Genomic DNA, 57671 nt, shown 5'->3' with positions numbered 1-57671 from the left:
GGATTTCGACAGTCGAGGTTCAGGCAGATCGTCTTAAAGTTGCGCGCGGATTGAGCCAAAAATTCAAGACGGTGGCGATCCTCAAGGGCGCGGGCAGTTTGATCGCCAGTCCGGACGGACGGGTGTCGCAATGTGATCAGGGCCATCCGGCCATGGCCACCGCAGGTCTTGGCGATGTCCTGGCTGGTCTGGTGGGTGCATTGCTGGCCCAGGGTATGCCAGCGTTTGAGGCGGCCAGCCTGGCCGTCTGGTTGCACGCCACGGCGGGAGATCGCCAAGGCACCTTTGGTCGCGGGCTGGCTGCCAGTGATTTGATTCCCGCCATTCGTCAGTTGCTGGAGGAGCAGTCACCGTGTCTGAAGTAACCCTGTATCTGGTCGATGAAGAGGCCATGGTCGCGTTTGGCAAGCGGATTGCCGTTGTCACGAAGGGCTCGGGGCTGATTTTTCTGGAAGGCGACCTGGGGGCGGGGAAGACCACTTTGTCGCGGGGCATCATTCGCGGGCTGGGGCATGAAGGAGCAGTGAAGAGTCCTACTTTTACCCTGGTGGAACCTTACGAAATCGGCGATGTGCGAGCGTTCCATTTCGACCTCTATCGTTTGGTTGATCCTGAGGAATTGGAGTATATGGGCATCCGCGATTACTTCGATGAGGACGCCTTGTGCCTGATCGAATGGCCAGATAAAGGCACAGGCTTTTTGCCAAAGCCTGACCTGACCATTACCATTACCCCGCATAAGCATGGACGTCAGCTGAAGTTGTTGTCCCAGAGTGTGCGCAGTGAGTCGTGGTGCGCCGCCTTGGCATTGGAATTCAAATAATTAATGGGGTTAGGTATGCGCTTTCGCGCGTTGGTTACTGTCGTAGGGGTGTTGCTTGCGGCAATGACTGTCAATGCTCTGGCTGCTTCACAGGTGCGCAGTGTTCGCCTGTGGCGGGCACCGGATAACACGCGACTGGTATTTGACCTGTCTGGGCCGGTTCAGCACAGCGTCTTCACCCTGACGGCGCCTGACCGACTGGTGATCGACATCAACGGTGCGACCCTGGCCGCGCCGTTGAAAGTGTCCACCGCCAATACCCCGATTACCGCCATGCGCTCGGCCCAACGCACTCCGACGGATTTGCGGGTGGTCATCGACCTGAAAAAGGCCGTCACCCCGAAAAGCTTCTCCCTGGCACCCAACGCTCAATACGGTAACCGGCTGGTGGTCGACCTGTTCGACAACGCCGCCGATGCCGCGCCGCCGCCCGTGCCAACGCCGAGTGTCGCGACGGTGCCTGCGGTGCCGGCTTCTACGGCGCAACCCCAGGTCAAGCTGCCACCGATGCCACCGGCTCCGGCGGGCAAGCGTGACATCATCGTCGTCATCGATGCCGGTCACGGTGGGGAAGACCCTGGCGCCTCCGGCTCGCGCGGCCAGCGTGAGAAAGACGTGGTGCTGGCCATCGCCCGTGAACTGCAACGCCAGATCAACGGCATGAAAGGCTACCGCGCCGAGTTGACCCGCACCGGTGATTACTTCATCCCGTTGCGTGGTCGTACCGAAATCGCCCGCAAGAAGGGTGCTGACCTGTTTGTTTCGATCCATGCCGACGCCGCGCCTTCAACTGCGGCCTTTGGTGCGTCAGTGTTCGCCCTGTCTGACCGTGGTGCTACCTCCGAAACCGCCCGCTGGCTGGCGGACAGTGAAAACCGTTCCGACTTGATCGGCGGCGCTGGCAATGTGTCCCTGGATGACAAGGACCGCATGCTCGCTGGTGTGTTGCTCGATTTGTCGATGACCGCCTCGCTGACGTCCAGCCTGAATGTCGGGCAGAAGGTCTTGAGCAATATCGGCCGCGTCACGCCGTTGCACAAACAGCGGGTGGAGCAGGCCGGGTTTATGGTGCTCAAGTCGCCGGATATTCCGTCGATCCTGGTGGAAACCGGGTTTATTTCCAACGCCAACGAAGCCTCAAAACTGTCGGCGGCCAGCCACCAGCAGGCGCTGGCACGCTCCATCAGCTCCGGCATTCGCCAGTTCTTCCAGCAGAATCCGCCACCGGGAAGCTACGTCGCCTGGTTACGTGATTCCGGGAAAATCGCCCAAGGGCCTCGCGACCATCGCGTCCAGCCCGGCGACACTGTAGCGATGCTGGCGGTGCGTTTTCAGGTTTCGGCCGCGACGTTGCGTAGCGCCAACAACCTGAAAAGCGATGAATTGAAAATTGGCCAGATGTTGACCATCCCTGGCACTGAATTGGCGGCGCAGTAATGAGCGAATCGGTATTGAGCAACACCTCACGCATCGAATTGCTCAGCCCGCGCCTTGCCAACCAGATTGCTGCTGGCGAGGTGGTAGAACGGCCGGCTTCGGTGATCAAGGAGTTGCTGGAAAACAGCCTGGACTCCGGCGCCAAGCGTATCGACGTCGACGTCGAGCAGGGCGGCGTCAAGCTGCTGCGGGTACGTGACGATGGCAGTGGCATCTCCTCCGATGACCTGCCGCTGGCTCTGGCCCGTCACGCCACCAGCAAGATTCGCGACCTTGAAGACCTTGAGCGGGTGATGAGCCTGGGCTTTCGCGGTGAGGCCCTGGCCTCTATCAGCTCCGTGGCCCGCCTGACCCTGACGTCCCGCACCCGTGGCGCCGAGCAAGCCTGGCAAGTGGAAACCGAGGGTCGCGACATGGCGCCTCGGGTCCAGCCGGCCGCCCACCCGGTGGGCACGTCGGTGGAAGTGCGCGACCTGTTCTTCAATACCCCGGCGCGTCGCAAATTCCTCAAGGCCGAAAAAACCGAATTCGATCACCTGCAAGAAGTCATCAAGCGCCTGGCCCTGGCTCGCTTCGATGTGGCCTTTCATCTGCGCCACAACGGCAAGACCATCCTCAGCCTGCACGAAGCCCATGACGATGCGGCACGCGCTCGGCGTGTGGCGGCGGTCTGTGGCGCCGGCTTCCTGGAGCAGGCGCTGCCCATTGAGGTGGAGCGTAATGGCCTGCACTTGTGGGGCTGGGTCGGTTTGCCGACCTTCTCCCGTAGCCAGGCAGACTTGCAGTATTTCTACGTGAACGGCCGTGCGGTGCGCGACAAGCTGGTGGCCCACGCGGTTCGCCAGGCTTATCGCGACGTACTGTTCAATGGTCGGCATCCGACCTTTGTGCTGTTTTTCGAGGTTGATCCTTCGGTGGTCGACGTCAACGTGCACCCGACCAAACACGAAGTGCGCTTCCGTGATGGGCGCATGGTCCACGATTTCCTCTACGGCACCTTGCACCGTGCCTTGGGCGATGTACGTCCGGACGATCACCAGTCGGCGCCGATTGCCACGGCCATGGTTCGCCCGACGGGGCCGGAAGCCGGTGAGTTCGGCCCCCAGGGCGAAATGCGCCTGGCGGCCAACCTGCTGGAACAGCCGCAAGCCCAGCCGAGTTACGCCGCGCCGGGGTCGGGTGCTGGCGCCGGATATCAGTATCAATACACGCCCCGGCCGCAATCGGCGGTGCCTGTGGCTGAAGCCCAGGCAGCCTATCGCGAGTTCTTCGCGCCTCTGCCCGAAGCGGGAGCGGCGGCGTTGCCGGAAGGTCAGGGTGATGTCCCGCCTTTGGGTTACGCCCTGGCCCAGCTCAAGGGTATCTACATTCTTGCGGAAAACGCCCACGGCCTGGTGCTGGTGGACATGCACGCCGCCCACGAGCGGATCATGTACGAGCGCCTGAAAATCGCCATGGCCAGCGAAGGCCTGAGCGGCCAGCCGCTGCTGGTGCCGGAATCCCTGGCGGTCAGCCAGCGCGAAGCCGATTGTGCCGAAGAGCACGTCAGCGTGTTCCAGAAGCTGGGTTTTGAACTGCAGCGCCTCGGCCCGGAAACCCTGGCGATCCGGCAAATTCCGGCGCTGCTCAAGCAGGCCGAAGCCAACCGGCTGGTGGCCGACGTGCTGGCAGACCTGATGGAGTACGGCACCAGCGATCGTATCCAGGCGCACATCAACGAACTGCTTGGCACCATGGCCTGTCACGGCGCGATCCGCGCCAACCGGCGCCTGGCCCTGCCGGAAATGAACGGTTTGCTGCGGGACATGGAAAACACCGAACGCAGTGGCCAATGCAACCATGGCCGACCGACCTGGACCCAGATGGGGCTAGACGATCTGGACAAACTGTTCTTGCGTGGTCGTTGATGAGCGTTCTTCCTCCCGCCATCTTCCTGATGGGCCCGACGGCCGCCGGCAAGACCGACCTGGCCATCGAGCTGACCAAAGTCCTGCCCTGCGAGCTGATCAGCGTCGACTCCGCCCTGGTTTACCGGGGAATGGATATCGGCACTGCCAAGCCTTCGAAAGAGTTGCTGGCCCTGCATCCCCACCGGTTGATCGACATCATTGACCCGTCTGAGAGCTACTCGGCGGCTGATTTTCGCACTGACGCCCTGGTTGCCATGGCCGAAATTACCGCGCGGGGCAATATTCCGCTGCTGGTGGGCGGCACGATGCTCTACTACAAGGCTTTGCAGGAAGGTCTGGCTGATATGCCTCCAGCCGATCCCCAGGTGCGCGCCGAGCTTGAAGAAGAGGCTGCGCGCCTTGGCTGGCAAGCCCTGCATGACCAACTGGCGGCAGTTGATCCGGTGTCTGCGGCGCGGATTCATCCCAATGACCCTCAGCGCCTGTCACGGGCCCTGGAAGTCTGGCGGGTCAGCGGGCAGACCATGACCGCCCACAGACTGAGACAATCTGCGCAAAGTACTGATGCAGGCACTTCGGGGCAGCCACAATTGCCCTATACTGTCGCAAATCTAGGCATCGCTCCGGCTAATCGTCAGGTTCTGCATGAGCGAATTGCACAAAGATTCACAATTATGTTGGAACAGGGGTTCGTGGAAGAGGTCGTAGCATTGCGTTCAAGAGGTGATCTGCATCCAGGATTACCTTCGATACGTGCTGTAGGCTACCGCCAAGTCTGGGATCATCTGGATGGCAAGCTGACGTCAGCCGAAATGCAGGAGCGAGGCATCATTGCCACGCGCCAGTTGGCAAAGCGCCAGTTCACTTGGCTGCGCAGTTGGACTGAGTTGCATTGGCTGGACAGTCTGGATTGCGACAATCTGTCACGCGCCTTGAAATACTTGGGAACGGTCTCCATATTGAGCTGAGTCCTTGCAATTGCCGTCTATCCTTGGGGGTGTGACGGCTACGAGCTATCTATTTTCCGATTTTTTATTATTGATCCTTAAAGGAGTGCGGCACATGTCAAAAGGGCATTCGCTACAAGACCCTTACTTGAATACTTTACGTAAAGAGAAAGTTGGGGTTTCTATCTATCTGGTCAACGGTATCAAGCTGCAAGGGACGATCGAGTCTTTCGACCAGTTCGTCATCCTGCTGAAAAATACCGTTAGCCAAATGGTTTACAAGCACGCTATCTCAACAGTAGTGCCGGTTCGTCCAATTCGTCTGCCTAGCGCAACCGAAACCGAACTGGGTGACGCTGAGCCAGGTAACGCCTGATAGGAGTCTCCTTTGTTCTTTGAGCGCCACGGTGGTGGTGAGCGGGCAATCCTCGTTCACTTAGATGGTCAGGACCCTGAGGCGCGCGAAGATCCGCAGGAGTTTCAGGAGTTGGCAATTTCGGCTGGCGCTGAGACCGTCGCGTTTATTAACGTGCCGCGTCATCGGCCAACCGCCAAATACCTGATTGGCAGCGGCAAGGTCGAGGAATTGCGCGATCTGGTCAAAGCCGAACAGGTAGATCTGGTTATTTTCAATCACACCCTTACGCCCAGTCAGGAACGTAACCTCGAACGTGTTTTCGAGTGTCGCGTGATTGACCGCACGGGTCTGATTCTCGATATTTTCGCCCAACGCGCCCGTACCCATGAAGGCAAGCTCCAGGTCGAATTGGCCCAGCTTGAGCACATGAGTACCCGGCTGGTTCGCGGCTGGACTCACCTTGAACGCCAGAAAGGCGGTATTGGCCTGCGTGGCCCGGGTGAAACCCAGTTGGAGACCGACCGTCGTTTGCTGCGGGTTCGCCTGAAGCAGATCAAGGCTCGGCTTGAGAAGGTTCGCAGCCAGCGTGAGCAATCGCGTCGTGGCCGCAAGCGCGCCGATATCCCGACCGTTTCACTGGTGGGATACACCAACGCCGGCAAATCCACACTGTTCAATTCGGTGACGGAGTCCGACGTTTACGCCGCTGACCAGCTGTTCGCCACCCTCGACCCGACCCTGCGCCGTTTGGATATCGACGACCTGGGGCCGATCGTGCTGGCCGATACCGTAGGTTTCATTCGTCACTTGCCCCACAAGCTGGTCGAGGCGTTTCGAGCTACGCTCGAAGAGTCGAGCAACTCCGACCTGCTGTTGCATGTGATCGATGCTGCCGAACCTGACCGGATGTTGCAGATTGAACAGGTGATGCTGGTACTGGGCGAGATTGGGGCCCAGGACTTGCCGATCCTTGAGGTCTATAACAAACTCGATTTGCTTGAGGGCGTGGAGCCGCAAATCCAGCGTGACGAAGACGGCAGGCCCCAGCGGGTCTGGCTTTCGGCGCGGGATGGCTCAGGGTTGGACTTGCTCAAACAGGCGGTTGCCGAGTTGCTGGGCAACGATTTGTTTGTCGGCACCTTGCGCTTGCCTCAGCGTTTTGCTCGACTGCGTGCACAGTTTTTCGAAATGGGCGCGGTCCAGAAAGAAGAACACGACGAAGAAGGTGTCAGTCTGCTGGCGGTTCGATTGCCACGGGCCGAGCTGAATCGGTTGGTTAGCCGTGAAGGCATACAGCCGATGGACTTTATCGAGCAACACACTTTGCAATAAAAGCCTGAGAAAGCGGTTGTGCCGCTGTAGTAGGCATTCTGTAGCATTGGTCGGCGCGCCGTGGGTGCGTCTTTGCTTTATCAGATGGAGATCGCTATGGCTTGGAATGAGCCGGGTGGCAACTCGAATAATCAGGATCCTTGGGGTGGTAAACGCCGCAATAATGGCGACCGCAAGGGGCCACCAGATCTCGACGAGGCCTTCCGAAAGCTGCAGGAAAGCCTGAATGGGTTGTTCGGTGGTGGAAAAAAACGTGGTGGTGACGAAGGTGGTCGTGCCGGTAAAGGGGGTGCTTATGGCATGCTCGGTATCGGCCTCGTCGTGCTGGCCGCCGTCTGGCTGTACAGCGCGGTATACGTAGTGGATGAGCAGGAGCAGGCCGTCGTGCTGCGCTTCGGCAAATACTACGAGACCGTCGGCCCCGGCCTGAACATCTACTTCCCGCCGATCGACAAGAAGTACATGGAAAACGTCACGCGTGAGCGTGCGTATACCAAGCAGGGCCAGATGCTCACCGAAGACGAGAACATCCTCGAAGTGCCGCTGACCGTGCAGTACAAGATCAGCAACCTGCAGGATTTCGTTCTGAACGTCGATCAGCCGGAAATCAGTCTGCAACAAGCGACCGAAAGCGCCCTGCGCCATGTGGTGGGTTCCACCGCGATGGATCAGGTGCTGACCGAAGGTCGTGAGTTGATGGCCAGCGAGATCAAGGAGCGCCTGCAGCGGTTCCTCGATACGTATCGCACCGGTATCACCGTCACCCAGGTCAACATACAGAGCGCAGCCGCACCGCGTGAAGTGCAGGAAGCCTTCGATGATGTGATCCGCGCCCGTGAAGACGAGCAGCGTTCGCGCAACCAGGCTGAAACCTACGCCAACGGCGTGGTGCCGGAAGCCCGTGGTCAGGCCCAGCGCATCCTTGAAGATGCCAACGGTTACCGCGACGAAGTGGTCTCTCGCGCCAAGGGTGAGGCGGATCGCTTCACCAAACTGGTGGCCGAGTACCGCAAGGCACCAGAAGTCACCCGCGAGCGTCTGTACCTGGACACCATGCAGGAAGTCTTCACCAACACCAGCAAGGTTCTCGTGACCGGCAACAAGGGCGGGCAGAACAATCTGCTTTACCTGCCGCTGGACAAGATGATCGAAGGTGGTCGTAGCGGTACCAGTGCTCCGGCAACCGGTTCGACTGCCGCTGCCAACGAAGCGAGCGCCCGTGCGGCCGCTGACTTGCAGCAACAGCAAACACGTACCAGGGAGAGTCGTTGATGAGCAATAAATCGCTGACCGCCCTGATTGTGGGCGTCGTCGTGGTCATCGCTGCCTGGAACTGCTTCTACATCGTGGCTCAGACCGAGCGTGCGGTGTTGCTGCAATTCGGTCGCGTGGTCCAGGCAGATGTCCAGCCAGGCCTGCATGTGAAAGTCCCCTACGTCAACCAGGTGCGCAAGTTTGATGCGCGCCTGATGACGCTGGATGCACCGACACAGCGCTTCCTGACCCTGGAAAAGAAAGCCGTGATGGTTGACGCCTACGCCAAGTGGCGCGTCAAGGATGCCGAGCGCTTCTACACTGCGACTTCCGGCCTCAAGCAGATTGCCGACGAGCGTTTGTCGCGCCGTCTGGAGTCGGGCCTGCGTGACCAGTTTGGTAAGCGCACCCTGCACGAGGTGGTATCCGGTGAGCGTGATGCGCTGATGGCGGATATCACGGCTTCGCTGAACAAGATGGCTGAAAAAGAGCTGGGCATTGAGGTTGTCGATGTCCGGGTCAAGGCCATTGATCTGCCGAAGGAAGTGAACCGCAGCGTGTTCGAGCGCATGAGCACTGAGCGTGAGCGTGAGGCTCGTGAGCACCGCGCCAAGGGTAACGAACTGGCTGAAGGTATCCGTGCGGATGCTGACCGTCAGCGTCGAGTGCTGTTGGCAGAAGCCTATCGCGAGTCTGAAGAGTCCCGTGGTGATGGCGATGCTCAAGCCGCGTCGATCTACGCCAAGGCTTATGGCCAGGACCAGGAGTTCTACGCGTTCTATCGCAGCCTGCGCGCCTACCGTGAAAGTTTCGCGAACAAAACCGACGTCATGGTTCTGGATCCGAGCAGCGACTTCTTCCGTTACCTGGAAAAGTCCAAGCCCTGATCCAACGTTGACTTGAAGGGCACTCCGTCGGGCTAAAATGCTTGGCGGGGTGATCCTTTGGGAAAACGGGTGTATGATGCGGCAGCCGGGAAATTCCCGGCTTTTTTGCGTCTGCATGTTTGATTGTCGTTTGTTGTATCGACACGACAGGTTTTTCGAGGAAGGTGCCCGACGAGGCCGATTGCTGGCCGTTCGTCACGTTGTTCATGCGCGTGGTTTATGCAAATGGACCGGGCATTTTCTGCTTCACTCAAGGCTCGCCTGACGGCTTGCCGCCCGGATCATAGGGGAATGGCGTAATGGCAACGGTAGACCGCTGGCTGCTGCCAGATGGCATCGAAGAAGTACTGCCACCGGAAGCTGCGCGCATTGAAGTAGCGCGTCGCCAGGTGTTGGATCTGTTCCAGAGCTGGGGTTACGAGTTTGTCGTGACTCCCCATATCGAGTACCTGGAATCCCTGCTGACCGGCGCGGGCCAGGATCTGGATCTGCGCACCTTCAAGGTCATCGACCCGCAGTCGGGCCGGCAAATGGGTTTTCGCGCCGACATCACGCCGCAAGTAGCGCGCATCGATGCGCACACCCTGCGCCGCGAAGGGCCGAGCCGCCTCTGCTACGCTGGCAGCGTCCTGCATGCTCAGCCGCGTGCGTTGTCGTCTTCCCGTAGCCCGATCCAGCTGGGCGCCGAGTTGTACGGCGATGCCAGCCCGAGCAGCGACGTGGAAGTTATCAGCCTGATGCTGGCGATGCTGCAACTGGCCGATGTGCCGGATGTACACATGGACCTGGGTCATGTCGGTATCTACCGCGGCCTGGCCCGTGCGGCTGGTTTGTCCGGTGAAGTGGAGCAACAGTTGTTCGATGCCCTGCAGCGCAAGGCTATCGATGAAGTCATCGCCCTGACCGAGGCTGTACCCGCTGATTTGGCTGGCATGCTGCGTGCGCTGGTGGATCTGTGTGGTGGCCCTGAAGTGTTGGTTGCCGCCAAGGACCGTCTGGCGAACGCGCCGGCCCCTGTTTTGGCAGCCCTGGACGATGTGCTGGCGATTGCCGAGCGCCTGTCGGCGCGGTTCCCGCAGTTGCCGCTGTATTTTGACTTGGGTGAGTTGCGCGGTTACCACTACCACACCGGTGTAGTGTTCGCGGTGTTTGTTCCGGGTGTTGGCCAAGCCATCGCCCAGGGCGGTCGTTATGACGATATTGGCGCCGACTTCGGTCGTGCCCGTCCAGCGACCGGTTTTTCCACCGATTTGAAAACCCTGGTGACCCTGGGGCGTGCTGAGGTCGAGTTACCGTCTGGCGGTATCTGGATGCCCGACAGTACGGATGCAGCACTCTGGCAGCAGGTTTGCCAGTTGCGCAGTGAGGGTCAGCGTGTCGTCCAGGCATTGCCTGGGCAACCATTGGCCGCCGCCCGTGAAGTGGACTGCGACCGGCAATTGATTCTGCAGAACGGGCTTTGGCAAGTATCGCCACTGGCTTCTTGAGTTTTCCTGCCGGCCGCTGCCGGTACCAAGTTTGCGCGAATGAGGACAAGTGTTATGGGTAAGAATGTCGTAGTCCTGGGCACCCAATGGGGTGATGAGGGCAAAGGCAAGATCGTTGATCTGCTGACCGAACATGCTGCCGCCGTAGTGCGCTACCAAGGTGGCCACAACGCTGGTCACACCCTGGTCATCGATGGCGAAAAAACCGTCTTGCACCTGATTCCGTCGGGCGTATTGCGCGAAGGCGTGCAGTGCCTGATCGGCAACGGCGTGGTGGTTGCACCTGACGCCCTGCTGCGCGAGATCACCAAGCTGGAAGAGAAAGGCGTGCCAGTGCGCGAGCGCTTGCGTATCAGCCCTTCCTGTCCGCTGATCCTGTCCTTCCACGTTGCGCTGGATCAGGCCCGTGAAAAGGCCCGTGGCGAGTTGAAGATCGGTACTACCGGTCGCGGCATCGGCCCGGCGTACGAAGACAAGGTTGCACGTCGTGGCCTGCGTGTTGGCGACCTGCTCAACATGCCGCGCCTTGAAGACAAACTGCGTGAACTGGTGGATTACCACAACTTCATGCTGGTTGGTTACTACAAAGAGCCCGCCATCGAATTTGAACAGACCCTGGCTGAGTGCAAGGAATATGCTGAGCTGCTCAAGCCACTGATGCTGGATGTGACTGCCGAGCTGCACGACCTGCGTCGCGCTGGCAAAGACATCATGTTCGAAGGCGCCCAGGGTTCGTTGCTGGACATCGACCACGGCACCTACCCGTACGTAACCAGTTCCAACACCACCGCTGGCGGCGTTGCGACCGGTTCGGGCGTTGGCCCGATGTTCCTGGACTACATCCTGGGCATCACCAAGGCGTACACCACGCGTGTAGGTTCGGGTCCATTCCCGACTGAGCTATTCGACGAAGTCGGTGCGCACCTGGCTAAACAAGGTCACGAGTTCGGCGCGACTACCGGCCGTGCACGCCGTTGTGGCTGGTTTGACGCCGTTATCCTGCGTCGCGCTATTGATGTGAACAGCATCTCGGGCATTTGCCTGACCAAGCTAGACGTACTCGACGGCCTGGAAACCATCAACATCTGTATCGGCTACAAAGATGCGGAAGGTAAGGATGTTGCCCCAACTGACGCTGACAGCTACGTGGGCCTGCAGCCTGTGTACGAAGAAGTGCCGGGCTGGACTGAGTCGACCGTGGGTGCCAAGACCCTGGAAGAGCTGCCAGCCAACGCCCGTGCTTACATCAAGCGCGTTGAAGAGCTGATCGGCGCGCCGATTGACATTATTTCGACGGGCCCGGACCGCAACGAGACCATCGTTCTGCGTCATCCGTTCGCTTAATAAGTTGTTGATGTAAAAAGCAAAGGGTCCCTTCGGGGACCCTTTGTCGTTTCTGTCTTGCGTACGGCACGACCCTTGCTGTGTTTCTTTCTTTCGCGGTGCTATCGAATTAATGGCACCCGTGATGGAGGGATTCCCGATGTCTGCCGTTCTCTCATTGTTACAAAGCCGTCTGTTGCGGCCGGTGTTCGTTACCCTTGGTATCGCTCTTTTGGTGCAAGTGCTGGTGGCCGTCGCTCTGACTCGGAGCACAGTCACTGCCCTGGAAGCCGATTTGGGTAATCGCTTGGGGGTGGATAGCCAAAAACTCTCCTTTGAGTTGGCGCAAGCCGGGAAAGAAGTCACCTCCAGTCTGGACAGTCTGTCTTCCAGCACTCGTCAGCGTCTAACGGCCGGACTTTCGACCCGTCTGCAGGAAGAGCAGAAGCAGCTGCGTGCGACCCTGGAAAAAGACCTGAAGGACTCCGCCAATGACATGGCGCAGTTGCTGGCCTCGGTGGCGCCCCGCGCCATGTGGGACAGCGATGTGCCAACGCTGTCGGAGTTTGCCCGGCGCGCCCAGCGCAATCCCAATGTGCTGTTCGTGGTCTATGACGACGCTACCGGTCAACACCTGACCCGCTATCTGAACCGGGAAAACCCGATCAACAAGGCGCTGCTGGAAAAGGGTCAGGGCGATCGTGCTCTGGATAAAGTACTGAATGCGGCGAAGAACGATCCGTCGGTTTACTACCTTGAGTCCTCCATCAGCCCCAACGGCGTGGAGATCGGCAAAGTCATCATGGGGGTTTCCACTGCATCGGTAGAAACCGACCTTGCTGCCCTGGATGCACGGTTTGCAGCGCTGATTGCCAGCAGTGATCAGCTAGTGGGTGACAGCCTTAAGGGTGCGGCGGCGGATAGCGCGGCAGCCATGGGCGCGCGGTTGCAGTCGGCACAAGCGACCGCGAACCAAATGACCGCCAACACCACCGGCGCCGTGCAGGAGGCCGCTGGCACCTTGCGCTGGCGCATCGGTATGGGCCTGGCGGTGGTGGGGTTTGGCGTGCTGCTGTTGATTGCCGTCGTGCTTGGGCGTCGGGTGGTCAATCGCCTGAAGTTGCTGATCGCCGCTATGGACGATTTGGCGGCGGGCGAGGGCGATCTGACCAAGCGTGTGCAAATCAGCAGCAAGGATGAGATCGGCGACATGGCCTCGGCCGTCAATCGCTTTGTCGATAAGTTGCAGCCTATCGTCCGTGAGGCGGGCGATGTGGCCCAGCGTACCGGCGTGGAAATCGGCGCGATGACCTTGCGTAATGCTGGCGCCGATGCCGCCGCGGGCTTGCAGCGCGATGAAGTGGCTGAAAGCCTGCGAGCGTTGTCGCAAATGGCTGATGAGGCCCAGGCGGAAAGCCATGCCATGCAGGCGGCTTTGCAGCAGGTGGTGGATATTCGCCAGGCTACCGACGAAAACTCCCGCACTTCGGCCGAGGTTGGCAGCCTGATCGAGGCGTTGGCGGGGCAGGTTGAAGCCGGCGCCAAGGTCATCGAGCGCCTGGCACTGCAGAGCGAGCAGATTGAAGTGGTGTTGACGGTGATCCACGGGATTGCCGAGCAGACCAACCTGCTGGCGCTGAACGCGGCCATCGAGGCGGCACGTGCCGGTGAGACCGGTCGTGGCTTTGCGGTGGTGGCGGATGAGGTGCGGGCCCTGGCCAGTAAGACGCAAAGCTCCACCGGTGATATTCAGGCTCATATCGTTGCGTTGCAGCAGGGTGCTCGTGAGGCCGTGGCAACCATCGGCAAGGCCGGGCGCCAGGCCAGCGAAGGTTTGCTGGTGCTGCGCGACAGCGTGCGCTTGCAGCAGTCGGTGCAGGCCTCGGTGGAGCAGGTGCATGCGGCGATTGGCCTGGCGACTCGGGCGGCGGAGCATCAGGCGCAAGGGGCTCATGCCGTGCGTGGGCGGGTTGAGATCATTCATGCCCAGGCCGAACGGGCGGCCCAGGCAGTGGTGGAGACCACCGCCAGCGGCAAGGTGCTGGATGGGTTGGCTGCGCAGTTGAAGGCGAGCCTGGGGCAGTTCAGGGCTTGAGGTGTTGTGGTGAGGGAGTGAAACTCCCTCATTTCACCGGCTCAAATACATCCGTGTTGTAAGCAGGTAAACCGGCAACCCCGACACTAGAATCAACAGCGCCGCATAAGGCGCCGCCGCTGCGAACTCGACATTTGAGGTGTGCGCCCACACGGCCGTTGCCAGCGTATTCAGCCCGGTGGGGCTGAGCAGCAGCGTCGCCGTCAATTCCTTCATGGCATCCAGAAAGACCAGCGCAAACGCCGCCCCCAGTGCCGGGAAGATAATCGGCAACGTCACCCGACAAAACGCACTGAACGACGACGCGCCCAGCGTGCGTGCGGCTTCTTCCAATTGCGGTGCGGCCTTGTTCAGCGCTGTGCGGATCGGCGCCTGGGCCAGCGGCAGAAACAGCAGTGCATAGGCAATCAGCAGTAGCGCCGAGGTCTGATACAGCGCTGGCACATAATGCAGGGCGAAATACACCAGCGTCAGCGCAATCACCAGGCCGGGCAGCGCATGCAGTAAATACGGCAAGCGTTCGGCCCACAGTGCCAACTGGCCCTTGTAGCGCACCACCAGCAAACCGACCGGTACCGCCAGTGCCAGGCACAGGGCAGCGCCGCCGAGGGACAGCGCCAGGGAAGAGAGCAGGGCTTCGCCGATCGCGGCCACCGGAAAGGCCGCCGAAGAGCCAACGGCTAGCCAGTAACCGAGCATGCCCAAGGGAATGCCGCTGCCAATGATCGCCAGCAGCAGGCAATACAGTTGTGCCAGCGGCGCCCATTTGCCGAGTTGTACCTGTTCGGCATGTCGCGCGGCGCCTTGACCTGTGCGCACGTGTCGGCCTTTACCGCGTACCCGCAGCTCAAGCCATAGTAGCGTCAGGCACATTACCAATAACACCGCTGACAGCATCGCCGCGTTGGCGTTGCTGAACGCCAGCTCGAATTGCTGATAGATCGCAGTGGTAAAGGTTTGCAGGCCGATGATCGACAGGGCGCCGAATTCCACCAGCATATGCAGGGCGATCAACAATGCGCCGGCCAGCAGCGAGGGCCACAGCAGTGGCAAGGTGATGCGAAAGAAGACGCCCCAGCGATTGAGCCCCAGAGTGCGGGCTGATTCCTCTAGGGACGGATCAAGATTGCGCAAGGTAGCCGCCACGGGCAAAAACACCAGTGGGTACTTGGACAGGGTCATCACCAGGATTGCACCGCCCAATCCTTCAAAGTTGGCGCTCAGGGACACCCAGGTAAAACTGCTGACAAACGCCGGCACCGCAAACGGCAGGCACAGGATCACTCCCCATATCCGTCGCCCTGGCAGGTTGCTGCGCTCCAGCAGCCAAGCGAGGGACAGGCCGATCACTGCACAGGCCACCGTCACGCCCGCCATCAACGCCAGGGTATTGCGCAGCAGCCCGAATACATACGGTCGCCACAGCAAATGTACGGCCTCGGCCCAGCCGGCCTGCCAGGCCTTGAGGCCGACATAGACCAGTGGTAACAGGCTCAGGCCCACCAGCAGTAAAACCGGTAGCAGCAGCCAGATCGAAGGGCGTTTGCGTCTTGGCGTAAACGCCCCGCGCAAGGCGGGGGCGGGGAGCGATGGGTTCATCAGTTCAAGCCAACGTCACGTTCCAGTTCCAGGGCTTCTTCGGCGTTGCCCAGGTCGGCGGGGGTAACTTTCGGTGGTTGCAGCTCACTGAAAGGCTTGAGGCCACGATTGGACTCCATGCCCTTGCGCAGGGGGTACTCGGCGGAGGTGTTGGTGATCACCCGCTGGCCTTCTTCGCTGACCATGAATGCCAGCAATTGCTGGGCTTCTTTCGGGTGTTTGCTGGATTTCAATGCGGCCGCGGCAGACACGGTGATCAGGCCGCCCGCATCGCCATTGGTGAAGTAGTACAGCTGTGAATCCAGATTGGTTTTTTCTTTCTTCAGGGCAAACCAGTAGTAGTTGTTCACCAGCACAGTGGCGACTTCACCATTTTCCACTGCTTTAAGGGCGACCATATTGTTGCTGTAGACCTTGCCGAACGCACGCAAGCCGGTCAGCCATTCCTCGGCGGCTTCGCGACCGTGCATCTTGATGATTGCTACGGCCTGTTCCTGGAAAGCGCCGCTGGTAGGCACAAAACCGACCTTGCCTTGCCATTGGGGCTCGGCAAATTCCAGCACCGACTTGGGCAGGTCTTTCTCGTCAATCAGTTTCGGGTTGAAAGCCACGACTCGGGTGCGCGCTGTCACGCCCATCCAGGCGCTGTTGCCGGCCACGTATTCCTTGGGCAGCACGTCAAGGGTGCTGGCGTCGATGGTGGCGAGCAAGCCTTGTTCGCCGAGTTTGTTCAGCGGCGGCGACTCTTCGGTGTAGATCACGTCGGCAGGGGAGCGGTCACCTTCTTCGACGACCTGGCTGGCCAGTTGGTTGCTGCTGCCCTTGCGCACATTGACGTGGATGCCGGTCTTAGCTTCGAAGGCCTTGGCGAGTTCATCACCTACCTCCTTGTGTTGGCCGTTGTACAAGGTCAGTGCGACCTTGTCGGCGGAATAAGCGGCGGGTGACAGCAGGGTCAGGCCGAGCAGAGTGATGGTCAAGCCACGCAGAAGGGATGTCTTGAGACGGGTATCGCGGATCATCATTCGCAGGGTTCCTCACTTGAATTGCAACAAATCGTGAGAATGATAAACGATCGTAGGAGCGGATGTGGGGGCTGTCGAGTGAAACGAGGCTGCGATCTTTCAGGCGCGCCGCAAAACCAGCATGAATTGCGGTAGGCCAGAAACGCAAAAACCCGCTTTCGCGGGTTTTTGTGAGACTTAAGGTTAAAACCTCAAGCTTTGAATTGGTGCCCAGAAGAAGACTCGAACTTCCACGACCTTGCGGTCACCAGCACCTGAAGCTGGCGTGTCTACCAATTTCACCATCTGGGCAGCATCAGCAACGTCGCCGCTGTTGATGGAGCGAACTATACGGAGCGGTTTTTGATCTGTAAACCCCTGATTTGATTTTATAAATCAAGTTTGTCGTTAAAAATCAAAGGTCTGTAACGCAAAAACCCGCTTTCGCGGGTTTTTGTGAGAGTCTTGTGATCGTTTGGATCTCAAGCTCGAAATTGGTGCCCAGAAGAAGACTCGAACTTCCACGACCTTGCGGTCACCAGCACCTGAAGCTGGCGTGTCTACCAATTTCACCATCTGGGCAGTATCGGCAACGTTGCCGTCGTCGATGGCGCGCACTATACGGACCACCTTTTGAACTGTAAACCCCTGTCATCAAAAAAGCCTGGAAAATTTCCCGGGCGGTCGCGCAAGGTGCGTTCCAGGGGCTACAAAGTGTTTTTACGGGCTTGTTGATGCCTGAAATTTCCCGTTTCAATACGCGTATGCCAAACTAACCCGCATATAGACAAGGTGAAAACTCTCTAATGGCCGATTGGCAGTCCCTCGATCCCGAGGCCGCTCGTGAAGCGGAAAAATATGAAAACCCTATTCCTAGCCGCGAACTGATTCTGGCGCATCTCGCCGATCGGGGTTCGCCTGCTAGCCGCGAGCAGTTGGTTGAAGAATTCGGTCTGACCACCGAAGACCAGCTCGAAGCCCTGCGCCGCCGCTTGCGCGCCATGGAGCGCGATGCTCAGTTGATCTACACCCGCCGTGGCACGTACGCGCCCGTGGATAAGCTCGACCTGATCCTTGGTCGCATTGCCGGCCACCGTGACGGTTTCGGTTTCCTGATCCCGGACGACGGCAGCGATGACCTGTTCATGAGCCCAGCGCAAATGCGCCTGGTGTTCGATGGCGATCGAGCACTGGCACGCGTGTCGGGTCTGGATCGTCGCGGTCGTCGCGAAGGCGTGATCGTCGAGGTGGTATCGCGCGCGCACGAGTCTATCGTCGGCCGGTACTTCGAAGAGGGTGGCATCGGCTTCGTGATTCCGGATAACCCGAAGATCCAGCAGGAAGTGCTGGTCACGCCGGGCCGTAACGGCGCCGCGAAGGTCGGTCAGTTCGTCGAGGTGAAAATCACCCATTGGCCAACTCCACGCTTCCAGCCTCAGGGCGATATCGTTGAAGTGGTCGGCAACTACATGGCGCCGGGCATGGAAATCGATGTTGCGTTGCGCACCTACGATATTCCTCACGTCTGGCCTGAAGCTGTGCTGAAAGAGGCTGCCAAGCTCAAGCCGGTAGTCGAAGAAAAAGACAAAGAGAAACGCATCGACCTGCGCCATCTGCCGTTCGTCACCATTGACGGCGAAGATGCTCGAGACTTCGACGATGCGGTCTATTGCGAAGCCAAGCCTGGCAAGCTGCGCCTGTTCTCCGGCGGCTGGAAGTTGTTCGTCGCCATTGCCGACGTGTCCAGCTACGTGAAGATCGGTTCGGCCCTGGACAATGAAGCCCAGGTGCGCGGCAACTCGGTGTATTTCCCCGAGCGCGTAATTCCGATGCTGCCTGAGCAGTTGTCCAACGGCTTGTGCTCGCTGAACCCGAAAGTCGACCGCTTGGCCATGGTCTGCGAGATGACTATCTCGAAAACCGGCGAAATGACCGACTATCAGTTTTACGAGGCGGTGATCCACTCCCAGGCGCGCCTGACCTACAACAAGGTCAGCACCATCCTGGAGCAGCCGAAAACCAGCGAAGCCAAGACTCTGCGTGATGAGTACGGCCATGTCGTGCCGCACCTCAAGCAGCTTTATGCGCTGTACAAGGTATTGCTGGGCGCACGTCATATACGTGGCGCGATCGATTTTGAAACCCAGGAAACCCGGATCATCTTCGGTTCCGAGCGCAAGATCGCCGAAATCACGCCGACTACCCGTAACGACGCGCACAAGCTGATCGAGGAATGCATGCTGGCGGCCAACGTGGCCACCGCCGAGTTCCTGAAGAAGCACGAGATTCCTGCGCTGTATCGGGTCCACGATGGTCCACCGCCGGAGCGTCTGGAAAAACTGCGCGCCTTCCTTGGTGAGCTTGGCCTGTCCCTGCACAAAGGCAAGGACGGCCCGTCGCCGAAGGATTACCAGGCCTTGTTGGCGAGCATCAAGGACCGTCCGGATTTCCATCTGATCCAGACCGTCATGCTGCGTTCCTTGAGCCAGGCGGTGTACAGTGCTGATAATCAGGGTCACTTTGGCCTGAATTACGAGGCGTACACCCACTTCACCTCGCCGATTCGCCGTTATCCGGACTTGCTCACGCACCGGGCGATCCGTAGCGTGATCCATTCCAAGCAGAACACCCCGCACGTCCAGCGCGCCGGTGCCATGACCATTCCGAAGGCGCGGATCTATCCGTACGACGAAGCGGCCCTGGAACAGTTGGGCGAACAGTGCTCCATGAGCGAGCGTCGCGCCGACGAAGCCACCCGTGACGTGGTGAATTGGCTCAAGTGCGAGTTTATGAAAGACCGCGTTGGCGAGTCGTTCCCTGGTGTGATCACTGCGGTGACCGGTTTTGGCTTGTTCGTCGAGCTGACTGACATCTACGTCGAAGGCCTGGTGCACGTCACCGCCTTGCCGGGTGACTACTACCACTTCGACCCTGTGCATCACCGCCTGGCGGGCGAGCGCACCGGTCGCAGCTTTCGCTTGGGCGACACCGTGGAAGTGCGGGTCATGCGCGTCGACCTCGACGAACGCAAGATCGACTTCGAAATGGCGGAAAAAACCATTGCCGCACCGATTGGCCGCAAGAAACGTGGTGCTGAAACCACGGCTCCTGCTGGCAAGGGTGCCCCTGCGAAAGCCGCTGTCGAGTCTGCACCGGCCAAGGCTGCAGGTCGTCGCACGTCGACCAAGGAAAAAGCCCCCGAGGTTTACCGTCCAGGCGATGCTGCGGCGAAAAACGCCGAGCTGCGCAAGAGCCGTGAGTTGAAGCAGGCATTGCTCAACGAAGCGAAAAGCGGTGGTAAAGCGGCGTCTGCGGGAAAGTCCCAGGGGGCGGAAAAGCCGTCGAGCAAGCCGAGTAAACACCGTAAAGGCCCGCCAAAAGCGGGTTCGGCTCCCGCGAAAAGCGGCGGGTCGCGCAAACCTAAGGCCAAGTCATGAGTCTGGAAAAAATCTACGGCGTACACGCCGTAGAAGCGTTGCTGCGTCACCACCCAAAACGCGTCAAGCAGGTTTGGCTGGCGGAAGGTCGCAATGATCCGCGGGTACAAACGCTGATCGAACTGGCTAACGAAAATCGCGTGGCCGTGGGCCAGGCCGAGCGTCGCGAAATGGACGTCTGGGTTGAAGGCGTGCATCAGGGTGTGGTGGCGGACGTGAGTCCGAGCCAGGTCTGGGGCGAGGCGATGCTCGATGAGTTGCTCGATCGCACTGAAGGCGCGCCACTGTTGCTGGTGCTCGACGGTGTGACCGATCCCCACAACCTCGGCGCTTGCCTGCGTTCGGCGGATGCTGCCGGCGCGCTGGCGGTGATCGTTCCCAAGGACAAGTCGGCCACCTTGACGCCTACCGTGCGCAAAGTGGCCTGTGGTGCGGCGGAAGTGATTCCGCTGGTGGCGGTGACCAACCTGGCGCGCACCCTGGAGAAGCTCCAGCAGCGCGGCTTGTGGGTTGTCGGTACGGCGGGGGAGGCCGAGGTCAGCATTTATGACCAAGACCTCACCGGTCCTACCATCCTGATCATGGGTGCCGAGGGTAAGGGCATGCGTCGCCTGACCCGCGAGCATTGTGATTACCTGGTGAACCTGCCGATGGCGGGTAGCGTCAGCAGCCTCAACGTGTCGGTAGCGACGGGCGTGTGCCTGTTCGAAGCGCTGCGTCAGCGCGGCGCCAAGGCCAAAGCCAAGAAGTCCTGATTCGCGCATTATCTACTGTAGGAGCGAGCTTGCTCGCGAAGGTCGTCAACGATAACGCGGGGAGTCTGATGCCCCGCAGCGATCTTGAGTTCTTCGCGAGCAAGCTCGCTTCTGCAGTGTTAGGGCCAGGCCCGCATTTTTCGCAGTGTCTGTGATTGTTCAAATAATCACCAATTGCCTTGCGCCCTTTCTTTCCCTTCTCTACAATTGCGCCCCTTGCCTACCTGGCAGGCACGCATGTGCCTCCCCTGCGGCAAGATCCATAAGTGTCATTCACTCCTTGTCTGACCGTTTTTTAGCGGCAGGCTACAACCCGTAAGGAGCATTCATGCGTCATTACGAAATCATCTTTTTGGTCCACCCGGATCAAAGCGAGCAAGTCGGCGGCATGGTTGAGCGTTACACCAAGCTGATCGAAGAAGACGGCGGCAAAATCCACCGTCTGGAAGATTGGGGCCGTCGTCAACTGGCCTATGCAATCAACAATGTTCACAAGGCTCACTACGTGATGCTGAACGTTGAGTGCACCGGCAAGGCTCTGTCCGAGCTGGAAGACAACTTCCGCTACAACGATGCAGTGATCCGTAACCTGGTCATCCGTCGCGAAGAAGCCGTTATCGGCCAATCCGAGATGCTCAAGGCTGAAGAAAACCGCAGTGAGCGCCGTGAGCGTCGCGACCGTCCTGAGCACTCCGACAGCGCCGATGGCGTTGATGGTGATGACAGCGACGCCAGCGATAACGCTGACGAGTAATCCACGGACCTTTTAAGGAGCCAATTACATGGCACGTTTCTTCCGTCGTCGTAAGTTCTGCCGCTTCACCGCTGAAGAAGTGAAGGAGATCGATTACAAAGATCTCAACACTCTGAAAGCCTACGTATCCGAGACCGGCAAAATTGTTCCAAGCCGCATCACCGGTACCAAAGCTCGTTATCAGCGTCAGCTGGCCACCGCTATCAAGCGCGCCCGCTTCCTGGCCCTGCTGGCCTACACCGACAGCCACGGCCGCTGAGACCGGGCAGTCGACAAGTAGTAAGGGATTGAATGCATGCGCGCCTTAGCTGAGTTCATCATGCGCGGTCGTGTGCAGGCCACTCTAGTAGTGGCTGGATGTGCAGCATTGCCGTTGTTGTATTGGTTGGGTGCTGCCGCTGGATGTCTTGTGCTCCTGCGGCGCGGTTTGAAGGACGCCTTGGGTGTTGTTGCCCTGGGACTGCTGCCAGCCTTGGTCTGGTGGCTGCAATTCGATGATCCACGGGTACTTCTGGTGCTGCTGGGGTCATCGGGACTTGCGTTGGTTTTGCGCGCAAGTGAGTCCTGGAGCCGTACGCTGCTGGTCAGCGTGGCATTGGGGTTGGTGTATTCGGTATCGTTAGGCGCGGCTTTCCACCCGCAAATCGAGGCGCTGGCGCAGGAAATCGTCAAGATCCTGCCCTTGGCCCTCGGGGAGCTCTACCAGCAGTTATCGGTAGAGGAGCGAGCGCGCTTTGCTTCACTGGTTGCACCGGTTCTTACCGGCCTGATCGCGGCATTGTTGCAGGTCGTCAGTGTGCTGAGCCTGATTCTTGGGCGCTACTGGCAGGCGTTATTGTACAACCCGGGTGGTTTTGGTCGCGAGTTTCGCAGTATCAGAATCCCAGCAGGACCGGCGATGTTGCTGCTGGCGTGCATGCTTGTTGGACCGAGCTTCGGTCCGCAAATGGCCATGTTAACGCCGTTGTGCAGCGTACCGTTGGTGTTCGCCGGGCTGGCCTTGATTCACGGGCTGGTGGCGCAAAAGCGACTGGCCAGGTTCTGGCTGGTGGGGTTGTACGTGACGCTGTTGCTGTTCATGCAGCTGATCTATCCGTTACTCGTGGTTTTGGCCATTGTCGACGGCCTGATTGATTTTCGCGGTCGTCTGGCGCCGAAAGACGCCGACAACGCGAACGGTGAAGGTTAAAAGTTAGAGGATTTTCACATGCAACTGATCCTTCTGGAAAAAGTCGCCAACCTGGGCAACCTGGGCGACAAAGTGAACGTTAAGGCCGGTTACGGTCGTAACTATCTGCTGCCATACGGCAAAGCCACCGCTGCAACCGCTGCCAACCTGGCTGCGTTTGAAGAGCGTCGTGCAGAGCTTGAAAAAGCAGCAGCAGACAAAAAAGCTTCGGCCGAAACTCGCGCTGCCCAACTGGCTGAGCTGGAAGTGACTATCACTGCCACCGCCGGTGACGAAGGCAAGCTGTTCGGTTCGATCGGCACCCACGACATCGCTGACGCACTGACCGCCTCCGGCGTTGAAGTGTCGAAAAGCGAAATTCGTCTGCCGAACGGCACCATCCGCAACGTTGGCGAATTCGATGTAGCCGTGCACCTGCACGCTGAAGTCGAAGCAACCGTACGCGTTGTTGTGGTAGCAGCTTAAGCAGCACCTAACTGACTGGCACCTCGCGTGCCAGACGGTTAACATCGGGCACGATCCTGTTCACAGGTCGTGCCTTTTGTTTTTCTACAGCCCCCTAATTTCAAGTGGCCATGAACGATATCTCCGCTCCTGAGCAATACGATCTGCAAACCGCTGCCCTGAAGGTGCCGCCGCATTCCATCGAGGCCGAACAGGCCGTGCTCGGTGGTCTGATGCTGGACAACAACGCCTGGGAACGCGTGCTTGATCAAGTCTCGGACGGTGATTTCTATCGACATGACCACCGCCTGATTTTCCGCGCCATTGCCAAACTGGCTGATCTGAATTCCCCCATCGACGTCGTGACCCTTGCCGAGCAATTGGACAAGGAAGGTCAGACCTCGCAAGTGGGCGGTCTTGGATACCTGGGCGAGTTGGCGAAGAACACCCCGTCCGTCGCCAACATCAAGGCCTATGCGCAAATCGTGCGTGCGCGGGCGACGCTGCGGCAATTGATCGGCATCGCTGCCGAGATCGCTGACAGCGCCTTCAACCCCGAAGGGCGTACCGCCGAAGAGATTCTCGACGAAGCAGAGCGGCAGATCTTCCAGATCGCCGAAGCACGGCCGAAAACCGGCGGCCCGGTGAGCGTCAACGACTTGTTGACCAAGGCCATCGACCGCATCGATACCCTGTTCAATACCGATAACGCCATCACCGGCTTGTCTACGGGTTATACCGACCTCGATGGCATGACCAGTGGCTTGCAGCCGTCCGACCTGATCATTGTCGCCGGCCGTCCGTCCATGGGTAAGACCACCTTCGCCATGAACCTGGTGGAGAACGCCGTACTGCGTAGCGAAAAGTGCGTCCTGGTCTACTCCCTGGAGATGCCAGGTGAATCGCTGATCATGCGGATGCTCTCGTCCCTGGGCCGCATCGACCAGACCAAGGTCCGCGCCGGCCGCCTGGAAGATGACGACTGGCCGCGCCTGACCTCGGCGGTCAACCTGCTCAACGACCGCAAGCTGTTCATTGATGACACTGCGGGTATCAGCCCCTCGGAAATGCGTGCGCGGACCCGCCGTCTGGTGCGTGAGCACGGTGAGGTTGGCCTGATCATGATCGACTACCTGCAACTGATGCAGATCCCCGGTTCCAGCGGCGACAATCGGACCAACGAGATTTCCGAGATTTCCCGTTCGTTGAAGTCCTTGGCCAAGGAATTCAACTGCCCGGTGGTTGCCCTGTCCCAGCTCAACCGCTCCCTGGAACAGCGCCCGAACAAGCGCCCGATCAACTCCGACTTGCGCGAATCCGGAGCGATCGAGCAGGATGCTGACGTAATCATGTTCGTTTACCGGGACGAGGTTTATCACCCGGAGACCGAGCACAAGGGCATCGCCGAAATCATCATCGGTAAACAGCGGAACGGTCCAATCGGCACCACACGCTTGGCGTTTATCGGTAAATACACCCGTTTTGAAAACCTCGCGCCGGGCAGTTATAACTTCGACGACGAATAATTCGTCGCTGGCCAGCAAGCGTTTACGGGCTAATAGCAGGCTGATAATTTCCGAGCGTTACAGTCGGAATTGGTCAAATTTTGTGCTATATTTCGCGCCCGCGATTTTTCATCTCAACACCGGTCATCGTCATGCAAACAGCCAAGCCATTATTTGACTATCCCAAGTACTGGGCCGAATGTTTCGGTCCTGCGCCATTCCTGCCGATGAGCAGGGAGGAGATGGATCAGCTTGGCTGGGATTCGTGCGACATCATCATCGTCACCGGTGATGCCTACGTCGACCACCCGTCGTTCGGGATGGCAATCATCGGCCGGCTGCTGGAGTCCCAGGGCTTTCGCGTCGGGATCATTGCCCAGCCCAACTGGCAGTCTAAAGACGACTTCATGAAGCTCGGCGAGCCGAACCTGTTCTTCGGCGTCGCGGCTGGCAACATGGACTCGATGATCAACCGCTACACCGCCGACAAGAAAATCCGTTCCGACGACGCCTATACCCCTGGCGGCATGGCTGGCAAACGCCCGGACCGTGCGAGCCTGGTCTACAGCCAGCGCTGCAAGGAAGCCTACAAGAATGTGCCGATCGTGCTCGGTGGCATCGAGGCTTCCCTGCGCCGCATCGCCCACTACGACTACTGGCAGGACCGCGTACGCAACTCGATCCTGATCGACGCCTGCGCCGACATCCTGCTGTACGGCAACGCCGAGCGGGCCATTGTCGAAGTCGCCCAGCGCCTGTCCTACGGCCACAAGATCGAAGACATCACGGACGTGCGCGGCACCGCGTTCATTCGTCGTGACACGCCAAAAGACTGGTACGAAGTCGATTCCACGCGCATCGACCGTCCGGGCAAGATCGACAAGATCATCAACCCGTACGTCAACACTCAGGACACCCAGGCCTGCGCCATCGAGCAGGAAAAGGGCCCGTCTGAAGACCCGCAGGAAGCCAAGGTCGTACAGATCCTGGCCAGCCCGCGCATGACTCGCGACAAGACCGTGATCCGTCTGCCATCGGTAGAAAAAGTCCGTGGTGACTCGGTGCTGTATGCCCACGCCAACCGCGTACTTCACCTGGAAACCAACCCCGGCAACGCCCGCGCCCTGGTGCAGAAGCACGGTGAAGTGGACGTGTGGTTCAATCCGCCGCCCATTCCCATGACCACCGAAGAAATGGACTACGTGTTTGGCATGCCTTACGCACGGGTTCCGCACCCGGTATATGGCAAGGAAAAAATTCCGGCCTACGATATGATCCGCTTCTCGGTGAACATCATGCGTGGTTGCTTCGGCGGCTGCACCTTCTGCTCGATTACCGAGCACGAAGGCCGGATCATCCAGAATCGTTCCGAAGAGTCGATCATTCGCGAAATCGAAGAGATCCGCGACAAGGTTCCGGGCTTCACCGGCGTCATCTCCGACCTCGGCGGGCCGACCGCGAACATGTACCGCATTGCCTGCAAGAGCCCGGAAATCGAATCCGCGTGCCGCAAGCCATCCTGCGTGTTCCCTGGCATCTGCCCGAACCTGAATACTGACCACTCGGCGCTGATCCAGCTGTACCGCAGCGCCCGTGCGTTGCCGGGTGTGAAGAAGATCCTGATCGCATCTGGCCTGCGTTACGACCTCGCGGTCGAGTCGCCGGAATACGTCAAGGAACTGGTGACCCACCACGTCGGTGGTTACCTGAAGATCGCCCCGGAACACACCGAGGAAGGTCCGCTCAACCAGATGATGAAACCGGGCATCGGCAGCTATGACAAGTTCAAGCGCATGTTCGAGAAGTACACCAAGGAAGCGGGCAAGGAGCAGTACCTGATCCCGTACTTCATCGCCGCCCACCCCGGCACCACCGATGAAGACATGATGAACCTGGCCCTGTGGCTCAAGGGCAACGGCTTCCGTGCCGACCAGGTGCAAGCGTTCTACCCCTCGCCAATGGCCACCGCCACGGCGATGTACCACTCGGGCAAGAACCCGCTGCGCAAGGTCACCTATAAGAGTGACTCGGTGACCATCGTCAAGAGCGAAGAGCAGCGCCGCCTGCACAAGGCCTTCCTGCGCTACCACGACCCGAAAGGCTGGCCGATGCTGCGTGAAGCACTGACCCGCATGGGCCGCGCTGAGCTGATCGGGTCGGGCAAGGATCAACTGATCCCGCTGCACCAGCCTGCCACCGACAGCTATCAGAGCGCCCGTCGCAAAAACTCGACGCCGGCTGGTAGCCATAAGGTTGCCAAGGAAACCACCACCAAGATCCTCACCCAGCACACCGGCTTGCCGCCGCGTGCCAGTGATGGTGCTAACCCGTGGGACAAGCGTGAACAGGCCAAGGCTGCGGCGTTTGCCCGCAATAAACAGGCCGCCAAAGAGCGCACCGATGCGGCCAAGGGCAAAGGCAAGAAGCCTGTCCGCAAGCCGGTCGTGCCGCGTTGATCGCAGCCTGAACATGCAAAACGCCAGCCTCGTGCTGGCGTTTTGCTTTCTAGGCGGTGGGTGGACCGTTTGTTAAGGTGGCGCCGTCAAACAGCCCTTTGTAGGAGCGAGCTTGCTCGCGAAAAACTCACCGACACCACGTTAAACCAGATTACCCGCGTTATCGTTGACGACTTTCGCGAGCAAGCTCGCTCCTACAGTCGATTCACGTCATTCAAGGAAGAGAACACATGAGCAACCCCCTGCTCAACATCGGCATGGACTCCAACCGCTCCCAGTTCATGGCCCGCCAACGAATTGAAAGCCAGATCAACTTGCCGCGCTTGTTTGCCGCCATTGACGCCGACCCAGGCATTGTTGGTGCCGGTGTGGTGTATATCGATGCTGACTTCAACATAGTGACCCTGCGTGAATTCAAACCCCTTTGTAGTATTACGCCCAAGCGCGTGATTCTTCGGGAGGCGCAGAAGTACATTGCGCCAACCCAGTTTGCTGAGCATGTGGTGAGTAACCCACGTGAATCCCGTCTGATTGGCGAGGCGGTGAATGCCGGAATTTCTTGTTTAGGCGCTGTCATTAGCTGGGCTGCGATTGCCAGCGGGACAATTTTGGTTCCTTTCAGTGCAGGTGCCAGTTCCATCATTGTTGTGGTTGGATACGCGGCTGCCGGTGCAAGCTCACTTCAGTGTTTCAATGGCATTACTCGAACAGCGCTCGAAGTCACCAAACCAGAGGTAAATGATTGGTTGGACAGCGAGGCGTGGTATCAGAATGCTTCAATTGTTTTAGACGCAACATCATTAGCTGGAGTAGGAGCATCCGCCCTGACGACGATAAAACTCGTCAATGTCGCGAAGGCGACCACTGGCAAGAGCTTGCGCGAAGTGCTTCGTGGGTTGAATCGCCAAGAAAGAGCGAAGCTCACAAAAGAGCTGCTGAGTATCAATGACCCTCGCCTGACATCGAAGATGCTCAAGCTCAAGCAATTGTCGGGCGAGCTGCCCAAGCGTTTTACCCCTACTCAACTTAACCACAGCACCAAGACCCAAATTAAAGATTCCTTAGGCGCAACGGCGGGGCTTGTTGGGAGCGCTTATACGGGAAACGTAAAAACTATTGCGGTGGGGCTGTATGAGGAGATAGGCGAATGAGCGAGCTGATGACACTTCGTGATTTCTTCAGGCATTACTTTCTTACTTTTATCGGTGGTGTATTTGCCGCCTATTTTTCCTTGGCTTTCGCTACAGCGCTTTCCTTTGTGACCTATTTTCGTGACAAGCCACTCGCCGGAGGCTTGGGCGTTTCGATTGTGCTTTTCGGGGCGTTTCTGGTCCTTTTAACGGTCCATAGCAACTTCATGATTTTGCGGGGGCGACCGTGTTGGGTGTGGGTGATGGTTGGTATTTACCTCGCTTGTTTTCTGTTTGTTCTTCCGATGGTTCAGTACAGCCCTCATAAATTTTTTTACGGTCTAGCGCTGGCTTTTCCACTTTTTGGTTTATTGGCACTCAACAGCGGCGTACAGCGACAGATGCGTATTAAGCTCGTGGAAATCCGTCACATTCGGCAGGTTTTAAAGGCTAGGAGTAAGGCCCGATAGCCCTCTCGCTCCCTCGCGAAATTGAGTAGATTCATCACCCGTCCTCACACTCCTGCCACAAATATGTGCAACCCTCGCACCACGACGGCAGCCATCGCGCCGTTTTGGTGCTGTACTGCACCGGGTCCCACGATAAAGCGCAATGCCCACCGCACTGGCATAAGTCTTGCGCGCTTTGTTTCATGCCCTGGCTCGCAGGAGGCCGCCGTGTCGATTCATGTCGCGTTGCACCACGTTACGCATTACCGCTACGACCGCGCGGTCGAACTCGGCCCACAGATTGTGCGTTTGCGTCCGGCGGCCCATAGCCGCACGCGGATTTTGTCCTACGCGCTGAAAGTGCTGCCGCAGCAACACTTCATCAATTGGCAGCAAGACCCCCAGGGCAATTACCTGGCGCGACTGGTGTTCCCGGAAAAGACTGACGAGTTGCGCATTGAAGTCGACCTGGTTGCCGAGATGGCGGTGTTTAATCCGTTCGACTTTTTCCTTGAGCCCTACGCCGAAAAAATCCCGTTCAGCTATGCCGCCGATGAGCAACGCGAGCTGGCGCCGTACCTGGAAACCTTGCCGCTGACGCCGAAGCTCGCCGCGTACCTGGCAGGCATCGACCGCACGCCACTGCCTGCCGTGGATTTTCTGGTGGGCCTCAACCAGCGCCTGGCCGCCGACATCGGCTACCTGATCCGTATGGAACCGGGGGTGCAAACCCCGGAATTCACCCTGGAAAACGCTTGCGGCTCGTGCCGCGATTCGGCCTGGCTGTTGGTGCAACTGCTGCGTAATCTTGGTTTGGCAGCACGGTTTGTTTCCGGTTACCTGATTCAATTGACCGCCGACGTCAAAGCCCTCGACGGCCCATCCGGTACGGAAGTGGACTTCACCGACCTGCACGCCTGGTGTGAAGTGTATTTGCCGGGTGCCGGCTGGATCGGTCTCGATGCCACTTCCGGCCTATTCGCCGGTGAAGGCCATATCCCATTGGCCTGTAGTCCCGATCCGTCTTCAGCGGCGCCCATCAGTGGCCTGGTGGAACCTTGCGAGTGCGAATTCACCCATGAGATGTCGGTGGAGCGTATTTGGGAAGCCCCACGGGTGACCAAGCCCTACACCGAAGAACAATGGCTGGCGATCCAGGCCTTGGGCCGGCAGATCGATGGTGACCTGCTCAAGGACGACGTGCGCCTGACCATGGGGGGCGAGCCGACCTTCGTCTCCATCGACGACCCCGACGACGCCGAATGGAACACCGCAGCCCTGGGCCCGGACAAGCGCCGGCTCTCTGCCGAACTGTTCCAGCGCATGCGCAAGCATTACGCGCCCAAGGGCCTGGTGCACTTCGGCCAAGGCAAGTGGTACCCCGGCGAGCAATTGCCGCGCTGGTCGCTCAATTGCTACTGGCGTCGGGATGGTGTGCCGATCTGGCACAACAGCGCGCTGATTGCCGATGAACAACAAGACTACGGCGCTGATGGCGTGATGGCCGGGCGTTTTCTCGCCAGCGTTGCCGAGCGCTTGAAGTTGCCTGCGCACTTTGTGTTCCCGGCCTACGAGGACAATTTCTATTACCTGTGGCGCGAAGGCACCTTGCCTCAGAACGTCACCGCGCAAGACCCACGCCTGGGCGACGACCTTGAGCGTGACCGCCTGCGCAAGGTCTTCAGCCAGGGCCTGGATAAAGTCATTGGCCAGGTGCTGCCGCTGGCGCGCACGGCGGCCAATGACTGCTGGCAGAGCGGGCGCTGGTACCTGCGGGATAACCATTGCCGCCTGGTGCCGGGTGATTCGCCCCTGGGCTATCGCCTGCCATTGGCCTCGCAGCCTTGGGTGACGGCGGCGGAGTATCCGTTCGTGCATCCCACCGACCCCAATCAGGATTTGCCTGATCTTCCGACGACGGCGCAGCTGCAAAGCCACGGCGAACCGGCCCTGAGCGACGATCGTATTCCGAAGATCGACGAATCCGCCGACTGGCTCACCCGCACCGCCCTCTGCGCGCAAGCGCGAGAAGGCAGGCTGTACCTGTTTATGCCGCCCCTGGAGCGGGTCGAGGACTACCTGGAGCTGGTGGCCGCTATCGAAGCCACCGCCCAAGAGCTGCATTGCCCGGTGCTGCTCGAAGGCTACGAGCCACCGAGTGACGTCCGCCTGAGCAACTTCCGGGTCACGCCGGACCCAGGCGTGATCGAAGTTAACGTGCAACCGTCCGCCACGTGGGACGAGTTGGTGGAACGCACCGAATTTCTCTACGAAGAGGCGCGGCAAACCCGCCTGACCACCGAGAAATTCATGATCGACGGCCGCCACACCGGCACCGGTGGCGGTAACCACTTTGTCCTCGGCGGCGCTACGCCCAAGGATTCGCCGTTCCTGCGTCGGCCCGATCTGCTGCGCAGCTTGATCAGCTACTGGCATAACCACCCGTCGTTATCCTACTTGTTTTCCGGCTTGTTCATCGGCCCGACGTCCCAGGCGCCACGGGTCGATGAAGCTCGCAACGACGCGCTGTACGAGTTGGAAATCGCCTTCGCGCAAATGCCGGCGCCCGGAGAGGAGTGCCCGCCCTGGCTGGTGGACCGACTACTGCGCAACCTGCTGATAGACGTCACCGGCAATACCCATCGCGCCGAATTCTGTATCGACAAGCTTTACTCGCCGGACGGCGCTACCGGCCGCCTTGGCCTGTTGGAATTGCGGGCCTTCGAGATGCCGCCCCATGCGCGCATGAGCCTGACCCAGCAACTGTTGTTGCGGGCGCTGGTAGCGCGGTTCTGGCGTGAGCCCTATGCACCGCCCAAGCTGGTGCGCTGGGGGACGCAATTGCACGACCGCTTCTTGCTGCCGCACTTTATCGAGCAGGACTTTGCCGATGTCATCGTCGAGCTGAACGCTGCCGGTTATCCTCTGCGTGCAGAGTGGTTTGCTGCGCACCTGGAGTTCCGCTTCCCCAAGGTTGGCGATTACGCCGTCAGCGGCATCGAACTGCAACTGCGCCAAGCCCTGGAGCCCTGGCATGTGCTGGGAGAAGAGGGCGCGGTGGGCGGCGCGGTGCGCTATGTCGATTCGTCCCTGGAGCGTTTGCAGGTCAAGTTGAGCGGCCTGCCGCCGCAACGGTATCTGCTGACCTGCAACGGCATTCCAGTACCGCTGCAACCTACCGGGCGGGTCGGTGAGTTCGTCGCCGGTGTGCGTTATCGCGCCTGGCAGCCGGCCAACTGTTTGCAGCCGACCATCCCGGTGCATGCGCCGCTGGTATTCGATCTTTTGGATACGTGGATGCAGCGCTCATTGGGCGGTTGTCAGTACCATGTCGCCCATCCGGGTGGGCGCAATTACGACAGCCTGCCAGTCAATGCCAACGAAGCCGAGAGCCGGCGCATGGCGCGGTTTTTCCACCTGGGTCACAGCCCTGGAACGTTGCCCGTGCCGGCCGTGGTGATTAACGACGAATTGCCGATGACCCTGGATTTGCGCCGTTTTGCGACAAAAATAGAGGATTGAATGTACATAATCCCGAAAGCAACAAATCTATAATGTGGGCTTGCCTGCGATAGCATCACCTCGGTACACCTGATGCCCCGAGGTGCCTGCATCGCGGGCAAGCCCGGCTCTCATACTCTGACTTCCCTTGCCTCTGCCGAGCGTTCCATGCCCGACTTGCTCGACCGTTACCCGCTGACCGCGGGCACTTATCACGAACTGCTGGACGACAGCGGCGCGGTCCGCGGCCATTGGCAGCGCCTGCTTGACCATCTGCAACGCAGCACCCCGGCGCAACTGGCCCAGCGCCAAGCCTTGCTGACCCGGCAGATCCAGGAAAACGGCGTGACCTACAACGTCTACGCCGACCCCAAGGGCGCCGATCGGCCATGGGAACTGGACCTGTTGCCCCACGTGCTGGCAGCGGATGAGTGGAAGCACCTGTCGGCCGGCATCGCCCAACGTGCGCGGTTGCTCAATGCGGTATTGGCGGACCTCTACGGCCCGCAACGGCTGATCGCCGAGGGCTTGTTACCGGCGGAACTGGTGTTCGGCCATAACAACTTCCTGTGGCCGTGCCAGGGCATACAGCCGCCCGAGGGTGCGTTTCTGCACCTGTATGCTGTGGATCTGGCGCGCACCCCCGATGGCCGCTGGTGGGTCACCGCCGACCGTACCCAGGCACCGTCCGGTGCCGGTTATGCCCTGGAAAACCGCACCATCGTGTCCCGTGCTTTTCCGGATATGTACCGCGACTTGCAGGTGCAGCACCTCACTGGTTTCTTCCGCACCCTGCAGGAAACCCTGGCCCGCCAGGCGCCGAGCGACGACCAGCCACCGCTGATCGTGCTGCTGACCCCGGGCCGTTTCAACGAAAGCTATTTCGAACACCTGTACCTCGCCCGCCAACTCGGCTACCCGCTGGTAGAAGGCGGCGACCTGACGGTGCGCGACGCCACGGTCTACCTGAAAACCCTCAGTGGCTTGCGCCGGGTCCATGCCGTCATGCGCCGCCTGGACGATGATTTCTGTGACCCGCTGGAGCTGCGCACCGATTCGGCCCTCGGCGTGCCGGGGCTGCTGGACGCGGTGCGCCAAGGCAACGTGCTGGTGGCCAACGCCCTGGGCAGCGGTGTGCTGGAGTCTCCCGGGTTGCTGGGTTTTCTGCCGAAGATCAATCAGTTTCTGTTTGGCGAAGAGTTGATCCTGCCGTCCATCGCCACTTGGTGGTGCGGCGAAGCGCCGGTACTGGCCGAAGCCCTGGAGAAACTGCCGGAGCTGGTGATCAAACCGGCGTTTCCATCGCAAAGCTTCGCCCCGGTGTTTGGCCGTGACCTGAACGACGAACAACGCCAGGCCCTGGCCGAACGCATGCGGGCGCGGCCTTATGCCTACGTTGCCCAAGAGCTGGCGCAACTGTCCCAGGCGCCGATCTGGCATACCGTCGACGAACATCTACAACATCGCGCCATCGGTATGCGCGTCTACGCCGTCGCCGTCGCCAGCGCCGACGGTTACCGGGTGCTGCCCGGTGGCCTGACCCGCGTGGCCGCCGAAGCCGATGCTGAAGTGGTGTCGATGCAGCGCGGCGGGGCGAGCAAGGACACCTGGGTGCTCGGCGAACGTGCCCCTGGTGGCGAGCAATGGCGTGCGCAGCGTTCTATTGGCGCCCATGACTTGATTCGACGTGATCCATACCTGCCGTCGCGGGTGGTGGAAAACCTGTTCTGGTTCGGCCGTTATTGTGAACGCTGTGATGACAGCGCCCGCTGGCTGCGGATCGTCCTCGCACGTTATGTCGACGGAGACGACCCGCAAGCGCTGCAAGCGGCGGTGGAGCTGGGAGAGACGCTGCGACTATTGCCGCAAGAGGGCGAGTTGCCTGAGCGGCTACTGGCGGCTTTGCTTGGCGATGACTGGCCGTCGAGCCTACGGGCTAATTTGCAGCGCTTGCAGTGGGCGGCGTCCCAGGTGCGCGGCAAACTGTCCCGTGAAAACTGGCAGGCCTTGGTGGAGTTGCAGCGCGAAGCCGTGGAACTGGAGGCGCAAGAGCCAGATTTCGGCGAACTGCTGGACTTCCTCAACCGCCTGGTGATGTCCCTGGCGGCGCTGTCGGGCTTTGCCCTGGACGACATGACCCGGGACGAAGGCTGGCGCTTCTTGATGATGGGCCGGCGCATCGAGCGTCTGCAGTTTCTCAGCAGCAGCCTGACGGCATTTCTGCGGGGCGTGGCGGTGTTCGATCAGGCGGGGCTTGAATGGTTGCTGGAACTGGGCAATAGCAGCATCACTTACCGTTCCCGCTACCTGGCGGTGCCGCAATTGATCCCGGTGCTGGACCTGTTGCTGCTGGATGAGCAAAACCCCCATGCGGTGCTGTTCCAGCTCAAACTGGTGAGCCGCACCCTGCGTCGTCTGAATGATGATTTCGGTATGCCGCGGGAGACCGGGCTGGCGCCGTTGGTGGAGCGACTGTCGCGTTTTGACCTGGGCTGCCTGGAAAATCCGCTGTTTGGCGAATCCAGCGTGCGCGCCGCCCTCGATGGCCTGGCGGACCTGTTACAGGCCGTCGCCGATGAAAGCGGGCAAGTCTCCGATCGCCTGGCGTTGCGCCATTTTGCCCATGTTGATGATGTCAGCCAGCAAACGGTGTCCGTGTAATGAGTGCCCGTTACCAGATCTTCCACGATACCCATTACCACTACGACAGCCCGGTGTCCCTGGCCCAGCAGTTGGCGCACTTGTGGCCACGCCCCTGCGCCTGGCAGCAGTGTACGGCGCAGCAATTGCTCATCAGCCCAGAGCCGACCTCGCGCCGGGATGAGCTGGACGTGTTTGGCAACCCGATCACCCGCCTGGCGTTCGAGCGGCCCCATGATGAGTTGCTGGTCAACGCCGGGCTCACGGTGGAGGTCTTCGCGCGGCCTGTGCTGGATTTCAGCCAGTCGCCGGCCTGGGACCAAACCCGCAGCAGCTTGACCTACAGCAGCCAGCCGTTGTCCCCCGAGATGATCGAGGCGTGCCGCTATCGTTTCGAATCGCCCTACGTGCATCTGAAGAAAAGCTTCGTCGAGTTTTCCGAAAGCTGTTTTCCACTGGACCGTCCGTTGTTGCTGGGCACCCAGGCGCTGATGGAAAAGATTTTCAGCGAATTCACCTTCGATGCCGAAGCCACCCAAGTCGCCACGCCGCTGGTGGAAGTGCTGGAGCGTCGGCGCGGCGTGTGCCAGGACTTTGCCCACTTGATGCTGGCGTGCCTGCGCTCCCGAGGCCTGGCGGCGCGCTATATCAGCGGCTACCTGCTGACCCAGCCACCGCCCGGCCACCCACGGCTGATTGGCGCCGATGCGTCCCATGCCTGGGTCTCGGTATTTTGCCCGGTGCTGGGCTGGGTGGATTTTGATCCAACGAACAATGTGCAGCCGGCACTGGAGCACATCACCCTGGCCTTGGGCCGGGATTTTTCCGATGTTTCGCCGTTGCGGGGGGTGATTCTGGGAGGGGGGAGTCATGACCCGGAGGTGCGGGTGACGGTGATGCCGCTGGAATAAGGCCTGTGGCCGCTGCCTTGGCAGCGGCCACAGTGAGAGGCCTTAGGCGTCAGGCGCCTGATCTTTCGGTGTTTCGGTCTCGTCAGTGGCCACTTCACCTTCTGCATCCGGGTTCAGTACGCCAGCTTCTTCGTCGGCTGCAACTTTCTTGCGTTGCAGCTTTTCCTCTTTCTTCTGCTCTTTGGCCAAGTCTCTCTGACGTTTGGCGAAGGAGTAATTAGGTTTTGCCATGGGCGATCCTCTGGGGTCGAAGGTGAGGTTGAGCGGCGCGTATTCTGCCTTTAATCGCGTCCCAAGGGTTAGTCGGGTTTTTGGTCCACCCATTTGGGCAGGACCAGCGGTTGCCAGGCATCCAGTACGTCAAGCAGCTCAGCCGGCGATTCGCTGGTTTGCAGCATGGCACGATGGGGCGCGCGGACGAAGCCTTCGCCGACGATATGATCGAGAAAACTAGTCAACTTGCTGTAGAAACCGTTCACTTCCAGTAAACCCAGCGGCTTACCGTGGTAACCGAGCTGGCCCCAGGTCCAGACTTCGAACAGCTCTTCCAGGGTGCCGAGGCCGCCGGGCAGGGCGATAAAGGCATCGCTCAGCTCGGCCATGCGCGCCTTGCGAGCGTGCATGCCGTTGACTACTTCCAGGCGAGTCAGGCCCTTGTGGCCGATTTCCAGGACTTGCAGGCTTTCGGGAATGATTCCGACCACGTCGCCACCGGCTTGCAGGGCCGCATCGGCCACAATCCCCATCAGGCCGACAGCGCCGCCGCCGTATACCAGGGTCAGCTTTCGCCTGGCCAACTCGCGCCCGAGGGCAATGGCCGCTTCACGGTAGGCTGGGTTAGTACCGCTGCTGGCACCGCAAAATACACATACAGACTTCAAGGACATACCTGACTCCATGCTCAGTAATGGCTAAAGAGTAAAGGTTGGCCGGTGTGTCTTAAAGGATTAAACCTCGCGCTCGCTCTTTTCATAGGTGCCGCTGGCGCCACAGGCATAAGCGGCAAGCAGGCCGCGAAACAGGCTATTGAGGTGCATGGCTGGTACTCCAAAGGTGATGACGAACCGAGCATAGGCCGGTGCTAGCCCTTTGGCTGGTTGATTGTGTCGATCAGGCCAATAGCCTAAAGTTGTATACAATCTATTGATTCAGATCATAGGAACTTCTGCCTGTATCAGGCAATCTTGTCGCTATATGCATTTTTTAACCCTGCCTTGGAGATCCACATGTTTGCCAAACTCGTTGCTGTTTCCCTGCTGACGCTGGCTAGCGGCCAGTTGCTTGCTGCAGAGTGCAAGGTCACCGTTGACTCCACTGACCAGATGACCTTTAACACCAAGGCCATTGAAATCGACAAAAGCTGTAAGACGTTTACCGTTGAGCTGACTCACTCCGGTAGCTTGCCGAAGAACGTCATGGGCCATAACTGGGTGCTGACCACTGCGGCAGACATGCAGCCGGTGGCGACTGAAGGCATGGCCGCTGGCATCGGCAAGAACTACCTGAAAGAAGGCGACACCCGCATTATCGCCCACACCAAAATCATCGGTGCTGGCGAGAAAGATTCGGTGACTTTTGACGTGTCGAAGCTGGCTGCTGGCACCGACTACGCGTTCTTCTGCTCGTTCCCAGGCCACATCTCGATGATGAAAGGCACTGTTACCCTGAAGTAATCAGGACAGCAGGCATAAAAAAGCGCCCTATCAGGCGCTTTTTTTGTGGTTGGATACGTGTGACGAGCCGCTCGCCACACAATCGCGCTCAGCGCTTATGGCGCAAGCGGCATCACCCGCTTGTGTTCGGTCTTGCGATAGGTCTCGCAGATAATCCGGAACGCCTCTTCGCGCACCGGCTCACCGTGCAAAAACGCATCGATCTCGGCATAGGTCACGCCATGGGAAGCTTCGTCCGGCTTGCCGGGGGAAAGGTCTTCCAGGTCGGCGGTCGGGATTTTCTCCACCAGCGATTCCGGCGCATTGAAGTGCCGGGCAATTTCCCGTACCTGGTTCTTCACTAGCCCGCTCAACGGCGCCAAGTCGCAAGCGCCGTCACCGAACTTGGTGAAAAAGCCCATCACCGCTTCCGCCGCATGGTCGGTGCCGATCACCAGGCCACCGGCCGCGCCAGCGATGGTGTACTGCGCCACCATGCGCATGCGTGCCTTGGTGTTGCCCAGCACGAAATCCCGGGAGACCGCATGTTTGCCTTCGAAGGCTGCCACTTCATTGGCCAGGGATTTGACCGCTGGGCCGATGTTCACCGTGTGGCGCTCGTCCGGGGCAATAAAGTCCACCGAAGCCTGGGCGTCGTGTTCGTCGAATTGGGTTTCATAAGGCAGGCGCACGGCGATAAAACGATAGGCTTCATCGCCATTGCGTGCGCGCAATTCTTCCATCGCCCGTTGGGCTAGCAGGCCTGCGGTCAGGGAGTCGACGCCGCCGCTGATGCCCAGCACCAATGTCTTGAGCCCCGAGTTAAGCAGGCATTGCTGGATAAAGGTGATCCGTCGTGCGACCTCCGCCTCCAGGGCGGCCTGGTCTTTGAACGGCGCTTGGACCTTGAGCTGTTCAGCAATCTCGCGCTGTACGGCTTGCATGATTCACTCCTTGCTGGATAGGGCAGGTACTTTGAAAACGTGGCGCAAATAGGCGACGAAGTTCGGGTCGGTGCAATGGGTTTTGCCCGCTTCATCGGAGATCTTCGCCACGGGCTGGCCATTGCAGGCGGTCATTTTAAGCACGATGCTCATCGGGTCCACACCTGGTATGTCGCAGGTCAGGTTGGTGCCGATGCCGAAGCTGACATTGATACGCCCCCGCAACGCCCGAAAAATCTCCAGGGCCTTGGGCAGCGTGAGGCTGTCGGAGAACACCAGGGTCTTGCTCATCGGCTCGATGCCCAGCTTGTGGTAGTGGGCGATGGCTTTTTCCGCCCAGATTATCGGGTCGCCGGAGTCATGGCGCAAACCGTCGAACAGCTTGGCGAAATACAGATCGAAGTCGCCAAGGAAGGCATCGGTGGTGATGCAGTCGGTCAGGGCGATACCCAGCAGGCCACGGTACTCGCGCACCCAGCAATCGAGGGCGGCAATCTGGCTGTCGATCAGCCGTGGGCCCAGTTGTTGGTGCGCCATGATCCATTCATGGGCCATGGTGCCCAGGGGTTTCATGTCCAGCTCACGGGCCAGGTGTACGTTGCTGGTGCCGACAAAACGTCCGGGGAAGTCGTGCTTGAGCACGTTGAGCACTTCTTCCTGGACCCGGTAGGAAAAGCGCCGACGAGTGCCAAAATCGGCGACCTGCAACTCGGACAATTCGTCACTGCTGGCATTGGCGGTCAGCCAGTCGAACTTGCGGTACAACTGCTCGCGCGCTTGTTCGAGGATCACGGTCTGATAGCGATAGCGGTTACGCACCTCGCTGACGATGGCCAGCATCGGCACTTCAAACAGAATCACATGCAGCCACGGCCCGCGCAGGCGGATAAACAACTCGCCGTTTTCGATACCGGTCTGCACGTAGCGCAGGTTGAAGCGAAACAGGCCAAGGAAGCGCAGGAAATCCGGCTTCATAAAGCTGATGCGTTCCAGGAATCCCAGTTGATCGGGGCTCAGGCTCAGCTCGGCCAGACGCTCGATCTGATAACGAATCTCCGCCAGATACGGGCGCAGGTCTTCACTGTTGCGGCAGCGAAACTCCCATTCAACTTCCACGTTGGGGTAGTTGTGCAGCACCGCCTGCATCATGGTCAGCTTGTAGAAGTCGGTGTCGAGCAGGTTCTGCACGATGCGATCGGCAAATACACTCTCGCTCATAACGGGAATCTCCAGACGGGTCGGCGATGGGCGCCGACCGTTACGCACAATTAAGGAATGACGCTAGTGGCGCATAGACGCAGGTTGATTTGCTAGCGTTTTTTCAGGTTGCGTCAACCTGTTCCATCATCCACTTCACAAAATCGCGCACTTTGGGCACTTGCGCCGAATGCTCAGGGTAGGCCAGGTAATAAGCATCCTGGCTCGGCATCGCGTGTTGCCAGGGGATGATCAACTTGCCGTCGGCCAATTCCTCTTCCACCAGGAACCGTGGCAACAGTGCCACGCCACAGCCCACTTGTGCGGCGCGGATGCACATATAAAAGGTATCGAAACGCGGGCCGTGGTAGCTGTGTTCGGTCTGGTAGCCCTGGCTGGCGAACCAATCGTGCCAGCCCTGGGGACGCGAGGCGTTTTGTAGCAGGACCAGTTCGCTCAGTTGCGTGGGATCGGTAAACGGTTGAGCCGGCAGGCTGCCCGGTGCACACACCGGAACAAGCTCTTCGCTGAATAGCTTCAGGCTTTCGGTACCGGGCCGTGAACCCTGGCCGAAGTAAAAGGCGAGGTCGGCGCGGCCTTGTAGCAAGTCGTCGGGCTCCTGTTCGTTGCACAGGTCCAGGTGGATCTGCGGGTGACGCAAGCGCCAGCCCTTAAGCCTTGGCACCAGCCAGCGCGCGCCGAAGGTGTAGGGCGTAGACACCCGCAGTACTTCGGTCTCGCCGCCGTAGGAACGAAGGTAATGGGTCGACATCTCCACCTGGGTGAGGATTTTTCGTACTTCCACTAGGTACAGATCCCCCGCAGGGGTCATCTGCAAACGCCTGCGCACCCGGAGAAACAGCAGGTGCTGCAGCAGTTCTTCCAACTGTGCGACTTGCTTGCTGACGGCGCTTTGGGTCAGGTTCAGCTCTTCGGCGGCGCGGGTGAAGCTCAGGTGGCGGGTGACGGCCTCGAAGCACTGCAGGGCGGTGATCGAGGGCAAATGTCTTTTATTCAGCACGGTTGGCCTCTTTTTTCTTGTCGTGACACGTTCAGCATGAATAAACGGAATGATATCTCGCCTAATGGTCGTTTGTTGGCAAGTCTTGGGCCAGCTACAAATAAGGTCTGGATCGCCGTGTCAGTTGGCGGCGCATATTTTTGTTTGTGGATTGAAGGAGTGACCCATGGTTGCCGCATTGCTTGATCGTCTCGGGGTAAACCCGGCGCTGTACCAGTCGGGTAAACAACCCGTGCATTCGCCTATTGATGGCAGCCGAATTGCCAGTGTGCACTGGGAAGGCGCCGCCGAGGTGGAGCAGCAGGTCAGTCGCGCCGAGCATGCATTTGAAGCCTGGCGTAAGGTGCCGGCGCCGCGCCGTGGCGAGCTGGTGCGCCAGCTCGGCGAAGTGCTGCGCGAATATAAGGCTGACCTGGGCGAGTTGGTGTCCTGGGAAGCTGGCAAGATCACCCAGGAAGGCCTGGGTGAAGTGCAGGAAATGATCGACATCTGCGACTTCGCCGTCGGCCTATCCCGTCAGCTGTATGGTTTGACCATCGCCTCCGAGCGCCCAGGCCACCACATGCGTGAAACCTGGCACCCGCTGGGCGTGGTGGGGGTGATCAGTGCCTTCAACTTCCCGGTGGCAGTGTGGGCGTGGAATACCACGTTGGCGCTGGTGTGCGGCAATGCGGTGATCTGGAAACCTTCGGAAAAGACTCCGCTGACTGCACTGGCGTGCCAGGCGCTGTTCGAGCGTGTCCTGAAGAACTTCACTGACGCCCCGCAATACCTGAGCCAGGTGATCATCGGCGGTCGCGATGCCGGCGCCGCACTGGTGGACGACCCCCGTGTAGCCCTGATCAGCGCCACTGGCAGCACCCGCATGGGCCGCGAAGTGGCGCCGAAAGTCGCCGCACGTTTTGCCCGCAGCATCCTGGAGCTGGGCGGCAACAACGCGATGATCCTTGGCCCCAGCGCCGATCTGGACATGGCCGTGCGCGCCATTCTGTTCAGCGCCGTCGGCACCGCCGGCCAGCGCTGTACCAGCCTGCGCCGGTTGATTGCCCATGAATCGGTGAAAGAAGAGATCGTCACGCGCCTCAAGGCTGCCTATTCCAAGGTGCGCATCGGTCATCCGCTGGAAGGCAATCTCGTCGGCCCGCTGATCGACAAACACAGTTTTGAAAACATGCAGGACGCCCTGGAGCAGGCCTTGAGCGAAGGCGGCCGGGTGTTTGGCGGCAAGCGCCAACTGGAAGACAAATTCCCCAACGCTTACTACGTGTCGCCGGCGATTGTGGAAATGCCGGAGCAGAGCGATGTGGTCTGCACTGAAACCTTCGCGCCGATTCTGTATGTGGTCGGTTACACCGACTTTGCCGAAGCACTGCGCCTGAACAACGCCGTGCCTCAAGGCCTGTCCTCGTGCATCTTCACTACCGACGTGCGCGAAGCCGAGCAGTTCATGTCTGCGCTGGGCAGCGACTGTGGGATTGCCAACGTCAACATCGGCCCGAGCGGCGCGGAAATTGGCGGTGCGTTTGGCGGCGAGAAGGAAACCGGTGGTGGTCGTGAGTCGGGTTCCGATGCATGGCGTGGGTATATGCGTCGGCAGACCAATACCGTGAACTATTCGCTCGAGCTGCCGTTGGCCCAAGGCATCACTTTCGACTGATCGCGTACAGCTGTTGATCGTTCCCGCGCAGAGCGTGGGAACGAACGGTGGTGAAATCCTCCCGGAGTCTGGCAATGCCATTACGCGAAGCGTGTTTGTGGGAACAACTGACCCCTGGCCGGCCGGATCGCGCGGCGCTCAAGGGTGAAGTAAAGGTGGATGTCTGCGTGATCGGCGCCGGTATCACCGGTTTGTCGGCAGCCATTCATTTATTGGAACAAGGTAAAAGCGTCTGCGTGCTGGAAGCCCATCGCACCGGTCATGGTGGCTCTGGGCGCAACGTCGGGCTGGTCAACGCCGGGATGTGGATTCCCCCGGACGAGATCGAGGCCGGTTTTGGCGAGGCGGTGGGCAGTCAGCTCAACCGCATGCTCGGTGCGGCACCGTCCCTGGTGTTCAGCCTGATCGACAAATACAACATCGATTGTCAGTTACGCCGCGAGGGCACCTTGCACATGGCGCATAACGCCCGTGGCGAGGCGGATTTGCGCAGCCGTGAAGAGCAGTGGAAGCGTCGTGGCGCGCCAGTGGAACTGTTGACGGGTGCCGCGTGCGAGCAGGCCACCGGCACCAAAAAGATCGCTGCCGCCTTGCTGGATCGGCGGGCCGGGACCTTGAATCCGATGGCCTACACCAGTGGTTTGGCCCACGCCGCCGTCGGCCTCGGTGGCCAACTGTTTGACCATTCACCGGTCACCCAATTGGAGCGCCAGGGCCAGCGCTGGTCTGTACAAACTGCTCAGGGCGCGGTGCAGGCCGAGCAAGTGGTGATCGCCTCCAATGCCTACACCGAAGGCGAGTGGACCGAACTGCGGCGCAATTTCTTCCCCGGTTATTACTATCAGGTGGCGTCAGCACCGCTGACCGAGGACGCCGCACAGCAAATCCTGCCGGGTGGGCAGGGCTCCTGGGACACCCGCCAGGTACTCAGCAGCATCCGCCGCGACGCCGATGGCCGGTTGCTGCTGGGCAGCTTGGGCAATGGCAACCAGAAACCAGCCTGGTTCCTCAAGGCCTGGGCCGATCGGGTGCAGCAACATTATTTTCCCTACCTTAAATCGGTGGACTGGGAATGCACCTGGACCGGTTGCATCGCCTTTACCCCGGACCATCTGATGCGTCTTTTTGAACCAGCGCCCGGTTTAGTGGCAGTCACCGGCTACAACGGACGCGGCGTGACCACCGGTAGCGTGGTGGGCAAAGCCTTCGCCGACTACCTGTGTCACCGCAATCCCCAGGCCCTGCCGATTCCATTTGCTCCGATGCAGCCGCTGGCCGGGGTGGGCCTGCGCAGTTGCTTATACGAGGCCGGGTTCTCGCTGTATCACGCGGGGCAATGTCTGCGAATTGTCATCTGATCAGCGAAATACCAGTAAGAAGGCGGCATTTTCTTAGCAAGCTACTAATCTGTATTGGTGCGACGCGTAGCAGTGGCGCACTGTAAATGTGCAGTTCCGTTACGCACATTGTTACAGATGCTCGGACTGTCGCTTGATGGCAGCCTGATATCAAACCGTGGAGAGGGTTGTACTTTTTCGATGCGTTGGTTGCACCTCTGCAAGCTAAAGGGTTGCACGTTCAATCAAAAGGCGTCGAAACGCCTGTAATAACAATGACACCGTGTCTTTTTGAATAATAAAAACGCAATGGCACGCGCCTTGCTCTGGGCTTTCAAGTGAAAGTTTGAAGTGACGTTGCAGTGCCAATTCAACAAAAACCTCGGAGCACCACCTCATGTCCCAGACGTTTTACAAGAAAGGCTTTCTGGCCCTCGCAGTGGCAACTGCGTTGGGTGTTTCTGCGTTTGCTCAAGCTGATGTGAAGATTGGCGTAGCAGGGCCGATGACCGGTGCCAACGCGGCATTCGGTGAGCAGTACATGAAAGGTGCCCAAGCGGCGGCGGATGCGGTCAACAAGGCCGGCGGTATCAATGGCGAGAAAATCGTACTGGTCGCCGGTGACGATGCCTGCGAACCCAAGCAGGCTGTTGCCGTGGCCAACCGTCTGGCTGATCAGGAAAAAGTGATTGGTGTGGTCGGGCACTTCTGTTCGTCGTCCACCATCCCGGCCTCCGAGGTTTATGACGAAGCGGGGATTATTGCGATCACTCCAGGCTCCACCAACCCTCAAGTGACCGAACGAGGCCTTTCCGCCATGTTCCGGATGTGCGGGCGTGACGACCAGCAAGGCATCGTGGCAGGCGATTACATCGTCGATGTGCTCAAGGGCAAGAAGGTCGTCGTTCTGCACGACAAGGACACCTACGGGCAGGGCCTGGCTGATGCTACCAAGGCACAGCTGACCAAACGCGGCGTGACCCCGGTCCTGTATGAAGGCCTGACTCGTGGCGAGAAAGACTTCAGCGCCGTTGTGACCAAAATCCGCGCCGCTGGCGCTGACGTCGTTTACTTCGGTGGCTTGCACCCGGAAGCCGGACCACTGGTTCGTCAACTGCGTGAGGCCGGGCTCAAAGATGTCAAATTCATGTCCGATGATGGCGTAGTGACCGATGAACTGGTGACCACTGCTGGTGGCGCGCAATACGTCGACGGCGTCTACATGACCTTCGGCGCCGACCCGCGCCTGCTGCCAGACAGCAAGGTGGTGGTGGATGAGTTCCGCAAGGCCGGCACCGAGCCTGAGGGCTACACCTTGTACGCCTATGCCTCGATCCAGACCCTGGCTGCCGGCTTCAACGGTGCCAAGTCCAACAAGGGCGAAGATGCGGCCAAGTGGCTGAAGGCAAACCCTGTGAAGACCGTGATGGGCGAGAAGGCTTGGGACGCCAAGGGTGACTTGAAAGTCTCCGACTACGTGGTTTACCAGTGGGACAAGGATGGCAAGTATCACCAACTGGAAAAGCAGAAGTAATCCGAACCGACTGCATGATCTCTCTGTAGGCGCGAGCTTGCTCGCGAAGAACGTTAACGATGACGCGGGCATCCTGGATGCACGCGGCGCTCTCGGGTTTTTCGCGAGCAAACTCGCCCCTACAGGGGGTTAGTGCCGAGCCTCTGTTTTCCTCCTAGAAGAGCCGCACACCCACAGGTGTGCAGGTTCTCACTGCGTGAGATTGCGTTATGGATGGTATTTTCCTGCAGCAACTGGTCAATGGCCTGACCCTCGGGTCGGTCTATGGCCTGATCGCCATCGGCTACACAATGGTCTATGGCATCATTGGCATGATCAACTTCGCCCACGGCGAGGTTTATATGATTTCCGCTTACCTCGCGGCGATCAGTCTGGCTCTGCTGGCCTACTTCGGTATCGAATCCTTTCCGCTGCTCATTCTCGGCACCCTGGTGTTCACCGTCGTCGTCACCGGCGTCTACGGTTGGGTCATCGAGCGTGTCGCCTACAAACCGCTGCGTAACTCCACCCGACTGGCTCCGCTGATCAGCGCCATCGGTATTTCACTGATCCTGCAAAACTATGCGCAGATCGCCCAGGGCGCCAAGCAACAAGGCATTCCCACCCTGTTGGCCGGAGCCTGGAGAGTCGACATCGGCACCGGGTTCGTCCAGCTGACTTACACCAAAATCTTCATTCTGGTGGCGGCATTCGCTGGGATGGCCTTGCTGACTTACATCATCAAGTACACCAAGCTCGGTCGCATGTGCCGCGCTACCCAGCAAGACCGCAAGATGGCTTCGATCCTCGGCATCAACACTGACCGGGTGATCTCTTACGTATTCGTCATTGGTGCAGCCATGGCGGCACTGGCCGGCGTGCTGATCACCCTGAACTACGGCACGTTCGACTTCTATGCCGGCTTTATCATCGGCATCAAGGCATTTACCGCAGCGGTACTCGGCGGCATCGGTTCCCTGCCTGGGGCCATGCTCGGCGGGATCATCCTCGGCATCTCCGAGTCGCTGTTCGCAGGGTTGATCAACTCTGACTACAAAGACGTGTTCAGTTTCTCGCTGTTGGTGGTGATTCTGATTTTCCGTCCTCAGGGCCTGCTCGGTCGCCCTCTCGTGGCGAAGGTATAAACATGTCTGCTGCCAAATCTATCGATATCAAGAAAAGTGTGGTCGATGCGGTCCTCGCCGGGCTGATTTCGTTGATCGTGTTCGGTCCGATCGTCGGCGTGGTGCTCGACGGCTACAGCTTTAACCTGCAACCGGCTCGCGTGGGCATTCTGGTGGCTATCGTGATGGCCGGGCGTTTTGCCATGAGCCTGTTCCTGCAAACCCCCAAGGGGTTACGGATTCTCCAGGGTTTTGAGAGCACCGGTTCCGGCGTGCATGTACAGGCGCCGGACTACAAGTCGCGGTTGCGCTGGATCATCCCGGCGCTGATCGTGATCGCCATCGTGTTCCCGTTCTTTGCCAACAAGTACTTGCTGACAGTGGTGATCCTCGGGCTGATCTACGTGCTGCTGGGCCTGGGCCTGAACATTGTGGTTGGCCTGGCCGGCTTGCTCGACCTGGGTTACGTGGCGTTCTACGCCATCGGTGCCTATGGCCTGGCTTTGGGCTATCAATACCTGGGCCTGGGCTTCTGGACGGTGCTGCCACTGGCGGCGATTGCGGCTGCGCTGGCCGGATGCTTACTCGGGTTCCCGGTGTTGCGAATGCACGGGGATTACCTGGCCATCGTGACGCTGGGCTTCGGTGAAATCATCCGTCTGGTGCTCAACAATTGGTTGTCGTTCACGGGTGGGCCGAACGGTATGCCAGTGCCATCGCCAACATTTTTCGGCCTGGAATTCGGGCGCAAGGCCAAGGACGGAGGGGTGCCGTTCCATGAGTTTTTCGGCCTGGACTACAACCCCAACGTTAAATTTCTGTTTATCTACATCGTGCTGTTCATCGTGGTGTTGCTGGTGCTGTACATCAAGCACCGCCTGACCCGCATGCCGGTGGGCCGCGCCTGGGAAGCCTTGCGCGAAGATGAAATCGCTTGCCGCTCCATGGGCCTGAACCACGTACTGGTGAAACTCTCGGCGTTCACCATTGGTGCCTCGACAGCTGGTTTGGCCGGGGTGTTTTTCGCCAGCTATCAAGGCTTCGTCAATCCGTCGTCGTTTACCTTCTTCGAGTCGGCGTTGATCCTTGCCATCGTGGTGTTGGGCGGCATGGGGTCGACGGTCGGCGTAGTGATCGCCGCCTTCGTGCTGACGGTGGCGCCGGAACTGCTGCGCAGCTTCTCCGAATACCGCGTGCTGCTGTTCGGCGTGCTGATGGTGGTGATGATGATCTGGCGCCCGCGCGGGCTGATCAGGATCAGCCGTACTGGTGTGACGCCACGCAAGGGGGTAGCGCCATGAGTAAGGAAGTCGTCCTCTGCGTGGAAAATCTGATGATGCACTTCGGTGGCATCAAGGCCTTGAGCGACGTGAGCCTCAAGGTCAAGCGCAACTCGATCTTCGCCCTGATCGGCCCCAACGGTGCCGGCAAGACCACGGTGTTCAACTGCCTGACCGGTTTCTACAAGGCCACCGGGGGCAAGATCGAACTCAATGTGCGGGGCAAGCAGACCAATGTCATCCAGTTGCTCGGTGAGTCGTTCAAACCCACCGACTTTGTCTCGCTCAAGAGCTTTGCCAGCCGGGTGTTCTACAAGATGTTCGGCGGTACTCACCTGGTGAACCGCGCGGGCCTGGCTCGCACCTTCCAGAACATTCGCCTGTTCAAGGAAATGTCGGTGCTGGAAAACCTGCTGGTGGCCCAGCACATGTGGGTCAACCGCAACATGTTGGCGGGCATCCTCAATACCAAGGGTTATCAGAAGGCTGAAAGTGACGCCCTGGACCACGCCTTTTACTGGCTGGAAGTGGTGGACCTGGTGGACTGCGCCAACCGTCTGGCTGGTGAACTGTCCTACGGCCAGCAACGCCGCCTGGAAATCGCCCGTGCCATGTGCACCCGGCCACAGATTATCTGCCTCGATGAACCGGCCGCTGGTCTCAACCCCCAGGAAACCGAAGCGCTGAGCGCGATGATCCGGCTGCTGCGGGACGAGCATGACCTGACCGTCGTGCTGATCGAACACGACATGGGCATGGTGATGAGTATTTCCGACCACATTGTGGTGCTTGACCACGGCAACGTGATCGCCGAAGGCGGCCCTGAGGCGATTCGCAACGATCCGAAAGTGATCGCCGCCTACCTGGGTGCTGATGAAGAGGAAGTGGTATGAGCGAGGCTGCTATGAGTGGAGCAATCCTCGAACTGAAGGACCTGGACGTGTTCTACGGGCCGATCCAGGCGCTGAAAAAGGTCTCGCTGCACATCAACGAAGGGGAAACCGTCAGCCTGATCGGCTCCAACGGCGCAGGCAAGTCCACGCTGCTGATGTCGATCTTCGGCCAGCCAAGGGCCGAGTCCGGGCAGATTCTCTATCGCGGCGTGGACATTACCCACAAGTCGACTCACTACATCGCGTCCAATGGCATCGCCCAGTCGCCGGAAGGGCGGCGGGTGTTCCCTGACATGACCGTCGAGGAAAACCTGCTGATGGGCACCATCCCCATTGGCGACAAGTTTGCCAGCGAGGATATGCAGCGCATGTTCGAGCTGTTTCCACGGCTCAAGGAGCGGCGCAATCAGCGGGCCATGACCATGTCCGGTGGCGAACAGCAAATGCTCGCCATCGCCCGTGCGCTGATGAGTCGGCCCAAGCTGTTGCTGCTGGATGAGCCGAGCCTGGGGTTGGCGCCGATTGTGGTGAAACAGATTTTCGCCACGTTGCGGGAGCTGGCGAGTACCGGTATGACCATCTTTCTGGTGGAGCAGAACGCCAACCATGCGTTGCGGCTGTCTGACCGGGCGTATGTGATGGTTAATGGCGAGATCCGCCTCAGCGGTACCGGCAAGGAGTTGCTGGTCAATGAGGAAGTGCGTAACGCCTATCTGGGCGGGCACTAACAGTAAGTCATACGCTAACCGTAGGAGCTAGGCGTCCCCCTCGCTCCTACAGTTTTTTGCGGCGTCCACAGGCTCTTCGCCAAATTGTGGAAAACAAATCTGAGCACCTCCCAAAGCGCGACATATTGCCGCCGCAAATCCCTGTTTTGTCACAGTTTTGACTTGTCCCCATTCGCTGTGGAACTGGCTGTGGGTAACGTGGGAGTAGCTGGCTGGAGGCCTTTGAATTCAAGGCTTACAGCGTCATGGTTGTTTTTTGATCAGGCGTTTTTTCGTGGCCTTCCACAGGTTTTGTCAACCTGTTCAAAGACACAGGTATATGACCAAAATATGTCGCTTCAGCCTGTGGATAAGTCTGTGACTAAACTCTGGAAAGACGTCTGTAGAGGCCGGAATGACTGGCCTGGAGCCATCGTCTCCATCCCTGCTTTTGCGACAGGGCTACATACGCCTCGGTCAAGGTCAAGCAAAAAACTTTTTGAATCCCTCTGAAAGCCTTGAATACAGCGGCTTGGCAGGTTTTGCACTTGCCCCCAAAGACTGTGGACGGGGCTGTGGATAACATGCGCGTATATGGCTGAGAGCCGTGGTTTATATGGCTTGAAGGGCGCTGGTTGAAAATTGACCAGTTGTGTGGCGCCTTGTCACCGTATTGGTTGCCGCCAGGGCGGTGTGCGGGCATTCTGCTTGCTGGTTTTTTTATCCCTCTGGCTGCTCAAAGCCCCCGCAAGGAGAACACCATGACCAATACGTTGTTTATTACCGGCGCAACTTCCGGTTTTGGTGAAGCCTGTGCCCGGCGTTTTGCCCAAGATGGCTGGAAGTTGGTGCTCACCGGTCGTCGCGAAGATCGCCTCAATGCCTTGTGCACCGAGCTTTCGCAACAGACTGAAGTCCATGGCCTGGTGGTGGACGTGCGTGACCGCAAGGGTATGGAAGAGGCGATTGCCAGCCTGCCGCCGTCCTTCAGCAAACTGCGCGGGTTGATCAACAATGCCGGCCTGGCCGTGGGCACGGACCCTGCGCCCAAGTGCAACCTGGACGATTGGGAGACCATGGTCGACACCAACGTCAAAGGCCTGCTGTACACCACCAACCTGTTGCTGCCGCGCCTCATCGCCCATGGCCGTGGCGCCGGGATCATCAACCTGGGCTCCATCGCTGGCAACTATCCGTATCCGGGCAGCCATGTGTATGGCGCGACCAAGGCCTTCGTCAAACAGTTCTCCCTGAACCTGCGCTGCGACCTGCAAGGCACCGGCGTGCGGGTGACCAACATCGAGCCGGGCCTGTGTGAAAGCGAGTTTTCCCTGGTGCGCTTTGCCGGTGACCAGGCGCGTTACGACGCCACCTACGCCGGCGCCGAGCCGATCCAGCCACAGGACATCGCCGACACGATCTTCTGGGTGCTCAACACGCCGGCACACGTCAACATCAACCGCCTGGAGCTGATGCCGGTGAGCCAGACCTGGGCCGGGTTTTCCATTGAGCGCGGGGCCAAGGGCTAAAACGGTAGCCGAGGTGGCGTTTGTGGCGAGGGGGCAAGCCCTCTCGCCACAGGGTATTCGCTAGCCTGAAAGGATGTGGCAAATCGGCCAAAACAGGACATAAGGTACACTCCCATCCTGGAAACCCCGCCGCGCTCTGCGGTTTTAAGGTTTTGACAGGAGGATATGTGAGTAACCGAGGTGAGCAGTCGCTGCTCAAACAATCGACTGTACTGATGTTCGCCGTGGCGATCGGCGGTATTGTCACGGGCGTTGTATCTGGCTCCCAATCCATTTTATTCGATGGCTTTTTCTCGCTGATCGCAACCTTCATCAAGGTGCTGATGCTGATCACTGCCAAGCTGATCGCCAAGAAAAGCAACGACCGCTTCCAGTTCGGCTACTGGCACCTGGAGCCCATGGTGCTGCTGATCGAGGGCAGTTTTCTGCTGTTGATCGCCATCTACGCGTTTCTTAACGGTGTGTTTGGCATTATCAATGGCGGGCGTGAGATTGAGTTGGGTCTGGTGATCATTTATGCGGCGGTGTTTACCGTCGTCGAGTTCACCTATTTCTTCTATGTGCGTTACCGCAACCGCACGCTCAAGTCGACGCTGATCCAGTTCGACAACATCAGTTGGCTGGTGGACGCTATGTTGTCTGTGGGCCTGCTGGTGAGCTTTCTTGCTGCGCTGCTGCTCAAGTCCCAGGGCTATGGCGAGTGGGCGGTGTATGTCGACCCGTTGATCCTCATCCTGCTCGCCCTGAGCATGCTGGCGCCGGCCTTCAAGATTCTGCGCCCGGCCTTGCGTGATGTGCTGGGGATTGTGCCGGATCAACTGGACGGCAAGGTGCGCCAGGTGATGGACGCGGCCAAGGAACGGCATGGTTTCGATGATTACGTGTCCTACGTGCAGAAACACGGTCGGGCGCGGTTTATCGAGATTCACGTGGTGTTGCCAGCGGATTACCCGGTGGCCAATGTCGCGACCCTTGATGGGCTGCGTGAAGAGATATCCACAGGGCTGGGCAAGGCTGATGCCGCGCGTTGGCTGACCATCAGCTTTACCGGGGACAGGAAGTGGGTAGCTTGATCGTTAGCCCGAGGTGAGGCCCGAAAGATCAGCCGAGATACTCGACCAACCCCCGATAACAAGTCGCTAAATGATAAGGCGTAGTCGACGGCATATCCCGTCGACTCACTTTACCCTTGGCGTCCAGGCACTCATTCCAGCCCTTCAAATGCAGGAACCGCTGCTGCAACGCCTGCAACTGGCGCAGCAATAACGCTTCACTGTCGGGCCGCAAGGTCAGCGCACGCAGGTATTCGGCCTGGGCCCAGATCCGTTGGGTGGCATCGCGAACCGTACCGTCCAGGGCCAACATGCCCGTCACCGCGCCGGTCGATTTATCCACACCCATTTGCTCGGCATAGGCAAACGCTCGGGTCAGTGACGTGTGCAACGGCGTTCCGCGCAGCAAGTCCGAAGATTCTAACAAGAAGAACCACTCGAACTGGTGCCCAGGCTCAAACCAGTTATCCACAGCGCCCAACGGTTTCTCCAGCATCACGCCATGCTGGCGGTCGATGAAGTGCTTTTGCATCGCCGTCGTCAGGGCCAGAAGGGCACTTTGCACGTGCGTATCTTCACGCACCGCAAGGGTGGCGAGGAAGCCTTCGGCCAAGTGCATCAGCGGGTTTTGCAGGGGGCCGGACTTGAGGGATGACCAGTCGCGCTCCAGTACCGCGTCATACAAGCCATCGCTCGTGGCGAATCGCTCGGCAACCACTTCCAGGGCGGCATTGAGCACCGACTCCACCAACGGCTCGCGAACCTTGGCCCAGTAATGGGCGCAGGCGAAGATGATGAAGGCGTGGGTGTAGAGGTCTTTGCGTTGATCCAGCGGCTTGCCATGGGCGTCGATGCTGTAGATCCAGCCACCGTGTTCGGCGTCGTGGAAGTGCCGCTGCAAGGAACGAAACAGCGCCGCCGCCCGCTCTTCGGCAAACGCCGCGTCGGGTTCGCCGATCAGGCTGGCAAACAGATACAGCTGCCGGGCGCAGGCCATGGCGCGGTAGCGTTGCGGGGGCAAGGGGCGATGGTCGGCGTCCAGGGCCTCAAAGGGCACAGCCAGGTCAGCATTCCAGCCAGGACCGAGCCAGAGCGGCACGATCAGGTCGTTGAAATGCGTGAACACGGCGTTTAATTGAGGCTTGAGGGCAGAGCTTGGAGCGTCGGGCATCGGCTGGCGTCGTCACGGCAGGGGCGGTTGCGCGCATGGTAGCAGAGAGGCAGCTGCAAGCTTCAAGCTTCAAGCTTCAAGAAAGCGTCAATCGGCTTTTAACTTGCAGCTTGAAGCTTGCGATTTTTAGCCAGCGAGTAGCCACACTCCGGTCGCCGCCGAAGCCGCCCCGGCAACCCGCACCAGTGGCGCCGCTGCTGTTGGCAGCAAACGTACCACGGCATAACCGGCCGCATGCAGCGCGGCCGTCGCAGCCACAAAGCCTGCGGCATACGCCCAAGGGCTGGACATGTCAGGTAGCTCCAGGCCATGCGCCACGCCATGGAACAGCGCAAACAGCGCCGTCGCCGCAACCGCTACCACCACCGGCGGGCGAATCGCCAGCGCAACGGCAAGACCCAGCGCCAGCACCGAAGCGGCAATCCCGTTTTCCAGGGCCGGTAACGCCAGGCCTTCAAAACCCAGCATCCCACCAATCAGCATGGTGCCTACAAAGGTGCACGGCAGTGCCCAGCGTGCGGCGCCTTTTTGTTGCGCAGCCCACAGGCCGACGGCAACCATCGCCAGCAGGTGGTCGATGCCGTCGAGGGGGTGGCTGATGCCAGCCACTAGGCCATTGTCGCCATGGCCCGGATGAGCAAAGGCCAGGGCCGGGGCAAGTAGCAGGGTGAGGGCGCCGAACAGTTTCTTGAGGCTCATGGACAGGTTCCTTGTTGGGATGGTCAGACTGCAGTCAGCAGGCCCTGGCGTTCGATGAAGGCGACGATTGCTTCCAGGCCAACGCCGGTTTTCTGGTTGCTGAAGACAAAGGGTTTTTCGCCGCGCATGCGTTTGGTATCGCTGTCCATCAGTTCCAATGAGGCGCCGACCAGGGGCGCCAGGTCGATCTTGTTGATCACCAGCAAATCGGATTTGCAGATCCCCGGGCCCCCCTTGCGCGGCAGCTTGTCGCCGGCCGACACATCGATCACGTAGATGGTCAGGTCCGACAGCTCGGGGCTGAAGGTGGCGGACAGGTTGTCGCCACCGGACTCCACCAGGATCAGGTCCAGGCCGGGAAAACGCCGGTTCAGTTGATCCACCGCTTCCAGGTTGATGGAGGCGTCTTCGCGAATTGCCGTGTGCGGGCAGCCGCCGGTTTCTACGCCGATGATTCGCTCGGGGGCCAAGGCTTGATTGCGCACCAGGAAGTCGGCGTCTTCGCGGGTATAGATATCGTTGGTGACCACCGCCAGGTTGTAGCGATCACGTAGCGCCAGGCACAGAGCCAGGGTCAGGGCGGTCTTGCCGGAGCCGACCGGGCCGCCGATACCGACACGCAGGGGTTGTGTGTTCATGTGTTTCTCCTAGGAACGAAACAGGCGGCTGTACTGGCGCTCATGGGCCATGCACGCCAGGGACAGGCCAAACGCGGCGCTGCCGTAATGGTGGGGGTCGATCTGGCTGGCGTGTTGCTGGGCTTGTTGCAGCAGCGGCAGCAGTTCGCTGGTCAGGCGCTGGGCGGCTTGTTGGCCCAGGGGCAAGGTTTTCATCAGCACGGCCAGTTGGTTTTCCAGCCAGCTCCATAGCCAGGCCGCGAGTGCGTCGTTCGGGTTGATGCCCCAGGCACGTGCGGCCAAGGCCCAACCCAGGGCCAGGTGCGGTTCGCCCAGTTGGCCGAGAAACTCGCGGGCCGCGTCATCCAGCTCCGGCAAGCCGTTAAGCAACTGTTGCAAGGAATAGCCCATCTGCCGGCTCTCCTGAAACAGCTCGCGGGTTTCGCGACTGGCGCGGTGTTCTTCACACAGTTGCAGCAGTCGCGGCCAGTCCTGCTCGGCGGCGGCTTGGCAATGGGCGAGCAGCAGCGGCGCTTCGAAGCGGGCGAGGTTGAGCAGCAATTGGTCGCTGATCCAGCGCCGGGCACTGGCAGGGTCGCACACGCGGGCTTGCTCCACGGCCATCTCCAGGCCCTGGGAATAGCTGTAGCCGCCAATCGGCAATTGCGGACTGGCCAGACGCAGCAGCGCCCAGGCTGGGTTCATGGGCGCACGCCGAACTGATGCAATTTGGGCGGATAGTTGAAGTCTTCGTCGCCGTGGCGCGAATGATGATGGCCGCCGCCATAGGCGCCGTGCTCGGGTTGAAACGGTGCATCGATGGTTTCAGTGGTGGCCCCTAACTGGTCGAGCATGGCCTTGAGCACGTAGTCATCGAGCAGGCGCAGCCAGCCGTCGCCCACTTGCAGGGCGACGTGGCGGTTACCCAGGTGGTAGGCAGCGCGCGTCAGTTCGAAGGCATTGCTGCAGGTGACATGCAGCAGTTGTTCAGGCCGCGCGCAGACACGTACGACACGTCCGTCTTCAGCCTGCAGGCATTCGCCATCGTGAAGGGGCGGCTGGCCGCGCTCCAGAAACAGGCCGACGTCTTCACCGTCGGCACTGAAACAGCGTAGGCGGCTTTTGCTGCGCGCCTCGAAATTCAGCAGCAGTTGGGCGGCCCAGAGGGTTTGGGGGGCGATTCGGCGGTGGATCACCAGCATCAGAAAGCTTCCAGCTATGAGCGATAAGCAAGCTAGAGCAAGGGGCTTGCCAATCACGCCAGGCATAGGAAAAGACTGTAGGTGCGCGAGTTGCGCTACTAAACGGGGCGTGACGCTATATGGAAGTGATTCATATTGGTGCGCTTCGGAAATTGTGGCACCTGAATCGAGCAGTTTCGGTGATTTTCCCCTGGAAAATATGTGAAACCACACATCAGTGTCTCGCCGTTTTCTATTTAGAGGTTTGTCCTCCGCGTATTGGGGGTTTGACTTTCCCCTCGTTACGCACGGTTTTACAGGGATGCCACCGGTGTTTAATCCACAGCGGCATCCATCATGTTCAAGCCATTTGTGTGTTTAATCATGGTCAGCCTGTTTTTGGCCAACTCGCCGGCCTGGGCCACTATTGCGCCGCGCACTACCGCCAAACGCTTTCATGTGGTGCGCTAACCTAGCTACTCGGTGCTGCCCAGTCCTTGCCAGTGCTTGAGGCCGATAAAGATAAAGCGCAACTGCTGGGTGATTTTGGCCTGTGGCGTCAGGTGCGCCGGCAGGGCTTCGGCTGGCGGGTCGATGATGTCGGGCAGGGTGGCAAACACGCTTTTGACGATCAGGTCGGCCATGACGTGCAAACCCTCGGCATCCAGATGTTGCAGCTTGGGCATCAAGGTCAGGTCGGCCGCAAGGTCCGAGGTGATGTCTTCACGCAAGGCACCGATAGCTTGGCGTACTGCCAGGCAGCCACCGTATTGTTCTCGGGCCAGGAACAGGAATTGCGAGCGGTTAGCGGCTACGACGTCGAGAAAAATTCGCACCGAGGCATCGATGATGCCGCCCATGACGAACTCGTTATGACGCACCAGGCGAATCGTTGCGCGAAAGGTTTGGCCGACTTCGTTGACCAATACCAGGCCCAATTGATCCATATCGGCAAAGTGGCGGTAGAAACCGGTGGGCACGATGCCAGCGGTCTTGGCCACTTCTCGCAGGCTCAGGCTGCCGAACCCACGGCCACACTCCATCAAATGGCGGGCTGCGTCCATCAGGGCGAGGCGGGTCTGTTGCTTCTGTTCGGCGCGGGGCAGCATTGGCAGGCAGGCTTTGTGGACAAGGACAGCGTCGCACTCTAGCAAAACAACTTTACTGGCGTCGAACTTGAGGCGTGGCAAAGGTGTTGCGGATCATACAAAGTCAAAGCCCGATCCAGAGATCGGGCTTTTTTCCAGGGCCAGCACGGGCTTAGCTCGCTGCTTGATGCAGTTCTTGCAGACGGTCAGCACCGCCTTCGGCAACAGCGTTACGTTCCATCAGACGATCAGCACCGCCTTCAACCAGGCCTTTCTGTTCCAGGCGATCACGGCCGCCTTCGGCAACAGCGTTACGTTCCATCAGACGATCAGCACCGCCTTCAACCAGGCCTTTCTGTTCCAGGCGATCACGACCACCTTCGGCAACGGCGTTGCGTTCCATCAGACGATCAGCACCACCTTCAACCAGACCTTTCTGTTCCAGGCGATCACGACCACCTTCGGCCAGGGTTTGGCTGATGTGTGCGGCGTCAGTCTTGATTTGTGGGGTGACCTGTTCAGCGGCTGGCAGGGCAAATGCGCTGGTAGCCAGGACGGACAGTGCGAAGCTAAGCAGTAATTGGCGTTTCATGAGAGGTTGCTCCTTGGGAGGGCGATAAATTGGGTACAGGGCTAATGCTACTCTCGATAAGTTGATATAAAAGTTCATAAAGACAATGGTAATAATCAACAGAATTGATTGTTCTCGGCAAAGGCTCTAGATCCGGCCTCTCAAGCACGGGCTTTTGCACCGTGCTGGGTATTTTTGACACGATCGTGGGTAACAACGGTGCGCCGTCGATGATTGAGATTGTCCGATTGGTCAGGAAAAGCGGTTTTTTCAGCTTAATTGGCGCTTGGGTTAAACCCCCAGGCTGTTTGTCAGTCGTAGCCATATAGGCTGTAGTCCTAAGGTGCGCCGCAACGCGCACGCTCAGCCGTATTCAGGAGCCCTGTGCAATGACGCGCACTCGTAAAATTCTCGCCTGGAGCTGCGCCAGCTTCGCTCTGTTAATTGCCGTCATGGTATTGATCCTGGTGTTCTTCGATTGGAACCGGATCAAGCCCTCCCTCAACGCCAAGGTCTCCGAAGAGCTGCATCGTCCCTTTGCCATTAATGGCAACCTGGCCGTGGTCTGGCAGCGCGAGCCTGACGAAGGTGGCTGGCGCGCCTGGATTCCCTGGCCCCACGTAGTGGCCGAGGACCTGACCCTGGGCAACCCCGAGTGGTCGAAAAAACCGCAGATGGTCACGTTGAAACGTGTGGAGTTACGCATCGCGCCGTTGCCATTGCTGGCCCAGCGCGTGGTCATTCCGCGTATCGACCTCACCGAACCGAGCGCCGAGTTGCAGCGCCTGGCCGACGGCCGTGCCAACTGGGC

The 57671-nt window shown here is 59.5% G+C and carries 50 protein-coding genes and 2 tRNA genes (2 of these 52 running past the window's edge); 36 read left to right on the top strand and 16 right to left on the bottom strand.

Annotated features, from left to right (window positions below; genetic code table 11):
- From ACZRKZ_RS18690 to ACZRKZ_RS18635, 12 genes are all read left to right on the top strand, one after another.
- On the top strand, positions 1 to 365 hold the 3' portion of the coding sequence (locus ACZRKZ_RS18690) for an NAD(P)H-hydrate dehydratase (protein WP_463982394.1). Its footprint begins 496 nt before the window's first position; the window shows 365 of its 861 coding nt (coding positions 497-861); its start codon lies off the left edge, out of view; it ends in the stop codon at positions 363 to 365.
- Positions 353 to 823 (top strand): tRNA (adenosine(37)-N6)-threonylcarbamoyltransferase complex ATPase subunit type 1 TsaE, encoded by a 471-nt coding sequence (tsaE, locus tag ACZRKZ_RS18685; protein ID WP_463982393.1) that lies wholly within the window; start codon positions 353 to 355, stop codon positions 821 to 823. Before ACZRKZ_RS18690 ends, tsaE begins: the two co-directional genes overlap by 13 nt.
- Positions 824 to 826: 3 nt before the next feature.
- Positions 827 to 2260, top strand: a complete 1434-nt coding sequence (locus ACZRKZ_RS18680; protein WP_463969103.1) for an N-acetylmuramoyl-L-alanine amidase — start codon at positions 827 to 829, stop codon at positions 2258 to 2260.
- A 14-nt stretch (positions 2261 to 2274) separates the two neighbouring features.
- Positions 2275 to 4167 (top strand): DNA mismatch repair endonuclease MutL, encoded by a 1893-nt coding sequence (mutL, locus tag ACZRKZ_RS18675; protein ID WP_463969228.1) that lies wholly within the window; start codon positions 2275 to 2277, stop codon positions 4165 to 4167.
- On the top strand, positions 4167 to 5138 hold the full coding sequence (gene miaA / locus ACZRKZ_RS18670; RefSeq protein WP_463969104.1) for a tRNA (adenosine(37)-N6)-dimethylallyltransferase MiaA: 972 nt from the start codon (positions 4167 to 4169) through the stop codon (positions 5136 to 5138). Before mutL ends, miaA begins: the two co-directional genes overlap by 1 nt.
- A 94-nt stretch (positions 5139 to 5232) precedes the next feature.
- Positions 5233 to 5493: an RNA chaperone Hfq gene (gene hfq, locus ACZRKZ_RS18665; protein ID WP_133101422.1), complete on the top strand. Its 261-nt coding sequence runs from the start codon at positions 5233 to 5235 to the stop codon at positions 5491 to 5493.
- Between the two features lie 12 nt (positions 5494 to 5505).
- The gene (hflX, locus tag ACZRKZ_RS18660) at positions 5506 to 6807 is read left to right on the top strand and encodes a ribosome rescue GTPase HflX (protein ID WP_463982392.1); all 1302 of its coding nucleotides are present in this window, start codon (positions 5506 to 5508) and stop codon (positions 6805 to 6807) included.
- A 96-nt stretch (positions 6808 to 6903) separates the two neighbouring features.
- Positions 6904 to 8079 carry an FtsH protease activity modulator HflK gene (hflK, locus tag ACZRKZ_RS18655; protein WP_350614081.1) on the top strand — a complete coding sequence of 392 codons (1176 nt, stop codon included), beginning with the start codon at positions 6904 to 6906 and terminating at the stop codon, positions 8077 to 8079.
- Positions 8079 to 8948, top strand: coding sequence for a protease modulator HflC (hflC, locus tag ACZRKZ_RS18650; protein WP_133101425.1), 870 nt, complete (start codon positions 8079 to 8081; stop codon positions 8946 to 8948). Before hflK ends, hflC begins: the two co-directional genes overlap by 1 nt.
- A gap of 299 nt (positions 8949 to 9247) precedes the next feature.
- Positions 9248 to 10435 (top strand): ATP phosphoribosyltransferase regulatory subunit, encoded by a 1188-nt coding sequence (locus tag ACZRKZ_RS18645; protein ID WP_463969106.1) that lies wholly within the window; start codon positions 9248 to 9250, stop codon positions 10433 to 10435.
- Positions 10436 to 10489: 54 nt separating this feature from the next.
- Complete coding sequence (locus tag ACZRKZ_RS18640) at positions 10490 to 11779, top strand: adenylosuccinate synthase (protein WP_463982391.1); 1290 nt, start codon at positions 10490 to 10492, stop codon at positions 11777 to 11779.
- A 139-nt stretch (positions 11780 to 11918) separates the two neighbouring features.
- Complete coding sequence (locus ACZRKZ_RS18635; protein WP_463982390.1) at positions 11919 to 13853, top strand: methyl-accepting chemotaxis protein; 1935 nt, start codon at positions 11919 to 11921, stop codon at positions 13851 to 13853.
- Positions 13854 to 13886: 33 nt separating this feature from the next.
- On the opposite strand, the gene ACZRKZ_RS18630 is transcribed toward ACZRKZ_RS18635, so the two are convergent.
- The 4 genes from ACZRKZ_RS18630 to ACZRKZ_RS18615 all read right to left on the bottom strand — a co-directional run bounded on the left by ACZRKZ_RS18630 (position 13887) and on the right by ACZRKZ_RS18615 (position 17038).
- The gene (locus ACZRKZ_RS18630; protein WP_463982389.1) at positions 13887 to 15452 is read right to left on the bottom strand and encodes an ABC transporter permease; all 1566 of its coding nucleotides are present in this window, start codon (positions 15450 to 15452) and stop codon (positions 13887 to 13889) included.
- On the bottom strand, positions 15452 to 16477 hold the full coding sequence (locus ACZRKZ_RS18625) for an extracellular solute-binding protein (RefSeq protein ID WP_463969110.1): 1026 nt from the start codon (positions 16475 to 16477) through the stop codon (positions 15452 to 15454). Before ACZRKZ_RS18625 ends, ACZRKZ_RS18630 begins: the two co-directional genes overlap by 1 nt.
- A gap of 204 nt (positions 16478 to 16681) precedes the next feature.
- A tRNA-Leu gene (locus ACZRKZ_RS18620) sits at positions 16682 to 16768 on the bottom strand.
- Positions 16769 to 16951: 183 nt separating this feature from the next.
- Positions 16952 to 17038 (bottom strand) — tRNA-Leu (locus tag ACZRKZ_RS18615).
- 224 nt (positions 17039 to 17262) lie between these two features.
- On the opposite strand from ACZRKZ_RS18615, the gene rnr reads away from it, so the two are divergent.
- The 13 genes from rnr (at position 17263) to ACZRKZ_RS18550 (ending at position 35627) form a co-directional block, all read left to right on the top strand.
- On the top strand, positions 17263 to 19893 hold the full coding sequence (gene rnr / locus ACZRKZ_RS18610; RefSeq protein WP_463982388.1) for a ribonuclease R: 2631 nt from the start codon (positions 17263 to 17265) through the stop codon (positions 19891 to 19893).
- Positions 19890 to 20648 (top strand): 23S rRNA (guanosine(2251)-2'-O)-methyltransferase RlmB, encoded by a 759-nt coding sequence (gene rlmB / locus ACZRKZ_RS18605; RefSeq protein ID WP_149411147.1) that lies wholly within the window; start codon positions 19890 to 19892, stop codon positions 20646 to 20648. Before rnr ends, rlmB begins: the two co-directional genes overlap by 4 nt.
- A gap of 328 nt (positions 20649 to 20976) precedes the next feature.
- Positions 20977 to 21402, top strand: coding sequence for a 30S ribosomal protein S6 (gene rpsF, locus ACZRKZ_RS18600; protein WP_131428048.1), 426 nt, complete (start codon positions 20977 to 20979; stop codon positions 21400 to 21402).
- 28 nt (positions 21403 to 21430) lie between these two features.
- The gene (gene rpsR, locus ACZRKZ_RS18595) at positions 21431 to 21661 is read left to right on the top strand and encodes a 30S ribosomal protein S18 (RefSeq protein WP_003171373.1); all 231 of its coding nucleotides are present in this window, start codon (positions 21431 to 21433) and stop codon (positions 21659 to 21661) included.
- Between the two features lie 36 nt (positions 21662 to 21697).
- Positions 21698 to 22591: a hypothetical protein gene (locus ACZRKZ_RS18590; protein WP_463982387.1), complete on the top strand. Its 894-nt coding sequence runs from the start codon at positions 21698 to 21700 to the stop codon at positions 22589 to 22591.
- Positions 22592 to 22609: 18 nt separating this feature from the next.
- Positions 22610 to 23056 carry a 50S ribosomal protein L9 gene (rplI, locus tag ACZRKZ_RS18585; protein WP_133101434.1) on the top strand — a complete coding sequence of 149 codons (447 nt, stop codon included), beginning with the start codon at positions 22610 to 22612 and terminating at the stop codon, positions 23054 to 23056.
- A 110-nt stretch (positions 23057 to 23166) separates the two neighbouring features.
- A complete protein-coding gene (gene dnaB, locus ACZRKZ_RS18580) occupies positions 23167 to 24561 on the top strand; it encodes a replicative DNA helicase (protein ID WP_463969112.1) in 1395 nt (464 codons plus the stop codon).
- 131 nt (positions 24562 to 24692) lie between these two features.
- Complete coding sequence (locus ACZRKZ_RS18575; RefSeq protein ID WP_463969113.1) at positions 24693 to 26996, top strand: YgiQ family radical SAM protein; 2304 nt, start codon at positions 24693 to 24695, stop codon at positions 26994 to 26996.
- A 230-nt stretch (positions 26997 to 27226) separates the two neighbouring features.
- The gene (locus ACZRKZ_RS18570; protein WP_463982386.1) at positions 27227 to 28147 is read left to right on the top strand and encodes an NAD synthetase; all 921 of its coding nucleotides are present in this window, start codon (positions 27227 to 27229) and stop codon (positions 28145 to 28147) included.
- Positions 28144 to 28596, top strand: coding sequence for a hypothetical protein (locus tag ACZRKZ_RS18565; protein ID WP_463982385.1), 453 nt, complete (start codon positions 28144 to 28146; stop codon positions 28594 to 28596). Before ACZRKZ_RS18570 ends, ACZRKZ_RS18565 begins: the two co-directional genes overlap by 4 nt.
- Before the next feature lie 207 nt (positions 28597 to 28803).
- Positions 28804 to 32097 (top strand): transglutaminase family protein, encoded by a 3294-nt coding sequence (locus tag ACZRKZ_RS18560; protein WP_463982384.1) that lies wholly within the window; start codon positions 28804 to 28806, stop codon positions 32095 to 32097.
- A gap of 147 nt (positions 32098 to 32244) precedes the next feature.
- Complete coding sequence (locus tag ACZRKZ_RS18555) at positions 32245 to 34737, top strand: circularly permuted type 2 ATP-grasp protein (RefSeq protein WP_463982383.1); 2493 nt, start codon at positions 32245 to 32247, stop codon at positions 34735 to 34737.
- Positions 34737 to 35627: a transglutaminase family protein gene (locus ACZRKZ_RS18550; protein ID WP_463982382.1), complete on the top strand. Its 891-nt coding sequence runs from the start codon at positions 34737 to 34739 to the stop codon at positions 35625 to 35627. Before ACZRKZ_RS18555 ends, ACZRKZ_RS18550 begins: the two co-directional genes overlap by 1 nt.
- Before the next feature lie 42 nt (positions 35628 to 35669).
- Here the strand turns inward: ACZRKZ_RS18550 and ACZRKZ_RS18545 are convergent, their stop codons facing one another.
- Entirely contained in the window at positions 35670 to 35858 is a 189-nt protein-coding gene (locus ACZRKZ_RS18545) for a hypothetical protein (protein WP_133101442.1), read from the bottom strand.
- A gap of 68 nt (positions 35859 to 35926) precedes the next feature.
- Positions 35927 to 36514, bottom strand: coding sequence for an LOG family protein (locus tag ACZRKZ_RS18540; protein ID WP_463982381.1), 588 nt, complete (start codon positions 36512 to 36514; stop codon positions 35927 to 35929).
- Positions 36515 to 36853: 339 nt separating this feature from the next.
- On the opposite strand from ACZRKZ_RS18540, the gene azu reads away from it, so the two are divergent.
- Complete coding sequence (gene azu, locus ACZRKZ_RS18535) at positions 36854 to 37300, top strand: azurin (protein ID WP_463969123.1); 447 nt, start codon at positions 36854 to 36856, stop codon at positions 37298 to 37300.
- Between the two features lie 95 nt (positions 37301 to 37395).
- On the opposite strand, the gene nadE is transcribed toward azu, so the two are convergent.
- From nadE to ACZRKZ_RS18520, 3 genes are all read right to left on the bottom strand, one after another.
- Positions 37396 to 38223: an ammonia-dependent NAD(+) synthetase gene (gene nadE, locus ACZRKZ_RS18530; RefSeq protein WP_463969124.1), complete on the bottom strand. Its 828-nt coding sequence runs from the start codon at positions 38221 to 38223 to the stop codon at positions 37396 to 37398.
- 3 nt (positions 38224 to 38226) lie between these two features.
- Complete coding sequence (gene pncB / locus ACZRKZ_RS18525) at positions 38227 to 39441, bottom strand: nicotinate phosphoribosyltransferase (protein WP_463982380.1); 1215 nt, start codon at positions 39439 to 39441, stop codon at positions 38227 to 38229.
- 103 nt (positions 39442 to 39544) lie between these two features.
- Positions 39545 to 40441, bottom strand: coding sequence for a LysR family transcriptional regulator (locus ACZRKZ_RS18520; RefSeq protein ID WP_149411139.1), 897 nt, complete (start codon positions 40439 to 40441; stop codon positions 39545 to 39547).
- Between the two features lie 166 nt (positions 40442 to 40607).
- On the opposite strand from ACZRKZ_RS18520, the gene amaB reads away from it, so the two are divergent.
- The 9 genes from amaB (at position 40608) to ACZRKZ_RS18475 (ending at position 51554) form a co-directional block, all read left to right on the top strand.
- Positions 40608 to 42098 carry an L-piperidine-6-carboxylate dehydrogenase gene (gene amaB / locus ACZRKZ_RS18515; RefSeq protein ID WP_463969125.1) on the top strand — a complete coding sequence of 497 codons (1491 nt, stop codon included), beginning with the start codon at positions 40608 to 40610 and terminating at the stop codon, positions 42096 to 42098.
- Positions 42099 to 42172: 74 nt separating this feature from the next.
- Positions 42173 to 43456, top strand: a complete 1284-nt coding sequence (gene amaA, locus ACZRKZ_RS18510; RefSeq protein ID WP_463982379.1) for an L-pipecolate oxidase — start codon at positions 42173 to 42175, stop codon at positions 43454 to 43456.
- A 376-nt stretch (positions 43457 to 43832) separates the two neighbouring features.
- Entirely contained in the window at positions 43833 to 44969 is a 1137-nt protein-coding gene (locus tag ACZRKZ_RS18505) for a branched-chain amino acid ABC transporter substrate-binding protein (protein WP_463969127.1), read from the top strand.
- Positions 44970 to 45178: 209 nt separating this feature from the next.
- On the top strand, positions 45179 to 46093 hold the full coding sequence (locus tag ACZRKZ_RS18500) for an ABC transporter permease subunit (RefSeq protein ID WP_133101451.1): 915 nt from the start codon (positions 45179 to 45181) through the stop codon (positions 46091 to 46093).
- A 2-nt stretch (positions 46094 to 46095) separates the two neighbouring features.
- Entirely contained in the window at positions 46096 to 47373 is a 1278-nt protein-coding gene (livM, locus tag ACZRKZ_RS18495; RefSeq protein ID WP_463969128.1) for a high-affinity branched-chain amino acid ABC transporter permease LivM, read from the top strand.
- Positions 47370 to 48245, top strand: a complete 876-nt coding sequence (locus ACZRKZ_RS18490) for an ABC transporter ATP-binding protein (protein ID WP_463969129.1) — start codon at positions 47370 to 47372, stop codon at positions 48243 to 48245. Before livM ends, ACZRKZ_RS18490 begins: the two co-directional genes overlap by 4 nt.
- A gap of 11 nt (positions 48246 to 48256) precedes the next feature.
- On the top strand, positions 48257 to 48973 hold the full coding sequence (locus ACZRKZ_RS18485) for an ABC transporter ATP-binding protein (protein ID WP_149411365.1): 717 nt from the start codon (positions 48257 to 48259) through the stop codon (positions 48971 to 48973).
- Between the two features lie 740 nt (positions 48974 to 49713).
- Positions 49714 to 50481: an SDR family oxidoreductase gene (locus tag ACZRKZ_RS18480; protein ID WP_463969130.1), complete on the top strand. Its 768-nt coding sequence runs from the start codon at positions 49714 to 49716 to the stop codon at positions 50479 to 50481.
- 167 nt (positions 50482 to 50648) lie between these two features.
- Positions 50649 to 51554 (top strand): cation diffusion facilitator family transporter, encoded by a 906-nt coding sequence (locus ACZRKZ_RS18475; RefSeq protein WP_350615878.1) that lies wholly within the window; start codon positions 50649 to 50651, stop codon positions 51552 to 51554.
- A 28-nt stretch (positions 51555 to 51582) separates the two neighbouring features.
- On the opposite strand, the gene ACZRKZ_RS18470 is transcribed toward ACZRKZ_RS18475, so the two are convergent.
- The 7 genes from ACZRKZ_RS18470 to ACZRKZ_RS18440 all read right to left on the bottom strand — a co-directional run bounded on the left by ACZRKZ_RS18470 (position 51583) and on the right by ACZRKZ_RS18440 (position 56881).
- A complete protein-coding gene (locus ACZRKZ_RS18470; protein WP_463969132.1) occupies positions 51583 to 52704 on the bottom strand; it encodes an AGE family epimerase/isomerase in 1122 nt (373 codons plus the stop codon).
- Between the two features lie 126 nt (positions 52705 to 52830).
- Entirely contained in the window at positions 52831 to 53403 is a 573-nt protein-coding gene (locus tag ACZRKZ_RS18465; RefSeq protein ID WP_463982378.1) for a HupE/UreJ family protein, read from the bottom strand.
- 23 nt (positions 53404 to 53426) lie between these two features.
- Positions 53427 to 54041 carry an urease accessory protein UreG gene (gene ureG / locus ACZRKZ_RS18460; RefSeq protein ID WP_149411129.1) on the bottom strand — a complete coding sequence of 205 codons (615 nt, stop codon included), beginning with the start codon at positions 54039 to 54041 and terminating at the stop codon, positions 53427 to 53429.
- Between the two features lie 9 nt (positions 54042 to 54050).
- Positions 54051 to 54725: an urease accessory protein UreF gene (locus tag ACZRKZ_RS18455; RefSeq protein ID WP_463982377.1), complete on the bottom strand. Its 675-nt coding sequence runs from the start codon at positions 54723 to 54725 to the stop codon at positions 54051 to 54053.
- Entirely contained in the window at positions 54722 to 55222 is a 501-nt protein-coding gene (gene ureE / locus ACZRKZ_RS18450; protein WP_463982376.1) for an urease accessory protein UreE, read from the bottom strand. The genes ACZRKZ_RS18455 and ureE overlap by 4 nt, the downstream gene beginning before the upstream one ends.
- A gap of 455 nt (positions 55223 to 55677) precedes the next feature.
- Positions 55678 to 56310 carry a TetR family transcriptional regulator gene (locus ACZRKZ_RS18445; protein WP_463969137.1) on the bottom strand — a complete coding sequence of 211 codons (633 nt, stop codon included), beginning with the start codon at positions 56308 to 56310 and terminating at the stop codon, positions 55678 to 55680.
- 151 nt (positions 56311 to 56461) lie between these two features.
- Positions 56462 to 56881 (bottom strand): hypothetical protein, encoded by a 420-nt coding sequence (locus ACZRKZ_RS18440; RefSeq protein WP_463982375.1) that lies wholly within the window; start codon positions 56879 to 56881, stop codon positions 56462 to 56464.
- Positions 56882 to 57249: 368 nt separating this feature from the next.
- On the opposite strand from ACZRKZ_RS18440, the gene ACZRKZ_RS18435 reads away from it, so the two are divergent.
- On the top strand, positions 57250 to 57671 hold the 5' end (the start) of the coding sequence (locus ACZRKZ_RS18435) for an AsmA family protein (RefSeq protein ID WP_463982374.1). The gene runs 1648 nt beyond the window's last position; the window shows 422 of its 2070 coding nt (coding positions 1-422); the start codon lies at positions 57250 to 57252; its stop codon lies beyond the right edge, outside the window.

It is taken from the genome of Pseudomonas sp. c313 (genome assembly GCF_055407145.1).
This window is presented reverse-complemented; position numbering and strand designations above follow the sequence as displayed.

What these genes read in the sequence shown, in the direction of transcription:
- ACZRKZ_RS18565 (WP_463982385.1), top strand. Translation starts at nt 28,144, where the DNA reads ATGAGCGAGCTGATGACACTTCGTGATTTCTTCAGGCATTACTTTCTT.
- ACZRKZ_RS18635 (WP_463982390.1), top strand. Translation starts at nt 11,919, where the DNA reads ATGTCTGCCGTTCTCTCATTGTTACAAAGCCGTCTGTTGCGGCCGGTG.
- ACZRKZ_RS18465 (WP_463982378.1), bottom strand. Translation starts at nt 53,403, where the DNA reads ATGAGCCTCAAGAAACTGTTCGGCGCCCTCACCCTGCTACTTGCCCCG.
- amaB (WP_463969125.1), top strand. Translation starts at nt 40,608, where the DNA reads ATGGTTGCCGCATTGCTTGATCGTCTCGGGGTAAACCCGGCGCTGTAC.
- ACZRKZ_RS18625 (WP_463969110.1), bottom strand. Translation starts at nt 16,477, where the DNA reads ATGATGATCCGCGATACCCGTCTCAAGACATCCCTTCTGCGTGGCTTG.
- ACZRKZ_RS18440 (WP_463982375.1), bottom strand. Translation starts at nt 56,881, where the DNA reads ATGAAACGCCAATTACTGCTTAGCTTCGCACTGTCCGTCCTGGCTACC.
- ACZRKZ_RS18680 (WP_463969103.1), top strand. Translation starts at nt 827, where the DNA reads ATGGGGTTAGGTATGCGCTTTCGCGCGTTGGTTACTGTCGTAGGGGTG.
- ACZRKZ_RS18470 (WP_463969132.1), bottom strand. Translation starts at nt 52,704, where the DNA reads ATGCCCGACGCTCCAAGCTCTGCCCTCAAGCCTCAATTAAACGCCGTG.
- ureE (WP_463982376.1), bottom strand. Translation starts at nt 55,222, where the DNA reads ATGCTGGTGATCCACCGCCGAATCGCCCCCCAAACCCTCTGGGCCGCC.
- ACZRKZ_RS18575 (WP_463969113.1), top strand. Translation starts at nt 24,693, where the DNA reads ATGCAAACAGCCAAGCCATTATTTGACTATCCCAAGTACTGGGCCGAA.
- ACZRKZ_RS18445 (WP_463969137.1), bottom strand. Translation starts at nt 56,310, where the DNA reads ATGCTGCCCCGCGCCGAACAGAAGCAACAGACCCGCCTCGCCCTGATG.
- ACZRKZ_RS18485 (WP_149411365.1), top strand. Translation starts at nt 48,257, where the DNA reads ATGAGTGGAGCAATCCTCGAACTGAAGGACCTGGACGTGTTCTACGGG.
- ACZRKZ_RS18555 (WP_463982383.1), top strand. Translation starts at nt 32,245, where the DNA reads ATGCCCGACTTGCTCGACCGTTACCCGCTGACCGCGGGCACTTATCAC.
- ACZRKZ_RS18490 (WP_463969129.1), top strand. Translation starts at nt 47,370, where the DNA reads ATGAGTAAGGAAGTCGTCCTCTGCGTGGAAAATCTGATGATGCACTTC.
- ACZRKZ_RS18590 (WP_463982387.1), top strand. Translation starts at nt 21,698, where the DNA reads ATGCGCGCCTTAGCTGAGTTCATCATGCGCGGTCGTGTGCAGGCCACT.
- ACZRKZ_RS18480 (WP_463969130.1), top strand. Translation starts at nt 49,714, where the DNA reads ATGACCAATACGTTGTTTATTACCGGCGCAACTTCCGGTTTTGGTGAA.
- ACZRKZ_RS18630 (WP_463982389.1), bottom strand. Translation starts at nt 15,452, where the DNA reads ATGAACCCATCGCTCCCCGCCCCCGCCTTGCGCGGGGCGTTTACGCCA.
- ACZRKZ_RS18540 (WP_463982381.1), bottom strand. Translation starts at nt 36,514, where the DNA reads ATGTCCTTGAAGTCTGTATGTGTATTTTGCGGTGCCAGCAGCGGTACT.
- nadE (WP_463969124.1), bottom strand. Translation starts at nt 38,223, where the DNA reads ATGCAAGCCGTACAGCGCGAGATTGCTGAACAGCTCAAGGTCCAAGCG.
- rpsR (WP_003171373.1), top strand. Translation starts at nt 21,431, where the DNA reads ATGGCACGTTTCTTCCGTCGTCGTAAGTTCTGCCGCTTCACCGCTGAA.
- ACZRKZ_RS18550 (WP_463982382.1), top strand. Translation starts at nt 34,737, where the DNA reads ATGAGTGCCCGTTACCAGATCTTCCACGATACCCATTACCACTACGAC.
- ACZRKZ_RS18570 (WP_463982386.1), top strand. Translation starts at nt 27,227, where the DNA reads ATGAGCAACCCCCTGCTCAACATCGGCATGGACTCCAACCGCTCCCAG.
- ureG (WP_149411129.1), bottom strand. Translation starts at nt 54,041, where the DNA reads ATGAACACACAACCCCTGCGTGTCGGTATCGGCGGCCCGGTCGGCTCC.
- ACZRKZ_RS18545 (WP_133101442.1), bottom strand. Translation starts at nt 35,858, where the DNA reads ATGGCAAAACCTAATTACTCCTTCGCCAAACGTCAGAGAGACTTGGCC.
- azu (WP_463969123.1), top strand. Translation starts at nt 36,854, where the DNA reads ATGTTTGCCAAACTCGTTGCTGTTTCCCTGCTGACGCTGGCTAGCGGC.
- ACZRKZ_RS18645 (WP_463969106.1), top strand. Translation starts at nt 9,248, where the DNA reads ATGGCAACGGTAGACCGCTGGCTGCTGCCAGATGGCATCGAAGAAGTA.
- rnr (WP_463982388.1), top strand. Translation starts at nt 17,263, where the DNA reads ATGGCCGATTGGCAGTCCCTCGATCCCGAGGCCGCTCGTGAAGCGGAA.
- ACZRKZ_RS18640 (WP_463982391.1), top strand. Translation starts at nt 10,490, where the DNA reads ATGGGTAAGAATGTCGTAGTCCTGGGCACCCAATGGGGTGATGAGGGC.
- livM (WP_463969128.1), top strand. Translation starts at nt 46,096, where the DNA reads ATGTCTGCTGCCAAATCTATCGATATCAAGAAAAGTGTGGTCGATGCG.
- rplI (WP_133101434.1), top strand. Translation starts at nt 22,610, where the DNA reads ATGCAACTGATCCTTCTGGAAAAAGTCGCCAACCTGGGCAACCTGGGC.
- dnaB (WP_463969112.1), top strand. Translation starts at nt 23,167, where the DNA reads ATGAACGATATCTCCGCTCCTGAGCAATACGATCTGCAAACCGCTGCC.
- ACZRKZ_RS18500 (WP_133101451.1), top strand. Translation starts at nt 45,179, where the DNA reads ATGGATGGTATTTTCCTGCAGCAACTGGTCAATGGCCTGACCCTCGGG.
- hflK (WP_350614081.1), top strand. Translation starts at nt 6,904, where the DNA reads ATGGCTTGGAATGAGCCGGGTGGCAACTCGAATAATCAGGATCCTTGG.
- hflC (WP_133101425.1), top strand. Translation starts at nt 8,079, where the DNA reads ATGAGCAATAAATCGCTGACCGCCCTGATTGTGGGCGTCGTCGTGGTC.
- rpsF (WP_131428048.1), top strand. Translation starts at nt 20,977, where the DNA reads ATGCGTCATTACGAAATCATCTTTTTGGTCCACCCGGATCAAAGCGAG.
- amaA (WP_463982379.1), top strand. Translation starts at nt 42,173, where the DNA reads ATGCCATTACGCGAAGCGTGTTTGTGGGAACAACTGACCCCTGGCCGG.
- miaA (WP_463969104.1), top strand. Translation starts at nt 4,167, where the DNA reads ATGAGCGTTCTTCCTCCCGCCATCTTCCTGATGGGCCCGACGGCCGCC.
- ACZRKZ_RS18455 (WP_463982377.1), bottom strand. Translation starts at nt 54,725, where the DNA reads ATGAACCCAGCCTGGGCGCTGCTGCGTCTGGCCAGTCCGCAATTGCCG.
- ACZRKZ_RS18505 (WP_463969127.1), top strand. Translation starts at nt 43,833, where the DNA reads ATGTCCCAGACGTTTTACAAGAAAGGCTTTCTGGCCCTCGCAGTGGCA.
- hfq (WP_133101422.1), top strand. Translation starts at nt 5,233, where the DNA reads ATGTCAAAAGGGCATTCGCTACAAGACCCTTACTTGAATACTTTACGT.
- pncB (WP_463982380.1), bottom strand. Translation starts at nt 39,441, where the DNA reads ATGAGCGAGAGTGTATTTGCCGATCGCATCGTGCAGAACCTGCTCGAC.
- rlmB (WP_149411147.1), top strand. Translation starts at nt 19,890, where the DNA reads ATGAGTCTGGAAAAAATCTACGGCGTACACGCCGTAGAAGCGTTGCTG.